Source organism: Streptomyces sp. NPDC058683, assembly GCF_042716195.1.
GTDB lineage: Bacteria > Actinomycetota > Actinomycetes > Streptomycetales > Streptomycetaceae > Streptomyces.
In genome coordinates, this window is sequence record NZ_JBHXSK010000047.1 from 23683 (window position 1) to 81353 (window position 57671).

Annotated in this window: 41 protein-coding genes and 1 pseudogene (1 of these 42 running past the window's edge); 14 read left to right on the forward strand and 28 right to left on the reverse strand. The window is 71.0% G+C overall.

All coding sequences use genetic code 11. The annotated features are described in order from the left end of the window. Positions 1 to 154: 154 nt before the first annotated feature. From ACFWXC_RS39460 to dxr, 6 genes are all read right to left on the reverse strand, one after another. Positions 155 to 1861, reverse strand: a complete 1707-nt coding sequence (locus tag ACFWXC_RS39460) for a proline--tRNA ligase (RefSeq protein ID WP_384486677.1) — start codon at positions 1859 to 1861, stop codon at positions 155 to 157. 80 nt (positions 1862 to 1941) lie between these two features. Further along, on the reverse strand, positions 1942 to 2472 hold the full coding sequence (locus ACFWXC_RS39465) for a GNAT family N-acetyltransferase (RefSeq protein WP_384486679.1): 531 nt from the start codon (positions 2470 to 2472) through the stop codon (positions 1942 to 1944). 58 nt (positions 2473 to 2530) lie between these two features. Continuing rightward, positions 2531 to 3379, reverse strand: coding sequence for a GNAT family N-acetyltransferase (locus tag ACFWXC_RS39470; RefSeq protein WP_384486681.1), 849 nt, complete (start codon positions 3377 to 3379; stop codon positions 2531 to 2533). Positions 3380 to 3712: 333 nt separating this feature from the next. Continuing rightward, on the reverse strand, positions 3713 to 4870 hold the full coding sequence (gene ispG, locus ACFWXC_RS39475) for a flavodoxin-dependent (E)-4-hydroxy-3-methylbut-2-enyl-diphosphate synthase (RefSeq protein ID WP_384486683.1): 1158 nt from the start codon (positions 4868 to 4870) through the stop codon (positions 3713 to 3715). A gap of 170 nt (positions 4871 to 5040) precedes the next feature. Next, the gene (locus ACFWXC_RS39480) at positions 5041 to 6333 is read right to left on the reverse strand and encodes a M50 family metallopeptidase (protein ID WP_384486787.1); all 1293 of its coding nucleotides are present in this window, start codon (positions 6331 to 6333) and stop codon (positions 5041 to 5043) included. Positions 6334 to 6341: 8 nt separating this feature from the next. Then, on the reverse strand, positions 6342 to 7613 hold the full coding sequence (gene dxr / locus ACFWXC_RS39485) for a 1-deoxy-D-xylulose-5-phosphate reductoisomerase (RefSeq protein ID WP_384486685.1): 1272 nt from the start codon (positions 7611 to 7613) through the stop codon (positions 6342 to 6344). Between the two features lie 188 nt (positions 7614 to 7801). On the opposite strand from dxr, the gene ACFWXC_RS39490 reads away from it, so the two are divergent. Beyond that, the gene (locus tag ACFWXC_RS39490; RefSeq protein WP_384486687.1) at positions 7802 to 8260 is read left to right on the forward strand and encodes a lamin tail domain-containing protein; all 459 of its coding nucleotides are present in this window, start codon (positions 7802 to 7804) and stop codon (positions 8258 to 8260) included. 4 nt (positions 8261 to 8264) lie between these two features. On the opposite strand, the gene ACFWXC_RS39495 is transcribed toward ACFWXC_RS39490, so the two are convergent. Together ACFWXC_RS39495 and ACFWXC_RS39500 are read right to left on the reverse strand one after the other, a co-directional pair. Then, complete coding sequence (locus ACFWXC_RS39495; protein ID WP_384486689.1) at positions 8265 to 10199, reverse strand: acyl-CoA dehydrogenase family protein; 1935 nt, start codon at positions 10197 to 10199, stop codon at positions 8265 to 8267. A gap of 213 nt (positions 10200 to 10412) precedes the next feature. Next, positions 10413 to 10565: a hypothetical protein gene (locus ACFWXC_RS39500; protein WP_384486691.1), complete on the reverse strand. Its 153-nt coding sequence runs from the start codon at positions 10563 to 10565 to the stop codon at positions 10413 to 10415. Between the two features lie 233 nt (positions 10566 to 10798). Here ACFWXC_RS39500 and ACFWXC_RS39505 point away from each other — a divergent pair, with 233 nt between their 5' ends. The 3 genes from ACFWXC_RS39505 to ACFWXC_RS39515 all read left to right on the forward strand — a co-directional run bounded on the left by ACFWXC_RS39505 (position 10799) and on the right by ACFWXC_RS39515 (position 15250). Further along, entirely contained in the window at positions 10799 to 11812 is a 1014-nt protein-coding gene (locus tag ACFWXC_RS39505; protein WP_384486693.1) for a LacI family DNA-binding transcriptional regulator, read from the forward strand. Positions 11813 to 11891: 79 nt separating this feature from the next. Next, complete coding sequence (locus tag ACFWXC_RS39510; protein ID WP_384486695.1) at positions 11892 to 13946, forward strand: TIM-barrel domain-containing protein; 2055 nt, start codon at positions 11892 to 11894, stop codon at positions 13944 to 13946. 116 nt (positions 13947 to 14062) lie between these two features. Next, positions 14063 to 15250, forward strand: coding sequence for a sulfotransferase family protein (locus tag ACFWXC_RS39515; RefSeq protein ID WP_384486697.1), 1188 nt, complete (start codon positions 14063 to 14065; stop codon positions 15248 to 15250). A 48-nt stretch (positions 15251 to 15298) separates the two neighbouring features. Here the strand turns inward: ACFWXC_RS39515 and ACFWXC_RS39520 are convergent, their stop codons facing one another. The 7 genes from ACFWXC_RS39520 to ACFWXC_RS39550 form a co-directional block, all read right to left on the reverse strand. Next, positions 15299 to 16012, reverse strand: a complete 714-nt coding sequence (locus ACFWXC_RS39520) for a hypothetical protein (protein WP_384486699.1) — start codon at positions 16010 to 16012, stop codon at positions 15299 to 15301. 36 nt (positions 16013 to 16048) lie between these two features. Beyond that, complete coding sequence (locus ACFWXC_RS39525) at positions 16049 to 18244, reverse strand: glycoside hydrolase N-terminal domain-containing protein (protein WP_384486701.1); 2196 nt, start codon at positions 18242 to 18244, stop codon at positions 16049 to 16051. Beyond that, positions 18241 to 20208 carry a beta-galactosidase gene (locus ACFWXC_RS39530; protein ID WP_384486703.1) on the reverse strand — a complete coding sequence of 656 codons (1968 nt, stop codon included), beginning with the start codon at positions 20206 to 20208 and terminating at the stop codon, positions 18241 to 18243. Before ACFWXC_RS39530 ends, ACFWXC_RS39525 begins: the two co-directional genes overlap by 4 nt. Next, entirely contained in the window at positions 20208 to 22394 is a 2187-nt protein-coding gene (locus ACFWXC_RS39535; protein WP_384486705.1) for a 1,4-beta-glucanase, read from the reverse strand. The genes ACFWXC_RS39530 and ACFWXC_RS39535 overlap by 1 nt, the downstream gene beginning before the upstream one ends. Positions 22395 to 22665: 271 nt before the next feature. Next, entirely contained in the window at positions 22666 to 23604 is a 939-nt protein-coding gene (locus tag ACFWXC_RS39540) for a carbohydrate ABC transporter permease (protein ID WP_384486707.1), read from the reverse strand. Further along, positions 23601 to 24638 (reverse strand): ABC transporter permease, encoded by a 1038-nt coding sequence (locus tag ACFWXC_RS39545; protein WP_384486709.1) that lies wholly within the window; start codon positions 24636 to 24638, stop codon positions 23601 to 23603. The genes ACFWXC_RS39540 and ACFWXC_RS39545 overlap by 4 nt, the downstream gene beginning before the upstream one ends. A gap of 27 nt (positions 24639 to 24665) precedes the next feature. Beyond that, complete coding sequence (locus tag ACFWXC_RS39550; protein ID WP_384486711.1) at positions 24666 to 26366, reverse strand: extracellular solute-binding protein; 1701 nt, start codon at positions 26364 to 26366, stop codon at positions 24666 to 24668. A 365-nt stretch (positions 26367 to 26731) separates the two neighbouring features. On the opposite strand from ACFWXC_RS39550, the gene ACFWXC_RS39555 reads away from it, so the two are divergent. Further along, entirely contained in the window at positions 26732 to 29572 is a 2841-nt protein-coding gene (locus tag ACFWXC_RS39555; RefSeq protein ID WP_384486713.1) for a glycoside hydrolase family 3 C-terminal domain-containing protein, read from the forward strand. Positions 29573 to 29784: 212 nt separating this feature from the next. On the opposite strand, the gene ACFWXC_RS39560 is transcribed toward ACFWXC_RS39555, so the two are convergent. The 3 genes from ACFWXC_RS39560 to ACFWXC_RS39570 all read right to left on the reverse strand — a co-directional run bounded on the left by ACFWXC_RS39560 (position 29785) and on the right by ACFWXC_RS39570 (position 35284). Then, positions 29785 to 31233, reverse strand: a complete 1449-nt coding sequence (locus tag ACFWXC_RS39560) for an aldehyde dehydrogenase family protein (protein ID WP_384486715.1) — start codon at positions 31231 to 31233, stop codon at positions 29785 to 29787. Positions 31234 to 31397: 164 nt separating this feature from the next. Then, a complete protein-coding gene (locus ACFWXC_RS39565) occupies positions 31398 to 32963 on the reverse strand; it encodes a PucR family transcriptional regulator (protein ID WP_384486717.1) in 1566 nt (521 codons plus the stop codon). A gap of 131 nt (positions 32964 to 33094) precedes the next feature. Further along, positions 33095 to 35284 (reverse strand): ATP-binding protein, encoded by a 2190-nt coding sequence (locus tag ACFWXC_RS39570; RefSeq protein WP_384486719.1) that lies wholly within the window; start codon positions 35282 to 35284, stop codon positions 33095 to 33097. Positions 35285 to 35594: 310 nt separating this feature from the next. On the opposite strand from ACFWXC_RS39570, the gene gabT reads away from it, so the two are divergent. Together gabT and ACFWXC_RS39580 are read left to right on the forward strand one after the other, a co-directional pair. Further along, complete coding sequence (gabT, locus tag ACFWXC_RS39575) at positions 35595 to 36929, forward strand: 4-aminobutyrate--2-oxoglutarate transaminase (protein ID WP_384486721.1); 1335 nt, start codon at positions 35595 to 35597, stop codon at positions 36927 to 36929. A gap of 192 nt (positions 36930 to 37121) precedes the next feature. After that, positions 37122 to 38009 (forward strand): phosphatase PAP2 family protein, encoded by an 888-nt coding sequence (locus ACFWXC_RS39580; RefSeq protein WP_384486723.1) that lies wholly within the window; start codon positions 37122 to 37124, stop codon positions 38007 to 38009. Here ACFWXC_RS39580 and ACFWXC_RS39585 read toward each other — a convergent pair. The 8 genes from ACFWXC_RS39585 to ACFWXC_RS39620 form a co-directional block, all read right to left on the reverse strand. Next, complete coding sequence (locus ACFWXC_RS39585) at positions 37948 to 39723, reverse strand: chitinase (RefSeq protein WP_384486789.1); 1776 nt, start codon at positions 39721 to 39723, stop codon at positions 37948 to 37950. The genes ACFWXC_RS39580 and ACFWXC_RS39585 overlap by 62 nt on opposite strands. 215 nt (positions 39724 to 39938) lie before the next feature. Next, positions 39939 to 40385: a hypothetical protein gene (locus ACFWXC_RS39590; protein WP_384486725.1), complete on the reverse strand. Its 447-nt coding sequence runs from the start codon at positions 40383 to 40385 to the stop codon at positions 39939 to 39941. A gap of 127 nt (positions 40386 to 40512) precedes the next feature. Continuing rightward, entirely contained in the window at positions 40513 to 41940 is a 1428-nt protein-coding gene (locus ACFWXC_RS39595) for an NAD(P)/FAD-dependent oxidoreductase (protein ID WP_384486727.1), read from the reverse strand. A gap of 26 nt (positions 41941 to 41966) precedes the next feature. After that, positions 41967 to 42767, reverse strand: a complete 801-nt coding sequence (locus tag ACFWXC_RS39600) for an ABC transporter permease (protein WP_384486729.1) — start codon at positions 42765 to 42767, stop codon at positions 41967 to 41969. Then, complete coding sequence (locus ACFWXC_RS39605; RefSeq protein ID WP_384486731.1) at positions 42768 to 43700, reverse strand: ABC transporter permease; 933 nt, start codon at positions 43698 to 43700, stop codon at positions 42768 to 42770. After that, positions 43700 to 44845 carry an ABC transporter ATP-binding protein gene (locus tag ACFWXC_RS39610; RefSeq protein ID WP_384486733.1) on the reverse strand — a complete coding sequence of 382 codons (1146 nt, stop codon included), beginning with the start codon at positions 44843 to 44845 and terminating at the stop codon, positions 43700 to 43702. The genes ACFWXC_RS39605 and ACFWXC_RS39610 overlap by 1 nt, the downstream gene beginning before the upstream one ends. Before the next feature lie 7 nt (positions 44846 to 44852). Then, positions 44853 to 46088: a PotD/PotF family extracellular solute-binding protein gene (locus ACFWXC_RS39615; RefSeq protein WP_384486735.1), complete on the reverse strand. Its 1236-nt coding sequence runs from the start codon at positions 46086 to 46088 to the stop codon at positions 44853 to 44855. A 52-nt stretch (positions 46089 to 46140) separates the two neighbouring features. Beyond that, positions 46141 to 47676, reverse strand: coding sequence for a gamma-aminobutyraldehyde dehydrogenase (locus tag ACFWXC_RS39620; RefSeq protein WP_384486737.1), 1536 nt, complete (start codon positions 47674 to 47676; stop codon positions 46141 to 46143). 209 nt (positions 47677 to 47885) lie between these two features. Between ACFWXC_RS39620 and ACFWXC_RS39625 the strand changes: the two genes are divergently transcribed. After that, positions 47886 to 48449, forward strand: coding sequence for an NADAR family protein (locus ACFWXC_RS39625; RefSeq protein WP_384486739.1), 564 nt, complete (start codon positions 47886 to 47888; stop codon positions 48447 to 48449). Positions 48450 to 48577: 128 nt separating this feature from the next. On the opposite strand, the gene ACFWXC_RS39630 is transcribed toward ACFWXC_RS39625, so the two are convergent. Then, positions 48578 to 49318, reverse strand: a complete 741-nt coding sequence (locus tag ACFWXC_RS39630) for a DUF4190 domain-containing protein (protein ID WP_384486741.1) — start codon at positions 49316 to 49318, stop codon at positions 48578 to 48580. Positions 49319 to 49380: 62 nt separating this feature from the next. On the opposite strand from ACFWXC_RS39630, the pseudogene ACFWXC_RS39635 reads away from it, so the two are divergent. Beyond that, positions 49381 to 50554 (forward strand): annotated as a pseudogene (locus tag ACFWXC_RS39635) (adenosine deaminase); the annotation flags it as partial. A gap of 33 nt (positions 50555 to 50587) precedes the next feature. Continuing rightward, positions 50588 to 51283 (forward strand): glycerophosphodiester phosphodiesterase, encoded by a 696-nt coding sequence (locus ACFWXC_RS39640; RefSeq protein ID WP_384486743.1) that lies wholly within the window; start codon positions 50588 to 50590, stop codon positions 51281 to 51283. Here ACFWXC_RS39640 and ACFWXC_RS39645 read toward each other — a convergent pair. Continuing rightward, complete coding sequence (locus ACFWXC_RS39645; RefSeq protein ID WP_384486745.1) at positions 51265 to 52944, reverse strand: RNA polymerase sigma factor; 1680 nt, start codon at positions 52942 to 52944, stop codon at positions 51265 to 51267. The genes ACFWXC_RS39640 and ACFWXC_RS39645 overlap by 19 nt on opposite strands. 273 nt (positions 52945 to 53217) lie before the next feature. Between ACFWXC_RS39645 and ACFWXC_RS39650 the strand changes: the two genes are divergently transcribed. The 4 genes from ACFWXC_RS39650 to ACFWXC_RS39665 form a co-directional block, all read left to right on the forward strand. Beyond that, positions 53218 to 54387: a serine hydrolase domain-containing protein gene (locus ACFWXC_RS39650; RefSeq protein ID WP_384486747.1), complete on the forward strand. Its 1170-nt coding sequence runs from the start codon at positions 53218 to 53220 to the stop codon at positions 54385 to 54387. 184 nt (positions 54388 to 54571) lie between these two features. After that, on the forward strand, positions 54572 to 55501 hold the full coding sequence (locus tag ACFWXC_RS39655; RefSeq protein ID WP_384486749.1) for an ABC transporter ATP-binding protein: 930 nt from the start codon (positions 54572 to 54574) through the stop codon (positions 55499 to 55501). Beyond that, positions 55501 to 56325 carry an ABC transporter permease gene (locus ACFWXC_RS39660; protein ID WP_384486751.1) on the forward strand — a complete coding sequence of 275 codons (825 nt, stop codon included), beginning with the start codon at positions 55501 to 55503 and terminating at the stop codon, positions 56323 to 56325. Before ACFWXC_RS39655 ends, ACFWXC_RS39660 begins: the two co-directional genes overlap by 1 nt. A 58-nt stretch (positions 56326 to 56383) precedes the next feature. Beyond that, positions 56384 to 57671, forward strand: partial view of a sensor histidine kinase gene (locus ACFWXC_RS39665; RefSeq protein ID WP_384486753.1) — the 5' portion only. It continues 47 nt past the right edge of the window; only the first 1288 of its 1335 coding nucleotides appear in the window; its start codon is at positions 56384 to 56386; its stop codon lies beyond the right edge, outside the window.

The following is a 57671-nucleotide window of genomic DNA, read 5'->3' on the forward strand; positions in this document are numbered from 1 at the left end:
CCTCCGTTACTCTCTGAAACACTTCCCGTTGGGGAACCGGCCTGTATTAAGCTTTTGATACCCCATTAGTGTTGTTAATAAAGGCCTGATATTAACCTGAGAACCAGGGGCGGCCGCGGGTGTTTCACCGGCGGCCGCTGCGAGGGGAGTTGGGTCAGTTCGCGCTCAGGCGGGCGATCGCCTCGTCCACCGTCAGCTCCTCGCGCTCGCCCGTCTTGCGGTCCTTGAGCTCCAGGACGCCCTCGCCGGAGCGGCGGCCCGCGACCAGGATCTGCGGCACGCCGATCAGCTCGGCGTCCGTGAACTTCACGCCCGGGGAGACCCCGGCCCGGTCGTCGACCAGGACGCGCAGCCCGGCCGCCCGCAGCTTCTCGGAGACGTCCAGGGCGAGTTCGATCTGCAGGGCCTTGCCGGCGGCGACGACGTGGACGTCGGCCGGGGCGACCTCACGGGACCAGACCAGGCCGTGCTCGTCGGCGGTCTGCTCGGCGAGGGCGGCGACGGCGCGGGAGACGCCGATGCCGTAGGAGCCCATGGTGACGCGGACCGGCTTGCCGTTCTGGCCGAGGACGTCCAGCTTGAGCGCGTCGGCGTACTTGCGGCCCAGCTGGAAGATGTGGCCGATCTCGATGGCGCGGTCCAGCTTGAGACCGGTGCCGCACTTCGGGCAGGGGTCGCCCTCCAGCACGACGACGACATCGACGTACTCGTCGACCTCGAAGTCACGGCCGGACACCACGTTCTTGGCGTGCGTGCCCGCCTTGTTGGCGCCGGTGATCCAGGAGGTGCCCGGGGACACCCGCGGGTCGGCGATGTACTTCACCTTCTCGCCCAGGCCCTGCGGGCCGACGTAGCCGCGGACCAGGTCGGGACGGCCGGCGAAGTCGGACTCGGTGACCAGCTCGACGGCGGCCGGGGCGAAGTGCTCCTCGACCTTGCCCATGTCGACCTCGCGGTCGCCCGGTACGCCGACGGCCACGATCTCGCCGTCGACCTTCACCAGGAGGTTCTTCAGGGTGGCGGAGGCCGGGACACCGAGGTGGGCGGCGAGGGTCTCGATGGTCGGGGTGTCCGGGGTCGGGATCTCTTCGAGAGCGGGCACGCCGGACGCGTCCACCGGCTTCAACTCGTAGGCGATCGCCTCGGTGTTGGCCGCGAAGTCGCAGTTCGGGCAGTCGGCGAAGGTGTCCTCGCCGGCCTCGGCCGGGGCCAGGAACTCCTCCGACTTCGAGCCGCCCATCGCGCCGGCGGTCGCGGCGACGATGCGGTAGTCGAGGCCGAGGCGCTCGAAGATCCGCTGGTAGGCCTGGCGGTGCAGGGCGTAGGAGTGGGCGAGGCCGTCGTCGTCCAGGTCGAAGGAGTAGGAGTCCTTCATCAGGAACTCGCGGCCGCGCAGGATGCCGGCCCGCGGACGGGCCTCGTCCCGGTACTTGTTCTGGATCTGGTAGAGGATGACCGGCAGGTCCTTGTAGGAGGACGCCTGGTCCTTCACCAGCAGGGTGAAGATCTCCTCGTGGGTCGGGCCGAGGAGGTAGTCGCCGCCCTTGCGGTCCTGGAGGCGGAACAGTTCGGCGCCGTACTCCTCCCAGCGGCCGGTCGCCTCGTACGGCTCCCGGGGCAGGAGGGCCGGGAGCAGCACCTCCTGGGCGCCGATCGCGTCCATCTCCTCGCGGACGACCCGCTCGATGTTGGACAGCACCTTCAGGCCGAGGGGCAGCCAGGACCAGATGCCGGCCGCCGTGCGGCGGACGTAGCCGGCGCGGACGAGGAGCTTGTGGCTGAGGACCTCGGCGTCCGCCGGGTCGTCACGCAGCGTCTTCGCCATCAACTGGGACATGCGTTGGACCGGTGCGTTCGCCATGGTTCTCGTACTCCTGCCGGGAAAGGTTGATGGCTAGGAGGTTAGCCGGGCCTGCTGTGCCGGTGGAAATCCGTTAACGGCTAACGGCGGAGCAGCGGCAGCGGAGCACCCATCACGGCGTACGGCTTGGGGGCGCTCGGGAAGTGGACCTGGCGGGCCAGGTCGGCATACCCGAGGGAGTGGTAGAGGCCGCGGGCCGGGCTGTCGGTGTCGATCGCGGAGAGGATCGAGCGGGACTCGGCGGCGCCGTCCGTGATCGTCGTGATCAGCCGGCGGCCGATGCCGCGGTTCTGGTGGCGGGGATGCACATGCAGCTCGGTGATCACGAAGGAGTCGTCGAGCCAGTCGGCGTGGCCCTGGGCGCGCAGATAGGGCTCGACGACGGTGGACCACCAGTGGGTGCGGCTGTTCGGCATGCCGTAGACGAAGCCGACGAGCAGGCCGTCGGCGGTCGCACCGAGGGCTCTGGCACCCGGGTACTGCATATGGCGGACGACGATCTGGCGGCGTACGGCTACCTCGTCGGGGCCCAGGCCGAAGGCGATCGCTTGGACTGCCAGGGCCTCGTCCACGTGGGAGGAGAGGTCCAGGGAGCCGATCACGAGGTCCATGTGGGGAGGGTACAGGGAGGTTCCGGTTGCTGCGCTGGCGCCTGTCGCCGGAGAACGGTCAGAACAGAACGCTCATGAACGCGCCGACTTCCTGGAAGCCCACCCGCAGATACGTCCTTCTCGCCGCCGTGTTGAAGTCGTTGACGTAGAGGCTGACCATCGGGGCCACGTCGGCCAGGGCGTAGCGCAGCACCGCCGCCATGCCGGGGGCCGCCAGGCCCATGCCCCGGTACTCGGGGGCCACCCACACGCCCTGGATCTGGCAGGCGTCCGGGGTCGCCGCGCCGATCTCCGCCTTGAAGACCACCCTGCCGCTGTCGTCGAGCCGGGCGAACGAGCGGCCGGAGCCGACGAGTTCGGCGACCCTCGCCTGGTAGAGGAGGCCGCCGTCACCGGCCAGCGGGGAGACGCCCACCTCCTCGGTGAACATCGCCACGCACGCCGGCATGATCGCCTCCATCTCGTCCTTGCGGATGCGGCGGACGTACGGATCCGGGGCGATGTCGGCGGGCATCCGGTCGGTGACCATCAGGGGCTGGTGGGCGCGAACGTCGCGGGCGGGGCCCCAGTGCGGCTCCAGGAGGCGCCACAGCTGGGCGGTGGCCTCGCTGGGGCCGACGATGGAGGAGCAGCGGCGGCCGGCCCGGCGGGCGCGGTCGGCGAACGCGCGGACCGCGCGCGGGGTGGCGCAGATCGGGACCAGGTTGGCGCCGGCGTAGCAGAGGGACGTGAGCATGCCGTCCTCGTACCAGCCCCACATCTCGCCGCCGAGACGCCAGGGGTCGAGGCCGGCCACCTGGACGCGTGAGGTCACGAAGGCGTTCGTGACCGGCTCGCGGTCGAGTACGGCGAGCGCGGCGTCCAGGTCACTCGGTTCGAGCACCCGAGAGGTGGTCTGCGTCAACACGTGCGGGGCCTCACACTGACGGGTTCTGCTGATCTCCGCACTGTACCTGCGGAAGCTTGGCCGTGCCGCCCCGTGTGCGGTGAAGCAGTCGCCGGCTGCGGCTCCGCCCCTGGGGACTGCCGCCCCGGCCCCTCCCCGACGCTCCAGCGTCTCGGAGCCCAGGGGCCGTGTGTGGCTGGTCGCGCTCACGCGGCGGTAGCCGCATGTCGATTGCAGCCCCGCACCCCTTTCGGAGCGGAGGACCCGGCGGGGTCGAAGGGGCGCGGCCCCTTCAGGATGGGACAGGTATGGGCGGCGGGGGCGGAGAACCCTCCCCGCCGGCCGAGGGCTTCCTCAGCCCGCCACCGAGATCGAAGGCTCGCCCGACGCCACGCCCTCCGCCTCCATCTGTTCGGCCAGCTTCATGGCCTCCTCGATGAGGGTCTCGACGATCTTGGACTCGGGGACGGTCTTGATGACCTCGCCCTTGACGAAGATCTGGCCCTTGCCGTTGCCGGAGGCGACGCCGAGGTCGGCCTCGCGGGCCTCGCCGGGGCCGTTCACGACGCAGCCCATGACGGCGACGCGCAGCGGGACCTCCATGCCCTCCAGGCCGGCCGTGACCTCCTCGGCCAGCTTGTAGACGTCGACCTGGGCGCGGCCGCAGGACGGGCAGGAGACGATCTCCAGGCCGCGCTGCTTGAGGTTGAGGGACTCCAAAATCTGGTTGCCGACCTTGACCTCCTCGACCGGAGGCGCGGAGAGCGAGACGCGGATCGTGTCGCCGATGCCCTGGGAGAGGAGGGCGCCGAAGGCGACGGCCGACTTGATCGTGCCCTGGAACGCCGGGCCGGCCTCGGTGACACCGAGGTGGAGGGGGTAGTCGCACTGGGCGGCGAGCTGGCGGTAGGCCTCGATCATCACGACCGGGTCGTTGTGCTTGACGGAGATCTTGATGTCCCGGAAGTCGTGCTCCTCGAAGAGGGACGCCTCCCACAGGGCCGACTCGACCAGGGCCTCGGGGGTCGCCTTGCCGTACTTCTGGAGCAGCCGGCGGTCCAGGGAGCCGGCGTTGACGCCGATGCGGATCGGGGTGCCGTGGTCCTTGGCGGCCGCCGCGATCTCCTTGACCTTGTCGTCGAACTGCTTGATGTTGCCGGGGTTGACCCGGACCGCGGCGCAGCCGGCCTCGATGGCCGCGAAGACGTACTTCGGCTGGAAGTGGATGTCCGCGATGACCGGGAGCTGGGACTTCTTCGCGATGGTGGCGAGGGCGTCGGCGTCGTCCTGGGTGGGGCAGGCCACCCGCACGATCTGGCAGCCGGAGGCGGTGAGCTCGGCGATCTGCTGGAGGGTGGCGCCGATGTCCGACGTACGGGTCGTGGTCATCGACTGGACCGAGACCGGGGCGTCTCCGCCGACCGCCACGGAGCCGACCTGGATCTGCCGGCTCTTCCGGCGCTCGGCGAGCTTGGTCGGAACGGACGGCATGCCGAGAGAAATCGCAGTCATCTGCTGTGCAACCCCAAGTCGTGGATCTAGGTCCAGGTCCCGTCGAAAGCGGGTTCCAGACTCCGAGATTACGGCACCGGGCCAGGCGCGAGCACATCCCCTACGGGTAAACCCACTCAATGGAAGCGGCCCGGAACACAGTGTTCCGGGCCGCTTCGAACGTCGTATGGCTACGAGATTTTCACGGGGTTAACCACATCGGCCACCAAGACGAGCAAGGTGAAGCAGATGAACACGCCGGCCACCACATAGGCCACCGGCATCAGCTTCGCCACGTCGAAGGGGCCGGGGTCCGGGCGGCGGAGCACCCTTGCCAGGTTGCGGCGGAGTGACTCCCACAGGGCGCCGGCGATGTGGCCGCCGTCCAGCGGGAGCAGCGGGAGCATGTTGAAGAGGAACAGGGAGAGGTTGAATCCGGCCACCAGCATCAGGGCCATGGCCAGCTGCTGGGTGGGCGGGATGTCGAGGGTGAAGATCTCGCCGCCGACCCGTGCCGCGCCGACCACGCCCATCGGGGAGTCCGGCTGGCGGGGGGCGCCGTCGAAGGCCGCGTCCCACAGCGCCGGGATCTTCCCGGGCAGGCCCGCGATGGAGTCGACGGCCTCGCCGAGGCGGTCGCCCATCCAGGTCACGGACTGGCCGAGGTCCTGGCGGACGATGCCGGTGGCGGCGCTGAAGCCGAGGAAGCCGGCGGTGACGTACTGGCCCTGGACGATCTGGCCGCTGGAGTCCTTCTTGGCGACCTGGTTGGTGGCGATCTTCGCGTGCAGGGTGACGTCCTGGCCCTTGCGGTCGACGACGATGGCGACGTCCTTGCCGGGGGTCGCGCGGATCAGGTCGGAGAGCTGGTTCCAGCTGGTGGTCCGCACCCCGTTGAAGGAGACGATCTTGTCGCCGGCCTTCAGGCCCGCGGCGGCGGCCGGGGAGGCGGCGTCGGTCTTCTTGCAGCTGTCGCGGTTCTGGCTCTGGGCGATCACGCACTGGGAGACCGAGCTGACGGTGGTGGTCTGCTGGGAGATGCCGAAGCCCATCAGGACCGTGAGGAACAGGGCCACCGCGAGGATCAGGTTCATGAAGGGGCCCGCGAACATCACGATCACGCGCTTCCAGGGGGCGCGCGTGTAGAAGAGGCGGGTCTCGTCGCCGGGCTGGAGCTCCTCGAAGGCGGCCGAGCGGGCGTCCTCGATCATGCTGCGCCAGGGGGAGGTCGAGCGTGCGGTGATCCGGCCGTCGGCGCCCGGCGGGAACATGCCGATCATCCGGATGTAGCCGCCGGCCGGGATGGCCTTGAAGCCGTACTCGGTCTCGCCCTTGTGCCGCGACCAGATGGTCGGGCCGAAGCCGACCATGTACTGCGGGACGCGGATGCCGAAGAGCTTGGCGGTGGACAGATGTCCCAGCTCGTGCCAGGCGATCGAGATCAGCAGGCCGATCACGAAGACGACTATGCCGAGGATCATCATCAGGGCTGTCATGCACGCGCCTCCGCGGTCGCCGTCTGTGCTGTCAGTTCCTGGGCCCGGGCCCGGGCCCAGGTCTCCGCTTCGAGTACGTCCGGCACGGTGAGCGAAGTTCCCGTACGAGGAGTTCCGTGTTCCTCGACGACCCGGGTGACGGTCTCCATGATCCCGTTGAAGGGCAGCAGACCGCTCCGGAACGCCTCGACGCATTCCTCGTTGGCCGCATTGAACACCGCCGGGGCGGTCCCCGCGAGCTCACCGACGTGCCGGGCGAGGTTCACGGAGGGGAAGGCCTCGTTGTCCAGTGGGAAGAACTCCCAGGTGGAGGCCTTGCTCCAGTCGAAGGCGGGGGCCGCGTCCGGGACCCGTTCGGGCCAGCCGAGACCGATGGCGATCGGCCCCCGCATGTCGGGGGGCGTCGCCTGCGCGATCGTGGATCCGTCCGTGAACTCGACCATCGAGTGGACATACGACTGCGGGTGCACGACCACCTCAATCCGATCGAAGGGAATGTCGTAGAGGAGGTGCGCCTCGATGACTTCCAGTCCCTTGTTGACCAGGGTGGCCGAGTTGATCGTGATGACCGGCCCCATCGCCCAGGTGGGGTGGGCGAGCGCTTCGTCGACGGTCACCCGGGCCAGGTCGGCCTTGGTGCGGCCCCGGAAGGGCCCCCCGGACGCCGTGACGACGAGCTTGCGGACGTCGGCCCGCGTCCCCGCCGCCAGTGCCTGGAAGAGCGCCGCGTGCTCGGAGTCGACCGGGATGATCTGGCCGGGCTTGGCCAGCGCCTTGACCAGCGGTCCCCCGACGATCAGCGACTCCTTGTTGGCGAGCGCGAGGGTGCGGCCCGCCTCCAGGGCGGCGAGGGTCGGCGCGAGGCCGATGGAGCCGGTGATGCCGTTGAGGACGGTGTGGCAGTCGGAGGCGGCGACGTGGGTGGCCGCGTCGGGTCCTGCGAGGATCTCGGGGAGCGGCTCGCCGGAGCCGTAGAGACCGGTCAGGGCCTCGCGCAGCGCCGGTACGGCGTCCTCGCGGGCGACCGCGACGGTCCGTACCCGCAGCCCGTGCGCCTGCTCGGCGAGGAGGGCGATCCGGCCGCCGTTGGCGGACAGGGCGGTGACCCGGAAGCGGTCGGGGTTGCGCAGGACGAGGTCGATGGCCTGGGTGCCGATGGATCCGGTGGAGCCGAGGATCACCACGTCCTTGGGGCCGTCGCCCGCGAGCGGGTCGTACACGAGGTGCGGGTCGGCGAGGGGGGCCGGACTGGCAGGACTGTCGGTCATCCCCCCATTGTTGCCGCAACCGGCGGCCCGGAGGACAGCGCGTCCCTCACGCGGGTGCCTTATCAGTTCTTGGCGCCGTATGAAGCGTCATTCCCCTTGTGAGGTTCACGTGAAGATCATGTGATAACACTTCTGTCGGGTCGGCGACGGGCCGACCCGACCGGAAGACATCCTGGGGGGATCTCTCCATGCGTACTGTGCGCATACGTGCTGCCCTGCCCGCGCTCGCGGGCGCCGCGCTGCTCACCGGCACCCTGCTCAGCACCCCGGCGCAGGCCGCCGGCGGCGTGACCATCTACCGTGTGTGGTTCGACAGCCCGGGCAGCGACAACCGCTCCAACACGAGCCTCAACGCCGAGTGGGTGCAGATCAAGAACACCGGCGGCTCGGCCGTCTCCATCAAGGGCTGGGTCCTGAAGGACGCCTCGAACCACCGCTACGTCTTCAAGAACATCAAGATCGGCGCCCACAAGACGATGAAGGTGCACACCGGCCGGGGGACGGACACCGCGTCGGACAAGTTCCAGAACCGCCGCGCCTATGTGTGGAACAACACCAGCGACACGGCGACGCTGACCAAGGCGACCGGCACCAAGGTCGACTCCTGCTCCTGGACGACGCGGGACCCGAGCGACAAGTACTGCTGAATCGCTACTTCAGCGGGCGGCGGACGTTCTCACGCTGCGACGGTCCGGGGGTCGCGTCGGCGATCCACGGGCCCTCGCCCGACGGGTCGACGATCCCCCGCTCCAGCCATTCGTAGGAGCCGCCGAGCACACCCTTGACGACCTTGCGGTCCAGGTCGTCGGTGTTCGACCACAGGCGGGTGAACAGCTCGTCGACGCGGACCCGGGCCTGCCGGCAGAACGCGTCGGCGAGCTGGTAGGCCTCGCGGCCGTGGTCGCCCTGGCGGCGCAGCAGTTCGGCGCGCACACAGGCCGCGCTCATCGCGAACAGCTCCGCGCCGATGTCCACGATCCGGCCCAGGAAGCCCTGCTTGGTCTCCATCCGGCCCTGCCAGCGGGACATGGCGTAGAAGGTGGACCGGGCGAGCTTGCGGGCGTGCCGCTCGACGTAGCGCAGATGCGGGGAGAGGTCCACGCCGTGCTTGAAGTCGGCGTAGGACGTCGGGAGTTGCCCCGGACCCGCGACCAGCTTCGGCAGCCACTTGGCGTAGAAGACGCCCGCATTGGCGCCCGCCCTCGCCTTGTCCTGGAGGGACTTGTCGGGGTCGATGAGGTCGCCCGCGACCGAGAGGTGGGCGTCCACGGCCTCGCGCGCGATCAGCAGGTGCATGATCTCCGTGGAGCCCTCGAAGATGCGGTTGATCCGCAGGTCCCGCAGGAGCTGCTCGGCGGGGACGGCGCGTTCCCCGCGCGCCGCGAGGGACTCCGCCGTCTCGAAGCCGCGGCCGCCGCGGATCTGGACCAGCTCGTCCGCCATCAGGCAGCCCATCTCGGAGCCGTAGAGCTTGGCGAGGGCGGCCTCGATGCGGATGTCGTTGCGGTTCTCGTCGGCCATCTGGGAGGACAGGTCGACGACCGCCTCCAGGGCGAAGGTGGTCGCCGCGATGAAGCTGATCTTGGAGCCGACCGCCTCGTGCAGCGCGACCGGCTTGCCCCACTGCTCCCGGACGGCCGACCACTCGCGGGCGATCTTCAGGCACCACTTGCCGGCGCCGACGCACATCGCGGGGAGGGAGAGCCGGCCGGTGTTGAGGGTGGTGAGGGCGATCTTGAGGCCCGCGCCCTCGGGGCCGATGCGGTTGGCGGCCGGGACCCGGACCTGGTGGAAGCGGGTCACGCCGTTCTCGAGGCCGCGCAGGCCCATGAAGGCGTTGCGGTTCTCGACCGTGATGCCCGCGGAGTCCGCCTCGACGACGAAGGCGGTGATACCGCCCTTGCCGTCCTCGGACTTGGGGACGCGGGCCATGACCACGAGGAGGTCGGCGACCACGCCGTTGGTGGTCCACAGCTTCACCCCGTCGAGGACGTAGTCGTCCCCGTCCCGTACGGCGGTGGTGGCCAGACGGGCCGGGTCCGAGCCGACGTCCGGTTCGGTGAGCAGGAACGCGGAGATGTCGGTGCGGGCGCAGCGGGGCAGGAAGGCGTCCTTCTGCTCCTGGGTGCCGAAGATCTTCAGCGGCTGCGGGACGCCGATCGACTGGTGGGCGGAGAGCAGCGCGCCGACCGCCGGGTTCGCGGAACCGGCCAGGGCGAGGGCTTTGTTGTAGTAGACCTGGGTGAGTCCGAGGCCGCCGTACTTGGTGTCGATCTTCATGCCGAGGGCGCCGATCTCCTTGAGGCCGGAGACGACCTCGTCGGGGATGCGTGCCTCGCGCTCGATGCGGGCCGAGTCGATCTTCGTCTCGCAGAACTCGGACAGCCGGGCGAGGAACTCCTCGCCGCGGCGCACGTCCTCGTCCGCGGGGAGCGGATGCGGGTGGATGAGGTCGAGCCGGAAGCGCCCGAGGAACAGTTCCTTGGCGAAGCTGGGCTTGCGCCAGTCCTGTTCCCGGGCGGCCTCCGCCACCTGACGGGCTTCCCGCTCGGTGACGGTGGGTTTCTTGGTGGTGGGGGCGGACATTGGGGCTCACCTCGCCGCAAAAGGGAGTGTTGTGGACCGTTCGGTACCGACCAGTGCTACTGGATCGTTGGTACCCGAAACGGGCCGCCCCCACCAGTCCTCGCGGTCCGATCGGGTCACCCGGGCCGGCCGTCCCCCGAGGGGGTCTCAGCCGATGTCGACGGAGTACGCCGTGGTGTCCAGACGGCCCGAGCCCTTGAAGACCTCGCTGCCCTACTTGCCGAGCGTGACGGTGTCGAAGGCGGTGCACTTCCTGCTCGACTCGCCGGCCTGCGCCACGGTGACACCCGCGGCGGCCGCAAGCGCGACCGAGGCGGCCGGCAGCGACTTCGCCGTAGTGGACAGGCGCGGTCTGCGGTGTTGCATCGAGGGGTCCTTCCGGGGGACGGTTCGGGGTACGACCCGTCTGACGGCCGTACGACCTCTCTGTGGCCGCCGCCCCTCCGAAAGGTTGCCGAGGGCGTGTCGTCAATTAGCTGTCGAAGCGCTTCGACAGCCTATGGACACCCACCCCCACTGAAGCTACTGTCGAACCACCCTCACCCACCCTTGTCAGCAACGCGCACTGTCGAAGCGCTTCACAAAACTTGGAGAGCTGGATGGTCACCCTCGCCGAGGTCGCCCAGCACGCCGGAGTCTCGGCGAGCACGGTGAGCTATGTCCTCAGCGGCAAGCGGTCCATCTCCACCACCACCCGGCAGCGGGTCGAGCAGAGCATCCGGGAGCTGGGCTACCACCCGAACGCCGGCGCCCGTGCCCTGGCCAGCAGCCGCTCGAACATCATCGCGCTGATGATCCCGCTGCGTACGGACATGTACGTGCCGGTGATGATGGAGATCGCGATCGCCGTGGCCACCACGGCCCGCACGCACGGCTACGACGTCCTGCTGCTCACCGGCGAGGAGGGGCCGGACGCGGTGCGCCGGGTCACCGGCAGCGGGCTGGCGGACGCGATGATCCTGATGGACGTGGAGCTGGAGGACGAACGGCTGCCGCTGCTCCGGGGGACCGACCAGCCCTCCGTGCTCATCGGTCTGCCCGCCTCCACCACCGGGCTGACCTGCGTCGATCTCGACTTCGGGGCGACCGGCGCGCTGTGCGTGGAGCACCTCGCGAAGCTCGGCCACCACGACATCGCTGTCATCGGCGAGGCGCCGGCGGTCTACGAGCGGCACACCGGCTTCGCCGAACGCACCCTCGACGGACTGCGGTCCCGGGCCCGGGAGCTGGGGCTTCGGGTGCTGCACCGGCCGTGCGAGGGCGGGTACGACGCGATGACCGTCACCCTCGCCCGGATCTTCGACGAACGCCCGGGCACCACGGGCTTCGTCGTCCAGAACGAGTCCGCGGTCGAGCCGCTGCTCGCGCTGCTGCGCCAGCAGGGCCGGGCCGTGCCCGAGGACGTGTCCGTGGTCGCGATCTGCCCGGACCAGGTCGCCGTCCAGGCCTCGGTGCGGCTGACGTCGGTCGCCATCCCCGCCCAGGAGATGGGCCGGTACGCCGTGGAGCACCTGGTCGCCAAGCTGGACGGCCGGGGCGGTGACGACGTCGTGCTGATCGCGCCCGAGTTGACGGTGCGGGCGAGCACGGGCCCGGCGCCGGCCGGGTCCTGACCCACCCCGCTCTTCCGCACTGCCCCGCACCGCCCTGCCGGGGCACCCCCATGTCTGCACTCATTCAGGAGCACGCCTCGTGAATCAGCCTGCCGAAATCCAGTCCGCCGTGGCACCGCCCAAGGTGAGCCTCGCGCAGTCCTCCCCCACCGTCGGCACGTTCCGTGAGCGGGACGGTGCCCTGGAGTGGAGCGGACGTCAGGAGACGCTGCGGATCGAGCCGTGGGGGCCGGACGCGGTCCGGGTGCGTGCCCGGCTCGGCGGGCCGGTCCTCGACGGCCTGCCGGGCGCCCTGCTCGACGAGCCGCCGGCCACCGGATCGACGGTAAAGATCGCCGACGGTGAAGGACGGCTGACGGTCGGCGGCCTGACCGTCGAGGTGTCCGCCGAGGGCCTGGTCCGGTTCCTGCGCACCGACGACCTCTCGGAGATCCTGGCCGAGGAGCGCGCCCACTTCTGGTGGCCCGGCTCGCGCCTCTACACCGCCGTCGGCAACGGCCACCACCGGCTGGAGCAGCGGTTCGCCGCCTACGAGGGCGAGCGGCTGTACGGCCTGGGCCAGCACCAGCACGGCCGCCTCGACCAGAAGGGCCTGGTCCTCGACCTGGTCCAGCGCAACGCCGAGGTCACGGTCCCGGTCCTGGTCTCCAGCCGCGGATACACCCTCCTGTGGAACAACCCCGCGATCGGCCGCGTCGAACTGGCCGGCAACGGCACCCGCTGGGTGGCCGACTCGGCCCGCCAGCTCGACTACTGGATCACCGCCGGCGATCCGGCCGACGGTCAGCGCAACTACAGCGCGGTGACCGGCCGTTCGCCGATGCTGCCGGAGTGGGCGGCGGGCTTTTGGCAGTGCAAGCTGCGCTACCGCACCCAGGACGAACTCCTCGCCGTGGCCCGGGAGTACAAGCGGCGCTCGCTGCCCCTCTCGGCGATCGTCTGCGACTTCTTCCACTGGACCCATCTCGGCGACTGGAAGTTCGACCCGAAGGAATGGCCCGACCCGGCCGCGATGGTCCGGGAACTGGCCGAGCTGGGCGTCAAGCTGGTGGTGAGCGTGTGGCCGTCGGTGTCCCCGCTGTCCGAGAACCACCCGGTGATGGAGCAGCACGGCTACTTCATCGGCACCCAGTACGGCCCGATGGCGCACGCCGACTGGCCGGACAAGGAGGTGGCGTCGACCGTCCAGGTCGCCTTCTACGACGCCACCAACCCCGAGGCCCGCGCCTTCGTGTGGTCGCGGGTGAAGGAGAACTACCTCGATCCGTACGGCATCACGGCGTTCTGGCTGGACGCCTGCGAACCCGAGCTGAAGCCCGGCTTCCAGGAGAACCTGCGCTACTGGACGGGCCCGGGCCTGGAGGTCGGCAACAGCTACCCCGCCGAGAACTCCCGCACCTTCCACGAGGGCCTGCGGGCAGAGGGCGAGGAGGTCCTCACCCTCAACCGTTCGGCGTGGGCCGGCAGCCAGCGCTACGGCGCCGCGCTGTGGTCCGGAGACATCGGCACCGACTTCGCGACCCTGCGCCGGCAGATCGCGGCCGGCCTCAACACGGCGCTGTCCGGTATCCCCTGGTGGAACACGGACATCGGCGGCTTCCACGGCGGCGACCCGGACGACCCGGCCTACCGCGAGGTGCTGGTCCGCTGGTTCCAGTTCGGCGCGCTGTCCCCGCTGATGCGCCTGCACGGCTTCCGCGACCCGGGCATGGAGCTGGGCCCCGACATGACCGGCGGTCCCAACGAGGTGTGGTCCTACGGCGCGGAGGCCGGCGCGATCCTGGAGAAGTACCTGCGGCTGCGCGAGCGCCTGCGGCCGTATGTCCTCCAGGTCATGCGGGAGGCCCACGAGGAGGGTCTGCCGGTGATGCGGCCGCTGTTCCTGGAGTTCCCGCAGGACCAGGCTGCCTGGACGGTCGACGACACGTATCTGTTCGGCCGGGACCTCCTGGTGGCGCCGGTGCTGACGGCGGGCGCCACGGCCCGGACGGCGTATCTGCCGGCGGGCGCCTGGTGGACGGACGCGTGGACCGGTGAGTCGTACGAGGGCGGTACGGCGGTGACGGTGGACGCGCCGCTGGACCGTATCCCGCTGTTCCTGCGGGACGGGGCGGAACTGCCGGTCGCGGAGTAGCACCGGCAGACTGCGGTTACCGGCCGGTTAATGTCTCAACTCAGCGGTGTGGTGGGGCAGTTGGAGGGGGTAGTAGGTATCCCCTCTCCCTGTCCCCCACGAAGGGTCCCGTTGCCGTGTCCTTAGGACCGCTCCCCCTCGCGCTCGCCAATCTGCTGCTCAGACCCTCCTACCGCGCCCGCCGGACACCGGACCGGGCCTTCGAGCGGCTGCTCGACGCGGCCGGCCCGGCGGCGGGCGACGAGCCGTTCGCCGACGACTTCCGTCACCTGCTGCGATGTTGGTCCGGCGCCGAGCGCCTCACCCCCGTCGGCTGGCTGTCGGCGCGCGCCCACATCGGCCGCCACCTCGCCAACCGGGCCCGGGTCCGCCGGCTGCTCGCCGAGCACCCCGGGATCGAGCGGGAGCCGGTCGACCGGCCGGTGTTCGTGGTGGGCCTGCCCCGCACCGCCACCACGCTCACCCACAGCGTGCTGTCCCTCTCCGCCGACCACCGCTGCCCGCTGCTCTGGGAGTTGCTCACCCCCGGCCTCGACATCGACCCCGCGGAACGGGAGAAGGCCATCACGACCGCCCGCCACCTGGTCGGCGGGATCAACCTCTTCGCCCCGGGCTTCCGCCACATCCACAACCTGCGTCCGGAGGGGCCGGAGGAGTGCACCTTCGCACTGCCGCACACCGTGATGCCGCTGTCCCAGGCCGTGATCCCGGAGTACCTGCCCTGGCACGAGAGCCATGACTTCGGGCCCGACTACCGGTACCTCAAGCAGATCTACCAGGTGCTCCAGTACGGCCGCCCGCGCCGCCGCTGGGTGCTGAAGTCCCCGCTGCACCTGGAGAACCTGGACGCGCTGCGCGCGGTCTTCCCGGACGCCACGATCGTGTGGACGCACCGCGATCCGGCCACCGCCGTGGCCTCGTTCTGCAGCCTGGTCGAGCACGGTATGGCGGTCAACACCCGCCCGATCGACCTGAGTTGGATCGGCGCCACCTGGCTGGAGCTGCTCAGCCGCTCGGCCGCCCGTGGCCTGGCCGCCCGTGCGCGCATCCCTCGCGAGGCACTGGTGGACGTGCCGTACACCTGGCTGGGCGCCGACCCGGCCGCGGGCGCCCCGAAGCTCTACGCGGCCGTCGGCGCCCGCTGGACCGAGGCCGACGCGGCCCGCCTCCCCGCGGTCGCCGCCCGCCCCAGGGGCACCCGCGTGCACAGCTACGACCTGGCCCGCTACGGCCTCGGCCGCGCGGACGTCGACAGTGCCTTCGCCGACTACAACGCGCTGCGCGCGGAGGTCGACCGGGCGTGACCGCGCGGGAGCCGGCCCCGCGACGCGCGCGGGGCCGGCCCGTCCGGCTCAGCTGCTGCTGACGGTGAGGCTGTTGGTGGTGAAGTTCAGCCCACCGGACGAACTGGTGATCTCGTAGCCGAACTGCACGTCACCGATGGTCACGTTGCCGAACCAGCCCTTGGTGTCCTTGATCCACTTCAGGATCGGCAGGATGTCGATCGTGCCGGAGGTGGAGTTGGAGCTCCGGATGAACGAATAGACGTTGTTCGCGCCGTTGTTGCCCTTGTAGACGGTCCAGGTGTTGCTGCCCAGGGTGAGCGAGCCCTGCGAGGTGCCGAGCGGGCCGACTGCGCCGGTCTTGTTGACCCAGAGCATGATCTCGTTGGCGTATCCGGTGTCCCAGATGTCGTAGGACGTGTTGTACGCGCCGGACGAGGGGACGGTCACGTTGTAGCTGCTGGTCAGCGAGGTGAGCGAGGTGATCGTCTTGTTGATCACCTTCTTGGAGTTGGGGTACGACTTGATGCCGCCGGTGTTGGGGTGGTTGGCGGTGACGCCCCAGTTGGTGCCGGAGTTGGCCCAGATGCACTGGGTGCCGGCGCCGGAGCCCCAGATGTTGTTGTAGAGGGTGTAGCCGTTCAGCGTGGTGTTGCCCCACTGGTCGCAGGAGCTCCAGACGGCGGCCGAGGCCGGCGCCGAGGCTAGGCCGACGGTGGCGCCGAGGGCGAGCGCGGGGGCGATCAGGGCCGTGGCGGCCCTGCGATACGTGCGTGATGCCATGGTGTCCCTTCCATGGGTGGGGGGAGGTGCGGGTGGCTACCACGTCCCCAGGGTGAGGACGTGGTCTTCTCCGGCGACGAGGTCGAGCGGCTGGGTGCCGGAGGAAGTCCACAGGCCGATACGGAGCGTCCGGTGCGGCTTCAGGACGGCTCGCGCACCGCCGGGGGTCCAGGAGAGGTCGAGTTCGGCTCCGAACCGGGTGCGGATTCCGGTCAGCCGGCCCCGGCCGAGGGCGGCCGGGGGTGCGGGGAGCAGGACCAGCCGGTCCGGGGTCGACTGGACGAGGGCCTCGATCAGTACGGCGGGCAGGGTGTGCGCGGCATCGGCGTTGTAGACGTCGCGGTTCGGGTAGTGGGCGCTCATCAGGGAGGCGTGGAAGAAGTCGCCGTCCAGGACCTGGCCGAGGGCGGCGGCGACCCGTTCGCCGTCCCGCAGCCGGGCGGCGACCAGCGCGTGGTGGAGGTGTCCGTGCGCCGAGTCGTTCTCGGCTCCGCGCAGTTCGAGCGCACGACGGGCGGCGGCGGCCAGCTCCGGGGTGTCGTAGGGCGTGATCTCGTCGAGCGGCCAGACGCCGTAGAGGTGGCTGAGGTGGCGGTGGTCGTAGGTGTCCTGGAGGCCGGGCCAGGCCCATTCGGCGAGGGCGCCGTCGGCGTTGATCCGGTGCGGGAGCAGCCGGTCCGCGAGGGCGCGCCAGCGGTCGGCGGCCGGGCCCGGGTGGTAGTCGGCGGCCGTGCGCAGGGCGTGCCGGGCGGCCGAGAGGTCCATCGCCGCGTCGACCGCACCCCAGCTGCCGTTGGCCGGCCGGTTCTCGGGTGAGTAGGACGGCACGATCACCAGGCGGCCGTCGGCGTCGGTCCGGGTGAGGAAGTCCTCGTAGAACGTGGCGACCTGGGCGAGCAGTGCGGCCGTACGCGGATCGCGCGCGCCGCGGATCTCGTCGTGGTCGACGAGCGGCTTGAGCAGCCAGTCGGCGCCTGCCGTCCACAGGTGCAGCGGGTACTCACGGCTGAAGTGGTACGAGAGCCCGGACTCGCCGTCGGTGTGCGCGGGGGCGACCATGCCCCGGGCGCCGAAGACCGTACGGGCGTTCTCCTGCCAGTCGCCCTGCTGACGCTGGATCAGAGAAGCCAGGGCGTCGGTGACTTCGGGGAGTGCGGCGGCGGGCGCGGAGGCCGTCTGGAGGTTGAGGTTGGCGTCGTTCGTGAAGGCGCCGGACCAGGCGGTGTTCCACTCGCCGGTCCACAGTCCGGTCAGGCGGGGCGGGTTGAGGCCGGAGGAGGAGAGCAGGTGGTAGCGGCCGGCGGCGAAGAGCCGCTCCAGGAGGGCGGTGCCGCGGGTGCGCTTCAGCAACTCGGAGCCAGGCAGGCCGCGTTCGGCGGGATCGGCGGCCAGGTCGAGGGTGACGCGGGTGTAGGCGGTGCGGTGGAGGTCGAGGTGCCGGGCGAGCAGGGCGTCGTACGACAGCCCGTCGTCGAGCAGCGTGCGCAGCTCGCGCGCCTCGGCGGTCACGTCGAGTTCGCCGGTGTGGCGGCGGACCCGGGTGAGGAGGAGGACGGAGTCGGCGCCGGTGACGCGGACGCCGGGCGGGACGAGTTCGGTACTGCCGCCGGTGACGGCGACCAGGGTGACACCGGTGTAGGCGCGGTCGCTGTCGGGGTAGCGGGCGCGGAGGCTGAGCAGGGCGCCCTCGGGGGTGCGGAGAGCGCCGTGTCCGATGCCCAGGCCGGGCGGGGCGCCCGGGAGCCGGTGGTCGAGGGCGATGTCGAGGTGGCCGGTGCCGACCTGCTGCACGATCACGTCGTCGGCGCGGGAGACGAAGAGGCGGCTGGTCCGGTCGGCGGTGGTGGCGACGACCTCGCCGGTGCTGAAGTCGACGGTCCGGCGATAGCCGTCCGTCCGGCCCTCCGGCCTGCGCAGCCGTATCCGGAAGGCCGGATGGAAGGGCTGGACCCACTGCAGAGCGCGGCCGTCGGTGAAGCTCTCGGCGGCCTGGAGGTCGCCCGCGAGCAACCGGTCCTGCACGGTGGCGAGTTCGGCGGCCAGGCGGGGCGGACGGGCGTGTTCGCCGCCGTTCGGGCGGACGAGGGTGTGCTGGGTGACGATGACATGGTCGTCGTTCGGATCACCGAACACCAGGGCGCCGTGGTGGCCGTTGCCGCTCAGGAAGGCGTCCTCCCAGCGGGCGGCCGGGGCGGGCTCCCAGGTTCCGTGCACGGGTCCGGTGGTGGTCATGGCTTGAGCACCGCCACTCCGTAGCGGTCGAGGGTGACCGCGCCGGTGACGGCCGAACCGGTCAGCACGTCCCGGTGCGGCCCCGGGACCTGCACCTTCACGGCCTCGCGCCCGTGGTTGAACAGGAACAGCAGCTCACCCCTGCGCACCGCCTCGACCCCCGTCGGCAGCCCGTCGAGCACCGGACGGACTCCCGCCCCCGCGGCGATCCCGCCGAGCAGCTCCCGCAGCGCCTCCGGTTCGGGGAGCGTGGAGAGGTACCAGGCGCGCCCGTTGCGCAGCACCGCGGGCAGCCCGTCGAGTTCCCCGCCCCGGTACGGCACGGTCTCGGAGACCCCGGGAGCGGCCTCGATCTCCTCCGACCACAGGGTCCCCCGGAAGCCCTCGCACCCGACGCTCTCCCCCGCGTCCAGCGGCCACCACTCGTGCAGGGTGCGGATGCCGAACAGGTCGCGCAGCCGGGCGTCCATGCCGCCGGGGCGGATCCGGTCGTCCTCGTCGGCGACGCCGGTCAGGAAGCCGCTGACCAGGGTGCCACCGCCCTGGACGTAGCCGAGGAGGTTGCGGACGGCGGTGTCGGTGAGGAGGTACAGCTGGGGCACGACCACCACCTTGTACGCGGACAGGTCGTGTTCGGGGTGGGCGAAGTCGGTGGTGAGGTTCGCCTCCCAGAGGGCGCGGTGCCAGGCGTGCAGCACGTCGGGGAGGTCCACCTCGGTGGAGAGCCGGCCTTCGTGGGCGCCGGCCCACCAGGAGTGCCAGTCGTGGAGGACGGCGATGTCCGAGGTGATCTGACTTCCGATCACTTCATCGCCGATCGCGGCGAGTTCGGCGCCGAGGCGCTTGACCTCCTGGTACGTACGGCCCTCCGCCCCCGCATGGCTCACCATCGCGGAGTGGAACTTCTCCGCGCCCTGCCGGGACTGCCGCCACTGGAAGTAGCAGACGGCGTCCGCGCCCCGGGCGACGGCCTGAAGGGACCACTGACGGTTGAGGCCACGGGGTTTGGGGTGGTTCACCCCGCGCCAGTTGACCGGCCCGGCGGCCTGCTCCATCAGCATCCAGGAACCGCGCGCCTGGGAGCGGGTGAGGTCGTGGACGAGCGCGCCGTGCTGCGCTCCCAGCGGATCGCGCGGGTCGGGATAGAGGTCGACGGAGACGACGTCCTCCTCCGCCGCCCACCGCCAGGCGTCCTGGCCGATCCACAGCGGCATGAAGTTGGTGGTCACCGGGATGTGCGGGGTGTGCCGGGCGACGATGTCGCGTTCGGCCGCGTAGCACTCCAGGAGCATGTCGGAGGTGAACCGGCGGAAGTCCAGCACCTGGGTGGGGTTCTTCATGTAGTGGGCGTGGCGCGGCGGCAGGATGCCGTCCCAGGTGTCGTATCCCTGGCTCCAGAAGGCGGTGCCCCAGGCGGAGTTGAGGGCGTCGAGGGTGCCGTAGCGCTCGCGCAGCCAGCGGCGGAAGGCGGCGGCCGCCTCGTCGCCGTAGTCGAAGGTGCAGTACTCGTTGTTGATGTGCCACAGGGTGAGGGCCGGGTGGCCGCCGTAGCGGGCGGCGAGGTCCTCGGTGATGGCGGCGGCGTAGCGGCGGTAGGTGGCGCTGGAGTGCGAGAAGTGCTGGCGGCCGCCCCACCACTCGGTGCGGCCGTCCGCGTCCCGGGGCAGGGTGTCCGGGTGCAGCCGGCCCAGCCACGGCGGCGGCGCGGAGGTCGGGGTGGCGAGGACGACCCCGATGCCGTTGCCGTGCATCAGGTCCATGAGCCGGTCCAGCCAGCCGAAGTCGCGCTCCCCCGGCTGGGGTTCGAGCTTCGCCCAGGAGAAGACGCCCGCGGTCACGGAGTTGACGCCGGCGGCCTTCATCAGCCGGACGTCCTCGTGCCAGGTCTCCTCGGGCCACTGCTCGGGGTTGTAGTCGCCGCCGAAGAGGATGCGGCCGCGGGTGGCGTCGGCGAGGTTCGGCATCAGACGGGTTCCCCGTACTGGATGCCGCGCCCGTTGGTGGCGAGGTAGACCCGGCCGTACACGCGCGGGTCGCCGGTGATCGCCTGCCCGGTCCAGCCCCACTGGTGCCGGTCGTCGTTGATGCGGGTCCAGGTCCCGGCCTCGTCGTCGGAGCGGTGGACGGCGGTGACGGTCTCCGTGGAGCCGACGAGGTAGACCGCCGGGTAGCCGGCGCCGTCGGCGGCCTTGCCGAAGCCGAGAGTGTAGGCGGCCCAGCAGCTGGCCACCTTGGTGAAGCTCACACCCCCGTCGATGGACCGGTACAACCCGTTCCACTTCACGCTAAGCCACAGGTCACCTGATCTGCCGGGGGCCGCGACCAGCTGGAACTGGCTGTCCCCGGCGGGCAGTCCGGTGGCACGCGCCGTGAACGTCCGGCCACTGTCAGTGCTGGCTTGTAGCGTTCCTGTGTCGGTGTCGTATGCGTAGAAGAGCGTCGGGTCGGCCGGGTCGGCGACCGGCGTGGCGCCCTTCGGGAAGGAGGGGATCTCGGTCCAGGTGGCGCCGTTGTCGTCCGACCGGTGGGCGGGGTACTTCGTCCCGTCCCAGTGCACGAAGGACCACAGCAGCACGCCGCCGTCGGCGTTGGCGGCGATCGGCCCCGGTGCGTCGTGGGCGAGGGAGGGCTGGGCGGCGAAGGGCGCCCAGGTCCGGCCCCCGTCGTTCGAGAAGGCACCGTTGCCGTGGTCGCCCCAGCCGGTACGGACCACGTACGCCGGCCTGCCCGCGGCCTGCGCGAGTCCCGTCGCCGACCCGAACACGGGGTTCGTGGCCATACCGCGGGACGGAGACGCGGTGAGCCGCTCGTGGTACAGGACGCCGATGTCCCCCGAGCCGCTCAGCAGGTGCGCCTCCCCGACCGGGGGCGACACCAGCTGCAGTACGGACGTCTCCTCCAGACCGCGGATCCGCGGGGACCAGTGGACGAGGTCGCGGGTGCCGTAGAGGGTGGCGCCGGTGCCGTAGACGACGTGCTTCGAGTCGTGCGGGTCGACGGCCACGGCCTGGATCCACCACCCGAACTTGGGCTGATCGCCGCCCCACTTCAGGAAGGGAGTCTCCGACACGTCGAAGACAGCGGCGTCCTTCAGGGACGTCCAGGTACGGCCGCCGTCGGTGGTCCGGTAGAGGGTGTCCACGGCCGTCCACCGGTTGTTCGTCGAGACGACGACGGTGCCGGGCCGGCGGGCGTCGACGGCGACCCCGCCGTAGCCGAAGGTGTCGCCGCCGCCGGGGCGGACGGGGGTGACCTCGGTCCAGCGGCCGGTGACGGTCGAGAGCTTGTGCACGCTGCCGTCGGCCTGGCCGTTGGGACCGGGAGCGTCGGCGTAGGTCACGTACAGCTCGCGCGCGTGCCGGTCGTGGGCGGCGCGGACCGGGATCCTGGCGGAGGTGCCGGCGGGTTGGCCGGGGACGGCTTCCCAGGTGGTCCCGTCGGTGGTGCGGTACAGGTTGACGGCGGTGGCGCTGCCGTCGGCGTCGCCCCAGCCGGCGTAGACGGCGCGGCCGACGGCGACGAGGAGGGTGACGCCCTGGCCGGAGGCGGCGGGGGTGGGCGGGAAGCCGGTGACGGCCGCCCACGTGGCGCCGCGGTCGGTCGACCTGAGCAGTCCGTCGTGCCTCGTCCCCAGCCAGAGGGTGTCGCTGTCACGCGGGTCGACGAGAAGGCGCTCGCCCATGCCCCGGCCGTCCTCGTTGGCGCCGAGCTTGACGGTGAGGTCGGTACGGGTCCAGGTGGTGCCGCGGTCGTCGGAGCGGAGGACCGCGCCGTTGCCGGCCCAGGACTGGGCGTAGGTGCCGAGGGCGAGGTAGAGCCGGTCCGGGTGGGCGGGGTCCACGGCGAGGGCCTCGACACCGAGGAGGTTCCAGTCGTCCCAGCCGAGGTGATCGGTGAGGGGGGTCCAGCGGGCGGTGCGGGTGTCCCAGCGGTAGGCGCCGCCGATGTCGGTACGGGCGTAGGCGAGGCCGGGGGTGGTGGGGTGGAAGAGGACACCGGTGACGAAACCGGTGCCGCCGATCACCGCGTTGCGCCAGCGGTACGCCTGCGGGCGGGGCTCGGCCGCGAGGGCGTCGGGGATCGGGAGCGCGGTGAGAGCAGTTGCAGCGGCGGTGCCGGCGAGGACGGTTCTGCGGCTCAGGGTGGGCATGGGGAACCTCGTGGTGGCGTGGGTTGGATTGGTGGGCTGGAGCCGGGGGGGACGCTTACCGGCGCTGGCAGGGTGCCGCCCGCGCCCACCCGTGCCGCCCAGCGGCACGACTGCCCGCAGGCTGGGTGAGCTCAAAAGGCGCCGACCGCGGTGGCGCCCCGTCAGGGGCGCGGGGCTGTATCGATGTGCGGCTCCGCCGCGTGGGCGCGATCGGCCACGAACCACCCGCAGCCGCCGACGCTCCCCCGCCACCCCCGTCAGAAGGCGTCGGCTACCCCTTCACCGCCCCCGTCAGCATCCCCTTCTTGAAGTGCTTCTGGACGAACGGCGATAGCACCGCCACGGGCAGCAGCGCCATCACCATCACCGCCATCTGCACCGCGAGCCCCGACAGCTGCCCCGTCTTGATCGCCTGTCCCAGCCCCACCGGGGCTTCCTGCTTCTGCACCAGCTGGATCATGACGTTCTGCAGCGGCATCTTGTCCTGGTTGTTGAGATACAGGGACGCGTTGAACCACGCGCTCCAGTACCCGACCGCGTAGAAGAGGGTGATCACGGCGAGCACCGCACGCGACAGCGGCATGACGATCTGCCACAGGATCCGGAAGTCGCCGGCGCCGTCGATGTGCGCGCTGTCGATCAGCTCCTGCGAGATGCCCATGAAGAACCCGCGCAGGACGAGGATGTTGAAGACGCTCACCGCGCTCGGCAGGATCAGGGCGAGATAGCTGTCGGTCAGGCCCAGGGACTGGACCAGGAGGTACGTCGGGATCAGGCCCGCGCTGAAGAACATGGTCGCCAGCAGCAGCATCAGGAACCAGCGGTGGCCGAGCGAGCCGATGCGTGAGAGGCCGTACGCGCACAGCACCGACACGGCCATCGAGAACAGCGTGCCGACGACGGTGATCAGGATGCTGATGACCGTGGCCCGGGTGACCTGGCCGCCGCTCAGCAGCTCTTTGTACGCGATGAAGGTGATGCCCTTGGGCACCATCACCAGCCCGCCGGCCTCGTCGATCGTCTTCCGTGAGGAGAGGCTGGTCACGACGATGATCCAGAGGGGGAAGAGGATGGCCAGGCAGGCGAGGGCGAGCACGAGACCCTTGCCGGCCAGGCCAGCCCTGCCGGGCTCCTCCTCCCATGCCGGACGGGGTGGGGCGGCCCATCGGGAAGGTTCCCGTACGGGAGGCTTGTCGATGACGGCGGTCACTTCTTGTACACCCCCTGCTCGCCCATGAGATGGGCCACTTTGTTCGCGGCGAGGACCAGGCCGAGGCTGACCACGCCCTTGATCAGACCGGCGGCGGCCGCGTAGCCGAAGTCCTGGTTGCGGACGCCGTTCCACCAGACGAAGGTGTCGAGGACTTCGGCGGCTCCCGGGCCGACCGCGTCGCGTTGGAGCAGGATCTGTTCGAAGCCGACGGTCAGCGCGTCGCCCACGCGCAGCACCAGCAGCAGGGCGATCACCGGCCGCAGGGCGGGCAGCGTGACATGCCAGATGCGGCGCCAGCGGCCGGCCCCGTCCATCGCCGCCGCCTCGTAGAGGTCCGGGCTCACGGAAGCCAGCGCGGCCAGGAAGACGATGATCCCCCAGCCCGCGTCCTTCCAGACGCCCTCCGCCGTGACCAGGAACTTGAAGGTCGACGGGTCGGTCATGATGTCGAGGCCGTCGTAGCCGTGCTGCCTCAGCAGCTGCGACAGCAGACCCGCGCCACCGAAGATCTGCTGGAAGACGGAGATGACCAGCACCCAGGAGAAGAAGTGCGGGAGGTACAGGACCGCCTGGGAGATCGCCCGTATCCGGGGCCGGACCACGCTGTTGATGAGCAGCGCGAGTGCGATCGGGATCGGGAAGAACAGCACGAGTTGCAGGAAGAACAGCACCAGTGTGTTCTTCACCGCGTCCCAGAACGCCGAGTCGGCGAAGATCCGCTGGAAGTTCTCGAAGCCCACCCAGGGGCTGTGCAGCATGGAGACGATGCCGTTGTCGCTGACGTACGGGTCGTAGTCCTGGAAGGCGACGATGTTGCCGAGGATCGGCAGGTAGTTGAAGACCAGGATCAGCAGGACCGCCGGCAGCGTCATCAGGATCAGCGCGCGGTCGCGTCTGAATCTGAGGCGCAGGCTCAGCTTCCCGGTCCCCTTCTTGCCGCGGGTGCCGGTGGCGCCGCCGGACGCCACCGGAGTCCGCCCCGCGCTGTCGTCTGCCTCGGCCCTGCTGCGAGGCACCGTGCTGTGGGACACGGCCGTTCTCCTTGCCTCGGTGCCGGGTCAGCTCGCCGACGAGCCGTTGTCGTCGAGCAGCTTCTTGTACCAGTCGCGCAGCTGGTCGCCGCCCTTGCTCTTCCAGTCGGAGACGGCCTGCTGCATGTCGCTGATCTTCTTGCGGCCGCGGGTGATGTCGTCCTCCAACGTCTCGAAGTCGTTCATGAGGTTGGTGTAGCGGGACGGCTCGGTGATCATCTGGCCGAAGAAGCTGGACTTCCTGGTGAAGGAGCCCATCCGCTGCTGCCACTCGACCTGCGCCTTGGCGACGTCGGGGAAGTCGGGGTGGGCGATGGTGGCGGCGGGGCTCGCGACCATGACGTAGGCGTTGAGGACCTCGTTGTTGCCCTGGGTGGTCTTGGTGGGCACGCCGTCCTTGACGGTGTAGTGGGTGCCCTCGACGCCGTAGTTGGTGGCCATGTACTCCTTGGTGCCGTACGGCGCGGCGGTGACGTTGGCGACGGCCAGCACGTCGTGGATGACGGACTCCGAGGCCTTCTTGTTGACGAAGGCGAAGATGCCGGCCGGCTGTTCGGCCCAGACCTGCGGGTCGCCGCCGTCGTGGGCGTAGACGTCCATGCCCCAGATCTTGTAGTCCGGGTTCTGGGTGGCCTGTTCGGCGGTGCGGCTCCACCACTGGCTGATGTCCTGGGCGTAGATCAGGAACTCGCCGGCCGCGAACTTGGGGCCCGGGTCGGGGGCGTTCTTGCCCAGCTTGGCGTCGGGGTGCACGACCCCGGCGGCGAAGAGCTTGCGGGTCCACTCCAGGGCTTCGAGGTACTCGTCGGTCTCGATGCGGTTGATCAGCTTGCCGTCGACGAGGTTCCAGCCGAGCGGCTTCTCGCTGCCGGACAGGACGCCGAACATCTGCCAGGCGGTCCACTTCATGTCCATGCAGGCCCAGCGCTTGGCCTTGGCGTCGGTGATCTCCTTCGCCAGGGAGAGGAACTCGTCCGCGGAGCGCGGGACCTCGTAGCCCTCCTTGTCGAAGACGTCCTTGCGGTAGAGGGGCACGATGTTGGTCACGTACGAGGACGGCATCGGCAGTCCGCGCAGCTTGCCGCCGAAGATGCAGCGCCGCCAGGCGTCGGTCGGGATGGCGGCGAGGTTCGGGTAGTCCTTGACCTTGTCGCCCGACAGATACGGGCCCAGGTCGGCGAACTTGCTGATGATGGCGGTGGGTATCTTGCCGCCCATGTTCCAGTTCGGGACGACCACGACGTCCGGTACGTCGCTGGAGGCGAGCACCGCGCCGAGCTTCTGGTCGTAGGTGTTGCCGTCCTGGTTCTGCCACTCGACGTCGACGCCGATCAGGGCGTTCATCGCCTGGTAGTAGGCGTTGTCCTGCTTGGGCGGGGAGCCCCAGAACGGCGACATGACGGTGACCTTGCCGCCCTTGCCGAGCTTCTTCGGGACCGAGGTCTTCAGGGTCGCCAGGTCGAGTTTGCTGGTGAAGCCGATCGCCGAGCCGTTCTTCGCCGGGATGTCCGGGGCCACCACGTTGTTGGCGACGTAGGACGGCAGCAGCTTCTTGGTGTCCTTGCCCGAGGAGGAGCCCCCGCCCGAACCGCTGTCCGACGCCCCGCAGGCGGCGAGCAACGGCGTGCCCCCCGCCACCGCTGCGGCGGCGACCGCCGTGGAGGCGAGGAAGCTTCTCCGGCTCGGACCGGAAGGACCAGAGGAGGGGGAAGCGGCGTTCGGCGTCATTGCGTCAACCCTTCATGGCGCACCAGGACACCCGGCGGTGGCCGTCGGCTGCGGTGTCTCGAGTGGAACTGGCTGAGCTGAAGCGGTCCCCCGACCACGGTCGACCGCTGTCATGTGTCCCTGGGGGCGGACCCGTGAGTCGGCTGGTCGGCTAGTCGAAGCGCTTCGATGTTGCTGCGAGGTTAAGTGAACACCCGGGGGTGCACAAGGGTCGCTCCCAAGATTCCTCCGAGGTGACAGGGATGACCTCTCCGTATGCGCCGCTTGAAATTTCGGTGAGCGTCTCTTGACACCCGACGGTGCGTCGAATGAGCATCGAAGCGCTTCGAAAGCTCCTCGTCGCTCCATCGCAAGGGGAACCGCACGTGACCGATCGAACGCCGCCTACGCCGCCTTTCCGCGATCCGCACCTGCCGTTCGCGAAGCGCATCGACGACCTGCTGGCGCGGCTCACCCTGGACGAGAAGGTCTCCTTCCTGCACCAGTTCGCACCCGCCGTGGCGCGCCTGGGCATCGCCGCCTTCCGCACCGGCCAGGAGGCCCTGCACGGGGTCGCCTGGATGGGCCCGGCCACGGTGTTCCCCCAGGCGGTCGGCCTCGGTGCGACCTGGAACACCGATCTCGTACGCCGGGTCGGCGAGGCCGTGTCCCGGGAGGTCCGGGCGATGCGCGCCCGCGACGACCGCGTGGGCCTCAACGTCTGGGCGCCGACGGTGAATCTGCTGCGCCACCCGCTCTGGGGCCGCAACGAGGAGGGCTACTCCGAGGACCCGAAGCTCACCTCCGCCATCGCCACCGCCTACACCCGCGGCCTGCGCGGCGACCACCCGGTGTACTGGCGCACCGCGCCCGTCCTCAAGCACTGGCTCGCCCACAACAACGAGACGGACCGCGCCACTTCCTCCTCCTCGGTCCGCCCGCGGGTGCTGCACGAGTACGACCTGCGCGCCTTCGAGGAGACCGTGCGGGCGGGCGCGGTGGCCGGGGTGATGCCGGCGTACAACCTGGTCAACGGCCGCCCCAACCACGTCTCCCCCTACCTGCGCGAGCAGTTGCGCGGCTGGACGGCGGAGGATCTGCTGGTCTGCTCGGACGCCGGCGCGCCCAGCAACCTGGTCGATCACGAGCACTACTTCGACACGCATGAGGAGGCCACCGCGGCCGCCCTGCTCGCTGGTGTCGACAGCTTCACCGACCACGGCACGGACGGTTCGCAGATCGTCGCGCGGTTCAACGGGGCTTTGGCGCAGGGCCTGGTGACGGAGGCCGACATCGACACGGCGGTGCGCCGCCAGCTCTCGGTCCGCTTCCGCCTCGGCGAGTTCGACCCGCACGACGACCCGTATGCGCACACGTCCGACTTCGACACCCCCGCGCACCGCGCCCTCGCCCAGGAGGCGGCGGAACAGGCCGTCGTCCTCCTCAAGAACGACGGCGACCTGCTGCCGCTCGCGCCCGACACCCGGATCGCGGTGGTCGGTCTGCTCGCCGACGAGTGCAAGCTCGACTGGTACAGCGGGACGCTGCTGCACCGCTCCACCCCGCTGGAGGGCCTGTACGAACGGTTCGGCGCGGAGCGTGTGGAGTTCGCGGAGGGCGTGGACCGGGTCCGGCTCAGGCTCGCGGACGGCACCTTCCTGCACGTACCGCCCGCTCCCGAGGCCGCCGAGGAGACGCGCGGCGCGACGGGCGCCCTGGACCCGGCGCTGCTGGCGGGCCGCACCGACCTGCCCCCGCTGGCCACCGACGCGACGGGCACCGAACTCGCCCTCGTCGACTGGGGCGAAGGCGTGCTGACGCTCCGCGCCCCCGACGGCCGCTACCTCTCGGTCGCCGACGACGGGCGCCTCCGCGCCTCCGCGGACCAGCCCGGCGGCTGGGTCGTCCAGGAGACATTCCGCCTGGAACCCCATGAGAACGGTCACCTCCTCCGGCATCTCGGCACGGGTCGCCATGTCTCTGTCGCCGCCGACGGCGTGCAGGTTGCCGCCGAGAACGCGTCGATCTTCGAGTTGATCATCGTCGAGCGGGGTACGGAGGCCGTCGCCAGGGTGGCCGCCGCGGCCGACGCGGTCCTGGTCGTCGCGGGCAACGACCCGCACATCAACGGCCGTGAGACCGAGGACCGTACGACCCTGGCCCTGCCCCCGCACCAGGAGCGCCTGCTGCGTGCGGCCCGGTCCGTGAACCCGCGGACGGTCCTGGCCCTGACGTCGGCCTACCCCTACGCGGTGGACGTGGCCCGCCTCCCGGCGGTCCTGTGGACGGCGCACGGCGGCCAGGCGGCCGGCACCGCGCTCGCCCGGGTGCTGGCCGGTGACGTCTCCCCCGCGGGCCGCCTCCCGCAGACCTGGTACGCCTCCGACGCCGACCTTCCCGACCTGCTCGACTACGACGTGCTGGGCGCCCGCCAGACGTACCTCTACTTCGAGGGCGCCCCGCTCTTCCCGTTCGGCCACGGCCTGTCGTACGCGTCCTTCTCCTATGCCGACCTGGTCACCGAGGTGGCGGACGGGACACTCAGCGCGTCGTTCACGGTCACCAACACCGGTGACGTGACGGCGGACGAGGTGGCCCAGCTCTACTCCCGGGCGGTCGAGCCCTCGTCGGTGCGCCCGCGCCGCGAACTCCTGGCCCACCGCAGGATCACCCTCGCCCCCGGCGCACGGACCGGGCTGACCTTCGAAGTCCCGCTCTCCGCCTTCGCGTTCTGGGACGTGGCGCGCGGCGGACGGCGCATGGAGCCCGGTCCGTACGACCTGCTGGTCGGCGCGTCCAGCGAGGACATCCGGCTGCGGACGACGCTGGTCCTGGAGGGCGAAGCGGCCGCGCCGCGGCCGGTCGCCGCACGCGGTCTGCCGGCTGCCGACTTCGACGAGCAGTCGGGCATCGCGATCGTCGACCGGACCAGGTCGGAGGGTGACGCGGTCACGCCGAAGGGCGACGGCCTCGGTGAACTCGTCTACCGGGACTGCGACTTCGGCCGGGGGGTGACCGAGGTGACCGCGCGGGTGTCGGGCGCCGGCTCGCTGGAACTGTCCCTGGACGGCGGCCCGCCGCTGGCGGTGCTGACGCTCGCCGAGCCGACACCGGGCCCGTACGCGTACACCTCGCTCACCGCCGGCATCGTCGCCGAGGGCGTGCACGACGTCCGCATCGGACTGCGCGGCCCGCTGCGGCTCGCGCACGTCGGCTTCTCCGGTTGAGGGTCCGGAGCGGCCGGCACCGAGAAGGGGCCCGGCACCGGAAGGCATCGGTGCCGGGCCCCTTCGAGGGGACGACGACGAGCGTCACGGAAACCGTATCTGAAAATGGTTCCCATTGACAAGAAGACGGTCCCGGCGACCGGGTCCCAGCACACCGACGGCCGGAGCCCCCGCACAGCGGGCTCCGGCCGTGGTGTCGTGTCCGGGGCAGGTCAGAGGGCGAGGCCGGTGAGGACCAGGACCCGCTCGTAGGTGTAGTCGTCCATCGCGAACTTGACGCCCTCGCGGCCGACGCCGGACTGCTTGGCGCCCCCGTACGGCATCTGGTCGGCGCGGTAGGACGGGACGTCGCCGACGACGACACCGCCGACCTCGAGCGCGCGGTGGGCGCGGAAGGCGGTCTGGAGGTCGTGGGTGAAGACGCCCGCCTGGAGGCCGTACTTGGAGTCGTTGGCGGCGGCGAAGGCCTCGGCCTCGCCGTACACCTTCTGCACGGTGAGGACGGGTCCGAAGACCTCCTCGCAGGAGATGGTGGTGTCCGCCGGGACCTCGGTGAGGACGGTCGGCGCGAAGCTGGCGCCGTCGCGGTCGCCGCCGGTGACCAGCGTGGCGCCGGCCTCCACGGCCTCCTTCACCCACGCCTCGACGCGCTCCGCGGCGGCCTCGCTGACCAGCGGGCCGACGTCGGTCCTGGCGTCGGCGGGGTCACCGGTGACCTGGGCCTCGACGGCGGCGACGATGCGCGGGAGCAGCCGGTCGTAGACGGACGCGTCGGCGATGACCCGCTGCACGGAGATGCAGGACTGGCCGCCCTGGTAGTTGGAGAAGGTGGCGATGCGGGTGGCGGCCCAGTCGAGGTCGGCGTCGCTCGCGTAGTCGCCGAGGACGACGGCCGCGCCGTTGCCGCCCAGCTCCAGGGTGCAGTGCTTGCGCGGGACCGAGTCCATGATCGAGTAGCCGACCTTCTCGGAACCGGTGAACGAGATGACCGGGAGGCGCTCGTCCTGGACGAGGGCCGCCATCTTGTCGTTGGCGACCGTGAGGATCGACCAGGAGCCGGCCGGGAGGCCCTCGGTCTCGGCGAGCAGGTCGCCGATGATCAGGCCGGACAGGGGGGTGGCGGGCGCCGGCTTGAGGATGATCGGCACGCCGGCGGCGATGGCCGGGGCGATCTTGTGGGCGCAGAGGTTGAGCGGGAAGTTGAAGGGCGCGATGCCGAGGACGACGCCCTTCGGGAAACGGCGGGTCAGCGCGAGCCGGCCCTGGCCGCCGAGGTCGGTGTCGAGCCGCTGGGCCTCACCGCCGTTGAAGCGCCGGGCCTCCTCGGCGGCGAACCGGAACACGGAGACGGCACGGCCGACCTCGCCGCGCGCCCACTTGATGGGCTTGCCGTTCTCGGCGGAGATCAGCTGGGCTATCTCCTCGGTGCGCTCGACGAGGCGCCGGCTGACGTGGTCGAGGGCGGCGGCGCGTATGTGGGCCGGGGTGGCGGCGAACTCGTCCCGTACGGCGTACGCGGCGGCGACGGCTTCCTCGACCTGCGCGTCGGTCGGCACGCCGACCTTGCCGACGAGGCGCCCGTCCCAGGGGCTGGTGACGTCGAAGGTGTCCTCGCCGGTGACCTGACGGCCGGCGAGCCAGAAGGCGTGGGTGGCGGTCATGAGAGTCCCGGCCCTTCCGCGTGTGGGGATTTCTTGGCTTCCAAGGTCCACCGTAGGCGCGGGAGGGAGAAGCGGCGCTTGTCCGGGGTGTAGTGGTGGCGAGCGGGGGTGCGCCTCTTTGGCAGAGGCATACAGGCCGTGTTCTCCGGGCTCTCCGGCGGCGGTCAGTCCGCCGAGGTCGCCTTCAGCGCCAGCCACAGCTCCATCCGGGCGTCCGGGTCGTCCAGGGAACGGCCCAGGATCTCCTCGACCCTGCGCATCCGGTACCTCAGCGTATGCCGGTGCACGCCCAGGTCGGCAGCCGCCGCGTCCCACTGGCCGTGCCGGGACAGCCAGGCCCGCAGGGAGGCCACCAGGTCACCGCGGCCCGTCGCGTCATGCTCGTACAGCGCCCGCAGCAGACCGTCCGCGAACGCCTTCACCGCGTCGTCGGCCAGCAGGGGCAGGACCGAACCGGCGGCCAGCTGCTCGTGCTCGACCAGCACCCGGCCCCGCCGCCGGGCCACCGACAGGGCCTGCTCGGCCTGTTTGTAGGCGGCCGCCGCACCGATCGGGCCGGACGGGGCCGACATGCCCACGACCAGGTCGTCCTCGCCGGTGCCGTCCTTCTCCGGTGCGGCCCGGGCGGCCTCGCGCGCCGCCGCGTGGTCGGCGCACGCGCCCACCGCCGCACCTCCGTCGGCGGCCAGCACCACCAGCCGCTCCCCCTCCGGCACCACCAGCACCGCCTCCCCGGCACGCGCCGCGGCCGACTCGACCGCCTCCGTGAGACCGGCGAGCAGCTCGGCGCCCGCATCGGCGACGATCATCCGGAAGGGGGCGTCGAGAAGCCCGCCGTACAGATCCCCGGCGACCCCCCGGGCGTGGTCCGGCTGCCCGGCGAGCAGCATGCGCAGTACCGCCGCGCCCACCCGCTGCTCGGCCGCGTGCAGCGAACGGGAGCGTTCCGTCGTGAGCGTGAGCAGGGCGATGGCCGAGTGGACGGCGTACCGCTCGGCGGTGCCGAGGGCCGCCGCGGTGCCGACCGCGAGGGCCGCCCGGGACCTGCGGCCGGTGCCGAGGGAGTGCAGCTCCACCCGGTCCTCGTTGTCCGGGCCGCCCACCACCGACGAGGCCGGCGCCGGGCGCTCCCGCAGCCGTTCCACCTCGGCCGTCAGCCGGGCCGCCCGGCGGCCCGCCCACTCCGGTGCCGTGGCGACGACCGCGCCCGAGGCGTCGTACAGCGCCGCCCAGCCGTTGACCTGCGCGGCGAGTGCGGCCAGCAGGCCCTCGGGCCCGGCGTTCAGGGCCTGCCTGGTCAGTTCGCGCTGGGCGGCGAAGCCCGCCGTGACCGCCCGATACTGGTCGGCCGCGATCGCCGCCGACACGGCCTTGCTGATGGCGAGGAACGGGGTGCGGCGCGGCACCTCCAGCAGGGGCAGGTCCTCCTGCTCGGCCGCGTCGACCAGGGCCTTGGGGATCTCCTCGTAGTTGACCCCGACGGCGAAGCCGAGACCCACCACACCCGCTCCCACCAGGCGTTTCACATACCGTCGCATCGCCTGAGGATCGTCGGCGTCCAGCTTCAGCGCGGTGATCAGGAGGAGCTCCCCGCCCTCCATGTACGGCACGGGGTCGGCGAGTTCGCTGACATGGGCCCAGCGCACGGGCACGTCGAGGCGGTCCTCGCCCGCGCGCACCGTCAGTTTGAGCGCGGAATGGTGGACGAGCGAGGCGAGCGTCGGTGGCATCGGGCCGTCAGATCTTCTCTTCGGTCGGGAACACGTGAAGACGTGCACAGAGGGCAGTGGGCCTTTGGCCGTCTCGTATGAACGGCCACTGTCGATTCTGCCTCACTGTACGGTCGCGCGTGACTCCCTGTTCAAACCCGGCCGGCACCGCCCCTGAGGTCCACCAGCAGGGGCGGCGCGTGCTCGCCCTTGACGGTCGTCAGGGAGAGGACGGCATGGCCCGCCGGCACGCCGTGGGCGAGCTCGGAGGCCGACCAGCGCTCGCGCTCCACCTGCCGGACGGTGACCGCGCGGGCCGTGGGCGCCTTGCCGGTGATGACCCGCCGTACGACGTGCAGCGCCTTGCCCGCCGGGGTCTCCGCGATGATCTGGCGGTCGGTGACGTCCCGGGCCTCGGTCCACTCCTTGCCCCAGACCTCGGCGAAGTCCTGACCGTCCCAGGGGGTGAGTCCGGCGAAGGCCATACGGCAGCCGGTGGCCCCCAGCAGCGGCCCACGCAGGGGGCGGGGTACGTCGTCCAGGGTGCGCAGGGTCAGCGCGACGCCGGCGTTGGCCGACCGCAGGCGCTGGACGGCGCGTACCGCCTCCGGCGTCACCACACCCGTGGCGTCGTCCAGGAGCAGGCAGGCGAAGAGCGAACGGTCGTCCCGTACCGTCACGCTCGCCGTGAACTGGGCGAGCACCAGCCGGGCCAGGATGCGGGAGGCGTCCGCGTGGCCGCGCTCGGGCAGGTCGATACGGACCCGGACCGGGTGGTCGAGGGCCTTGAGGGAGAAGGGGCGGGACTGGCCGGAGGTGTCGAAGAACCCGGCGAAGGCCGGACGGTCCAGGAGAGCGATGCGGTCGGCGAGCACCGCGCCCACGTCTCCCGGTTGCCCCATCTGCCGTTCCCGGGCGTCGAGTTCGCGCAGCAGCGACTCGTGTCCCGTGGCCGTCAGCGCCTTGCGGAGCGCGGCCACCGGGCCGGGGGCGCCGTCCAGGAGCTGGCGGAGTTCGGGTACGGAGGGGAAGCGGCCGTGGACCGCCTTGAACGGGCCGAGCAGTTGGGCGAGGACGGTGGTGGAGCGGCGGCTGTCGCTGCCGGGGTGCGGGTCGGCGAGGTCGCCGACGAGGGCCTCGGCGATTATGGCGGCGGCTTCGTCGGGGTCGGTGGTGCCGCCGTACAGGTCGAGGTCGTAGACGGACTCGGGGTGGGCGATGCGGACGACGACGTCGTAGGAGTCGGCGGGTCCGAGTCCGGCGCCGGCAGCGCCGACGACGACCACGGAGGCGCGGCCGGCGAGCGCGTGCAGGCAGAGCGACTCGGCGAGCGGGCGTACCAGCGCGCCGGTCTTGCCGGAGCCGGCCGGGCCGACGGCGAGCAGGGAGGTGCCGAGCAGCTCGGGGCCGACGGCGAGGCCGGTGCCGCGGTAGAGGTAGGGGTTGCGGGGGTCGTCGGCCGTCGTGCCGAGCCGCACCTGGCCGGTGACCAGGTCGTGCCGGGCGTGCCGGGCGGGCAGGTCGCGTTCCCCGGAGGGGTGCAGGCAGGCGGCGGCGCCGTCCTTGACCACGGCGGCGGAGAACGACGCCATGCTGTGCCGGCCGCTGCGCACGCCCTGCCAGGCCCGGGCGATCCGGGCCTGGTCCACGTCCCCCATCAGCCCGGCCCGCGCCTCGGCAGCGAGCCGGTCAGCGGCGTCATGCGCCCCGGCGTCGCGGAGGTGGGGCCACTGGGCGGGGTCTTCCTCCGCGGTGCGGGGCTCCTGCCGGGACACCGGAGCCTTGAACCGAGGAGCGACAAACCGCCGCCACACCTCTCCCCATCGGCCCAGCCTGCCCACCACGATCAGGATGGTGAGGCCTACGAGGTAGGTGTATCCCCGATAGATGAACTGCGCCGTGGTCTTCCCGATCGTGCCGTTCTCGCCCTGCCAAGAGTCAGGGAGGAACAGTCGGAGCGGCAGGCCCCACCACGCACCCAGGTAGCCGTGCGTCAGCAGGGACCAGACCAGCCACCCCACCAGGAAGGCGATCAGCGCCCCGCTCAGCAGTTGCCTTGCCGGGACCTGGTCGGGCTCTTCCGCGGGCCGGGACCGGTATCCGAACCGCCATACCCCCGGCGGCGCCTCCGGCCTGGACGCCCGCAGCCAGCTCAGAAAGGCCGAGCCGTCGGGCATCGGAGGCGCCCCGGGCGGCAGGTTCGGCGCCCCGGGCGGCAGGTTCGGCCGCGGCGGCACGGCGGCGGCCTCGGCCGGCGTCCTGCCCGCGTCCTGCGGCCCCGCCGGACGCGGTACAGGATTCGTGTGGGTGTCCTGTGTGTCCCGCGTCCTGTCGCTGTCCATCGCCCTTTCCCCCTGACCAGCCGTTCCGTCCACCGTCAGCGAGTCAATCTAACGCCCTCCCCAGGGGAGTTCACCGCTTACGCGGCCGAGGAACCGTCAGCCGGGTCCCGCCGCCGCCCGGCACAGTATGTCCACCACGGACAACGCCACCCCCGGACAACACCCACATGGAGCATGCCCACCTCCCACAGCCGGACCTAGCCTGCGAAGAAAGAAGGAGAGCGTCCGGATACGCACCGCCGGAGCCGCCCCGGGGCCGCCGGACACGCACAGCGCCCCGGAACGCACGATTGATCATCAGGGAGCCCCCATGACCGCACTTCCGCAGGAGCGCCGCGTCGTCACCGCCATCCCCGGCCCCAAGTCGCAGGAGCTGCAGGCCCGCCGCATGGCCGCGGTCGCGCAGGGCGTCGGTTCCGTGCTGCCGGTGTTCACCGCCCGCGCGGGCGGCGGCATCATCGAGGACGTCGACGGCAACCGTCTGATCGACTTCGGTTCCGGTATCGCGGTGACCAGCGTGGGCGCCTCCGCCGAGGCCGTCGTACGCCGGGCCGCCGCCCAGCTGGCCGACTTCACCCACACCTGTTTCATGGTCACCCCGTACGAGGGCTATGTGGCCGTCGCGGAGGCGCTGGCCGAGCTGACGCCCGGCGACCACGCCAAGAAGTCCGCGCTGTTCAACTCCGGCGCCGAGGCCGTCGAGAACGCCGTGAAGATCGCCCGCGCCTACACCAAGCGGCAGGCCGTCGTCGTGTTCGACCACGGCTACCACGGCCGGACCAACCTCACCATGGCGCTGACCGCGAAGAACATGCCGTACAAGCACGGCTTCGGGCCGTTCGCGCCCGAGGTCTACCGGGTGCCGGTGGCGTACGGCTACCGCTGGCTCACCGGCCCCCAGAACGCCGGTGCCGAGGCCTCCGCCCAGGCCATCGACATGATCAACAAGCAGATCGGCGCGGACAACGTGGCCGCGATCATCATCGAGCCGGTGCTCGGCGAGGGCGGCTTCATCGAGCCCGCCAAGGGCTTCCTGCCGGCGATCAGCCAGTTCGCCAAGGACAACGGGATCGTCTTCGTCGCCGACGAGATCCAGTCCGGGTTCTGCCGTACGGGTCAGTGGTTCGCCTGCGAGGACGAGGGGATCGTCCCGGACCTGATCACCACCGCCAAGGGCATCGCCGGCGGTCTGCCGCTGGCCGCTGTCACGGGCCGCGCCGAGATCATGGACGCCGCGCACTCCGGCGGCCTCGGCGGCACCTACGGCGGCAACCCGGTCGCCTGCGCCGGTGCGCTCGGTGCCATCGAGACCATGAAGGAGCTGGACCTCAACGCCAAGGCGAAGGCGATCGAGGCGATCATGAAGCCGCGGCTGTCCGCGATGGCCGAGAAGTTCGACGTCATCGGCGACGTGCGGGGCCGCGGCGCGATGATCGCCATCGAGCTGGTCAAGGACCGTACGACCAAGGAGCCGAACCCGGAGGCGACCGCCGCCCTCGCCAAGGCCTGCCACCAGGAGGGCCTGCTGGTCCTGACCTGTGGCACCTACGGCAACGTGCTGCGCTTCCTGCCGCCGCTGGTCATCGGCGAGGACCTGCTGAACGAGGGCCTCGACATCATCGAGCAGGCCTTCGCTCGGATCTGAGCCACAGCCTTCTCATAGCCCGCCCACAGGGTCTCGAACCCGTGTGCCACCGCCGCCCCTCCCCTCCCACCTGGCGTGATGCGGGGGGCCGGGGCGGCCCCCGTCAGGCCGTGTGAAGAAGGTGTGCGAGGTGCATGACGGGACGCGATTCCGCCTGTCGCCACGCCTGCCCCTGCCGTAAGTTCTAAGCAGATGAGAGATACACCCCGCCCACAGGGGACTGTGGGCGACTTCAGGCCGGGGCCTCCCCAGCTTCGACCTGGTCGTGCCCTCGCGCACACAACCGGGGCCTCCGGCTCCGGATCTCCTCACCGATCGGACGGTCGCTCGCCCCAAACCCCCCGGGGCGCGCGGCGTTCCGATCCGGACGGCCGCCTCGGAACCACCCCCCCTGTTCCGGGGCGGCCGACCTCCTTCTTTCACTTTCCCCTCGCGGGACTCCTGGGGCTTGTGAGCCTTCCGGCCCTTCTCTTCGCGCTGATCACCTGGCAGGTCGTGGCCCACGGCCCCCTGCTCCGCCTGGACAGCCGCCTGAGCAGCGCACTCGTCCACCCGGACCGGTTCTCCGAACTCCTCTCCGACCTCGGGAACGTGCAGGTCGCGGTTCCGGTCCTGGTGATCGTCATCGGATACGTCGTCCGGCGCGGCCGTTCCACTGGTACAGACCGCTGGTGGCTGCCGCCCGCCGCTGCCGCCCTCCTGATGGCCCTGGTCCCGGCGATCATCGTGCCGGTCAAGGAGTGGACCGCCCGTCCGGGGACCCCGGTGGTGCCCCCGGCGGTCGGCTACTTCCCCTCCGGCCATACGGCGACGGCGGCGATCGCGTACGGCTCCGCGACCCTGCTCCTCCTCCCCTGGCTCCGCTCCCGGGCCGCCCGCCGCACCGTCGTCACCGTCTGCGCGGCCCTGGTCCTCGCCGTCTCCTACGGCCTGGTCCGGCGCGGCTACCACTGGCCGCTGGACGTGGCGGCCAGCTGGTGCCTGTGCACGGTCCTGCTGACCGCACTGCGGCTGCTGCTCAGCCGAAGTACGCGTCGAAGTTCTTCTGGAACTCCCAGTTCGAGAACCGGTCCCAGTTGACCGACCAGGTCATCAGGCCGCGCAGCGCGGGCCAGGTGCCGTGGGTCGCGTACGAGCCGCAGTTCGTCTTCTTCGTCAGGCAGTCCAGGGTCTTGGTGACCTCGGCCGGGGCGACATAGCCGTTGCCCGCGTTGGTCGAGGCCGGCATGCCGATCGCGATCTGGTCCGGGCGCAGCGGCGGGAAGAGGTTGCCCGCGTCACCCGCGACCGGGAAGCCGGTGAGCAGCATGTCGGTCATGGCGATGTGGAAGTCGGCGCCGCCCATGGAGTGGTACTGGTTGTCGAGGCCCATGATCGGGCCCGAGTTGTAGTCCTGGACGTGCAGCAGGGTCAGGTCGTCGCGCAGGGCGTAGATGACCGGGAGATAGGCCCCGCAGCGCGGATCCTGGCCGCCGAACTTGCCCGTGCCGTAGAACTGGTAGCCCATCTGCACGAAGAAGGTCTCGGGCGCCATGGACAGCACGAACTTCGCCCCGTACTTGGCCTTCAGCGTCTTCAGCGCGGAGATGAGATTGACGACCACCGGGGTCGTCGGGTTCTTGAAGTCCGTGTCGCTCGCGTTCAGCGACAGCGAGTGGCCCTCGAAGTCGATGTCGAGGCCGTCCAGGCCGTAGGTGTCGATGATGTTCGAGACGGAGGAGACGAAGGCGTCCCGGGCGGCGGTCGTGGTCAGCTGGACCTGGCCGTTGGCGCCGCCGATCGATATCAGCACCTTCTTGCCGGCCGCCTGCTTGGCCTTGACCGCCGCCTTGAAGTCGGCGTCGCTCTCGACGTTCGGGCACTCCGTCACGGGGCAGCGGTTGAAGCGGATGTCCCCGGAGGTCGCCGAGGTCGGCTCGCCGAAGGCCAGGTCGATGACGTCCCAGCTGTCGGGGACGTCGGCGAGCCGGGTGTAGCCGGAGCCGTTGGCGAAGGAGGCGTGGAGGTAGCCGACCAGGGCGTGGGTGGGCAGGTCGGTGGAGCCTCCGGAGGAGCCGGCAGTGGTGGTGGCGGTCACCGCAGCCGACTTCGCGGACTCGCCGGCGTCGTTCACCGCGGTGACCTGGAAGCTGTATGCCGTCGACGGGGACAGGCCGGCCACGGTGGCCGACGTCCCGGTCGCCGTCTGGACCTTCGCCCCGTCCCGGTAGACCGCGTAGCTCGTGGCGCCGGTGGCCGCCGTCCAGGACAGACCCACGCTGGAGGAGGTGACCGTGCCGGTCCTCAGTCCGGTCGGTGCGGCGGGCGGCTGGCCCGTGGTGCCGCCGGGGCCGACCAGGGAGATGTCGTCGGCGTAGTAGGCGCCGGTGCCGTACCAGCCGTGGGTGTAGATCGTGACCTTGGTCGTCGAGGCGCCGGTGGTGAAGGTGGTCGTGAGTTTCTGCCAGTCGGGGGCGGACTGGGTCCAGGTGGAGACGTCGGTGCTGCCGGTGCCGCTCGCGCCGAGGTAGACGTAGGAACCGCGGACGTAACCGGACAGGGTGTACTGCGAACTCGGCTTGACGGTCACGGTCTGCACGCACTGAGCGTTGTCACTGCCGGCGGGGGTCGCCTGCAGTGCGGAACTTCCGCTGTGCACGGGCGAGTTGACCGTCGTGCCGCTGCCCGCCGTGCAGGTCCAGCCGGAGAGGCCCGATTCGAACCCGCCGTTGACGGCGAGGTCCGCGTCGGCCGCACGGGCGGCCGACGAGAGCGCGGTGACACCGGACACGGCCAGCAGCCCGGCCGTGAGCATGGTGAGGACAGGTCTCACGCGAACCACAAGTGCCTCCGGGGATGGGGGAATTGGAGGTGGGGTGCGCGCTCAATTTGGTCCAGACCAATTCAGTTGTCAAGAGCTACGGCCCCTTGTGACCGCCCTCAGCACAGCGCCCCGCCAGGGGCGCGGGGAACTGCGCGACCAGCCACGACGCAGCCGCGGCCGACCGACAACCGACACGCGAACGGCGCCTAGTCACCGTCAGCCAGGCCGGCGGCAGCCTCGTGCATCGCCAGCTCCAGCAGCGCCGGATCCGTCAGCGTCCCCGACCCGTCCGGCACCACCAGCCACCGCACCCCCTGGGTCGACCGGCCGGGATACGGCACGACGATCCAGGTGCCGGCGCCCGCCGTGCGGATCCCGGTGCCGAGCCACCGCGCGGCCGTCCCGGGCGGCACGAAGAAGCCCACCCGGCTGTCCCCGAAGTCGACCAGGACGGGCCCTGGTTGGTCGAGGACGCGGGTGAGCACGTCGAGCGTGGGGTAGCCGAGCTCGCCCGGCAGGATCAGTACGTCCCAGGCCCTGCCGGCGGGCAGCAGCGCGACCCCGAGGGGGTTGCGCTCCCATTCCCAGCGGCATGCCTCGGGATCAGGTGCGACGGATGCCAGCCATTCGACCGCCGTCTTCGCCCCAGTCATCAGAAGACCTCCCAGTCCCACTCGTCGACGCGGGCGTCGCGTCACGGGGAGAGAGGGAGGTCTTCCAGGGGCATTACGCGGGTTTCGCCACCCCGTTGGAGTGAGCTGGATCACATGCCCGAACGGGTCAGCTGTCGAAGCCCAGTCCCATCCGGTCCATCGCCCTGAGCCACAGGTTGCGGCGGCCTCCGTGGGCGTCGGCGCGGGCGAGCGACCACTTGGTGAGGGCGATGCCCGTCCAGGCGAACGGCTCGGGCGGGAACGGCAGCGGCTTCTTGCGGACCATCTCCAGGCGGGTGCGCTCGGTCTCCTCGCCGGCCAGCAGGTCCAGCATCACGTCGGCGCCGAACCGGGTCGCACCGACGCCGAGGCCGGTGTACCCGGCCGCGTACGCCACCCGCCCCTGGTGGGCGGTGCCGAAGAACGCCGAGAAGCGGGAGCAGGTGTCGATCGCGCCGCCCCACGCGTGGGTGAAGCGGACGCCCTCCAGCTGCGGGAAGCAGGTGAAGAAGTGCCCGGCGAGCTTGGCGTAGGTCTCCGGGCGGTCGTCGTACTCGGCGCGGACCCGGCCGCCGTAGTGGTGGATGGCGTCGTAGCCGCCCCAGAGGATCCGGTTGTCGGCCGACAGGCGGAAGTAGTGGAACTGGTTGGCCGAGTCGCCGAGGCCCTGCCGGTTCTTCCAGCCGATCGCGCCGAGCTGCTCGGCGGTGAGCGGCTCGGTCATCAGGGCGTAGTCGTAGACCGGGACGGTGTAGGCGCGGACCCGCTTGAGCAGGTTCGGGAAGATGTTGGTGCCGAGCGCGACCCGCCGGGCCCGGACCGAGCCGTACGGGGTGCGTACGGCCATGCCGGCGCCGTGCGGCTTCAGTTCGAGGGCGGGTGTGTGCTCGTACACCCGGACGCCGAGGGCGAGGCAGGCCTGCTTGAGGCCCCAGGCGAGCTTGGCCGGGTTGACCATGGCCACGCCCCGGCGGTCCCACAGGCCGGCCTCGAAGGTGGGCGAGTTCACCTGCGCGCGCAGCGCGTCGGCGTCGAGGAACGCGATGCCGTCCGCGAGGCCCTTCCGCTCCAGTTCCTGGTGCCAGTCGCGCAGTTCCCGGGCCTGGTAGGGCTCGGTGGCCACGTCGATCTCGCCGGTGCGCTCGAAGTCGCAGTCCATGCCGTGCCTGGCGACGGCGGCCTCGATGTCGTCGAGGTTGCGCCGGCCCAGCTCCTCCAGGCGGTGGATCTCACCGGGCCAGCGGGCGAGCCCGTTGGGCAGCCCGTGGGTGAGAGAGGCGGCGCAGAACCCGCCGTTGCGGCCGGAGGCGGCCCAGCCCACCTCACGGCCTTCCAGCAGAACCACCTCGCGACCGGGGTCGCGCTCCTTGGCGTTGAGCGCGGTCCACAGTCCGCTGTATCCGCCGCCGACGACCAGCAGGTCGCAGGTGTCGGCGCCGGTGAGCGCGGGCTCGGGGTGGGGCTTGCCGGGGTCTTCGAGCCAGTACGGAACCGGCTGTGCTTCGGAGAGAGACCTGGTCCAATCTGCCTGACGGCTCATGGCGCTTGGGGCCATGATTTTCAACTCCCTACAGAGTTTCTTTATGCCTTTTGCCTGGTGCGGCGGTTGGTGATGAGCATCGATACCAGCACGAGCAGTACCGCGACCAGGAACATGGCCGTACCGATGACATTGATCTGGACGGGCGTGCCGCGCTGTGCCGAACCCCAGACGAACATGGGGAAGGTGACGGTGGAGCCCGCGTTGAAATTGGTGATGATGAAATCGTCGAAGGAGAGCGCGAAGGACAGCAGCGCGCCCGCCGCGATTCCGGGGGCCGCGATGGGGAGGGTGACCCTGACGAACGTCTGCACCGGTCCGGCGTAGAGGTCCCGGGCCGCCTCCTCCAGGCGCGGGTCCATCGACATCACGCGCGCCTTGACCGCGGTGACGACGAAGCTGAGGCAGAACATGATGTGGGCGATCAGGATCGTGTAGAAGCCGAGCTGGGCGCCCATGTTCAGGAAGAGGGTGAGCAGCGAGGCCGCCATGACGACCTCGGGCATCGCCATCGGCAGGAAGATCAGCGAGTTCACGGCGCCGCGGGCGCGGAACCGGTAGCGGACCAGGGCGAAGGCGATCATCGTGCCGAGGACCGTGGCGCCGATCGTCGCCAGGGCGGCGATCTGGAGGCTGATGGAGAGCGAGCCGCACATGTCGGCGACCCCGCACGGCTGCTTCCAGGCGTCGAGCGAGAACTGCTGCCACTCGTAGTTGAAGCGCCCCTTCGGTTTGTTGAAGGAGAACACCGTGACGATGACGTTCGGAAGCAGCAGATATCCGAGGGTGAGCAGTCCCGCGATGACGACGAGACGCTTCTTGAACCAGTTGACGAAGGGCATTTAGACCAGGTCCTCCGTCCCGGACCGGCGAATGTAGATCGTGACCATGAAAAGGATCGCGGCCATGAGGATGAAGGAGAGCGCGGCCGCCGTCGGATAGTCGAGAATCCGCAGGAACTGCGTCTGGATCACGTTTCCGATCATGCGGGTGTCGGTCGAGCCGAGGAGTTCGGCGTTGACGTAGTCACCGGCCGCCGGGATGAAGGTCAGCAGCGTGCCGGAGACCACGCCCGGCATCGACAGCGGGAAGGTGACCTTCCGGAAGGTCGTCCACGGCTTGGCGTACAGATCGCCCGCCGCCTCGTGCAGCCGTCCGTCGATGCGCTCCAGCGAGGTGTAGAGCGGCAGGATCATGAACGGCAGGAAGTTGTACGTCAGTCCGCACACCACCGCGAGCGGCGTGGCCAGCACCCGGTCGCCGGCCGTCCAGCCGAGGAAGTCGGTGAGGTCCAGGATGTGCAGCGAGTTCAGTACGTGCACGACCGGGCCGTTGTCGGCGAGGATCGTCTTCCAGGCCAGGGTGCGGATCAGGAAGCTGGTGAAGAACGGCGCGATCACCAGGATCATGATGAGGTTCCGCCAGCGGCCCGCACGGAAGGCGATCAGGTACGCCAGCGGGTAGCCGAGCAGCAGGCAGAGCACGGTCGCCCCGGCCGCGTAGAAGACGGACCGCAGGAACTGCGGCCAGTACTCGCTCAGCGCGTCCCAGTAGGTCGCGAAGTGCCAGGTGACCTTGTAGCCCTCTTCCAGGGAACCCGTCTGGATCGACGTGGACGCCTGGTAGATCATCGGCAGCGCGAAGAAGATCACCAGCCAGAGCAGGCCGGGCAGCAGCAGCCAGTACGGCGTGAAGCGGCCGCGTCTGCGCGGGGGCTTCGTCGCCTCGGGTTCGGCGGGCGCCAGCGGCGGCGGCGCCTCGGAGAGCGTGGCCATCAGGCGGCTTCCTCCTCGGTGCCGGCGTCGATGTCCATTGCGGCGTCGAGACCGAAGGTGTGGGCCGGGCTCCAGTGCAGGACGACGTCGGCGCCCGGGACGAGCCGGCCGTCGCGGTCGACGTTCTGCACGTACACCTCGAACTCGGGGCAGACCGCGCTGTCGATGACGTACTGCGTGGAGACGCCGATGAAACTGGCGTCGGCGATCTTGCCGGTGATCCGGTTGCGCCCCTCGGGGATCGAGCCGGCGTCGTCGGCGTGCGTGAGGGAGATCTTCTCGGGCCGGATCCCGACGAGCACCTTGCCGCCCGTCCGGGTCGGCGCCGAACATCGCGCCTCGGGCAGCACCAGCTTGCCGCCGCCGGCCTTGAGGATGATGTCGTCCCCGCTCTTCGTGTCGACCTCGGCCTCGATCAGGTTCGAGGTGCCGAGGAAGTTGGCGACGAAGGTGGTGTTGGGGTTCTCGTACAGGTCGGTGGGCGAGCCGAGCTGCTCCACCCGTCCCGCGTTCATCACCGCGACCGTGTCGGCCATGGTCATGGCCTCCTCCTGGTCGTGCGTGACGTGGACGAAGGTGATGCCGACCTCGGTCTGGATCCGCTTGAGCTCCAGCTGCATCTGGCGGCGCAGCTTGAGGTCGAGGGCGCCGAGCGGCTCGTCGAGGAGGAGCACCTTGGGGTGGTTGATGAGGGCGCGGGCCACCGCGACCCGCTGCTGCTGGCCGCCGGAGAGCTGGTGCGGTTTCTTGCGCGCCTGCTCCCCCAGCTGGACCAGCTCCAGCATGTCCTCGACCTGCTTCTTCACGCTCTTGATGCCGCGCCGGCGCAGGCCGAAGGCGACGTTCTCGAAGATGTCGAGGTGCGGGAAGAGCGCGTAGGACTGGAAGACCGTGTTCACCGGCCGCTTGTACGGCGGCAGGTGGGTCACGTCCTGGTCGCCGAGGTGCACGGTGCCGCTGGTCGGCTCCTCGAGCCCCGCGATCATGCGCAAGGTGGTCGTCTTGCCGCAGCCGGAGGCGCCGAGCAGGGCGAAGAAGGAACCCTGGGGCACGGTCAGGTCCATCGGTTTCACGGCGGTGAAGCCGTTGTCGTAGGTCTTGCCGATGCCGGTGAGGCGGACGTCGCCGCTGCTGTCTGTCGTCATGGTGTCGTCACGCCCCTGTGAGCTTCGCGAACTTCTGCTGGTATGCCGTCTCTTCCTTCGAGCTCAGCGAGCGGAAGGCATGGGACCTGGCCTGCATGGCCTTGTCGGGAACGATCAGCGGGTTGTCCGCCGCCGACTTGTCGATCTTGGCGAGGTAGGGCTTCACGTCCGCGACCGGGCTGACGTAGTTGATGTAGGCGGCGAGTGCGGCGGCCGGGCCGGGCTCGTAGTAGTAGTCGATGAGCCGCTCGGCGTTCGTCTTGTGGCGCGCCTTGTTGGGGATCAGCATGTTGTCGGTCGACGTCATGTAGCCGCTGTCCGGGATGACATAGGAGACGTCCGGGTTGTCGGACTGGAGCTGCACGATGTCACCGGCCCAGGCCACACAGGCCGCCAGGTCGCCCTTGCTGAGGTCCGAGGTGTAGTCGTTGCCGGTGAAACGGCGGATCTGGCCGTTGTCGACGGCCTTCTGCAGCCGGGCGATCACCGCGTCGAAGTCGTCGTCGGTGAACTTCGCCGGGTCCTTGCCCATGTCGAGCATGGTCATGCCGACGGTGTCACGCATCTCGGTCAGCAGGCCGACCCGGCCCTTGAGCGCGGGGTTGTCGAGCAGGTCGGAGACCGACTTCACCTCGACGCCGTCCAGGGCCTTCTTGTTGAAGGCGACGACGGTCGAGATGCCCTGCCAGGGGTACGAGTAGGCCCGGCCCGGGTCCCAGTCGGGGCTGCGGAACTGGTCCGACAGGTTGGCGAAGGCATGCGGCAGGTTGGACGCGTCCAGTTTCTGGACGTAGCCGAGCCGGATCATGCGGGCGGCCAGCCAGTCGGTGAGGACGATCAGGTCCCGGTCGGTGTCCTGGCCCGCGGCGAGCTGCGGCTGGATCTTGCCGAAGAACTCGTCGTTGTCGTTGATGTCCTCGGTGTACTTCACCGTGATGCCGGTCCGCTTGCGGAACGCGTCCAGCGTCGGACGGTTCTTCCCGCTGTCGTCCACGTCGATGTACTCGGGCCAGTTGGAGAAGTTGACGACCTTCTCCGTCGCCGAGTGGTCGTCGGCGGAGACGCCGCCCTGGGACTTGCCGGCCGCGGGGATACCGCAGGCGCTCAGCGCCCCGACGCCGCCCACCGCGAGCGCACCGCCCAGGAACGACCGGCGGGCCAGGGCGGCCCGGCCGGTGCGGAGGCTGCGCCGCATGGCGGCCACTTCGACCGGCGTCGGACGGTCGGGCTCGTACTGCCTCATGCGCTTGATGCCCTTTCGGGAAGAGGGCCGTGATGAGCGGCCTCAGGAGTGACTATCGGTCCCCGAAGATCGTGCGGTGCCAGTCCTTCCGAGCAACCGCCGTGTTGTCGAACATTACGTGCTTGACCTGGGTGTACTCCTCGAACGAGTACGCCGACATGTCCTTGCCGAAGCCGGACGCCTTGTAGCCGCCGTGCGGCATCTCGCTGATGATCGGAATGTGGTCGTTGACCCACACACACCCCGCCTTGATCTCGCGGGTGGCGCGATTCGCCCGGTAGACGCTGCTGCTCCACGCGGAGGCGGCCAGGCCGTACGGGGTGTCGTTGGCCAGCCGGATGCCCTCATCATCACTGTCGAACGGCAGAACGACCAGCACCGGCCCGAAGATCTCGGACTGGACGATCTCGCTGTCCTGCGGGGCGTCGGCGATCAGCGTGGGCCGGTAGTACGCACCGCTCTTCAGCTCGTCCAGCGGCGGCTCGCCGCCGGTCACCACGCGTGCGTAGCCGCGCGCCCGCTCGACGAAGCCGGCGACCCGGTCCCGCTGGGCGTGCGAGATCAGCGGCCCGAGGTCGGTGCCGGGGGCGAACGGGTCGCCCAGCCGCACGGTCTCCATCAGGGCGGCCGTCTGCTCGACGAAGGCCTCGTAGAGCGGCCGCTGCACGTAGGCGCGGGTGGCGGCGGTGCAGTCCTGCCCGGTGTTGATGAGCGCCCCGGCGACGGCCCCGTTGACGGCCGCCTCCAGATCGGCGTCGTCGAACACGACGAACGGCGCCTTGCCGCCCAGCTCCAGGTGGAGCCGCTTCACGGTCGCCGTCGCGACCTCCGCCACCCGCTTTCCGACACCGGTGGAGCCGGTGAAGGAGGTCATGGCGACGTCGGGGTGCCCGACGAGATGTTCACCGGCCACCTTCCCGGTCCCGGTGACGATGTTGATGACACCGTCGGGGATACCGGCGTAGGTGGCCGCCTCGGCGAAGAGCAGCGAGGTCAGCGGGGTCAGCTCGGCCGGCTTGAGCACGATGGTGTTGCCGGCCGCGATCGCCGGGAGGATCTTCCAGGCGGCCATCTGGAGCGGATAGTTCCAGGGCGCGATCGACCCGACGACGCCGATGGGTTCACGGCGGATGTACGACGTGTGGTCGCCGGAGTACTCACCGGCCGCCTGCCCCTGCAGATGCCGGGCGGCCCCCGCGAAGAACGCGGTGTTGTCGATGGTCCCCGGCACGTCGAACTCACGCGTCAGCTTGAGCGGCTTGCCGCACTGGAGGGACTCGGCGCGGGCGAATTCCTCCGCGCGGTCGGCGAGCACGGCGGCGAACCGGTGCAGTGCGTCCGAGCGCTCGCCGGGGGTCGCCCCGGCCCACCCGTCGAAGGCGTCCCGCGCGGCGGCCACGGCCCGGTCGACGTCCTCCGTGCCGGCCAGCTCGTACGTGTACACGTCCGCGCCGGTGGCCGGGTCGACGACGGCGTGCGTACGGCCTGACGTGCCCTTGCTGAAACGTCCCGCGATGTACTGCGCGCCGCCCGCGAGCCGCTCCTGCGCGGGGAAGGTCTCCGGGGTGGCGGTGCCCGGGTTGTCCATGTCGCTTCTCCTCCGCCGTCGTCCCGTCCCGAGGGGTGGGTGGCGTAGCTCCAGCTGGATTTGACTGCCGATCCTGACAGAGCAAGGGGAGTCCAACAAGTGATTCCGTTGTTGCCTTTTGGTTACGCGACGGAATCTGTCGACCAGGTGTCGAGTCGGGGCGGAAAAGGCGGGACGGAGTGTCAGTGGTGCCTGCCAGACTGGCGTGCATGGCGAAGATCGATTCCGCGGAAGCCCTGATCAGGGCGGTCCGGGCGGGGGCCGGGATCAAGTACCTGCACTTCTGGGGACACCGGCCGAGGCCGGACGGACAGCTCTCGGCGAGCTGCCTGAGCCAGTGGTGGCCGTCACGCTTCGTGGTCGACGGTGTGTCGTACGCGACCGCCGAGCACTGGATGATGGCAGGAAAGGCCCGGCTGTTCGGGGACGCGGAGGCGGAGCGCCGGGTCGTGGCGGCCGGACATCCCGCCGAGGCGAAGAAGGCGGGCCGACTGGTCCGGAACTTCGACGAGGCGACTTGGGAGCGGGAGCGCTTCGAGATAGTGGCGCGCGGCAGCGTGCACAAGTTCGGGGCTGACCCGGCCCTGCGCGAGTACCTGCTCGGCACCGGCGACCGGGTACTGGTGGAGGCGAGCCCGGTGGACCGGATATGGGGAATCGGCTTGGCGGCGACGGACCAGGCGGCGACGAACCCAACACAGTGGAAGGGACTGAACCTACTGGGGTTCGCCCTGATGGAGGCACGGGAGAGGCTGCGGACGGCGGGGGTGTAGATCTACAGGTGGGGGCCCTTCCGGCCGACGGGAACTGGTCCCACTGAAGGGGCGCGGGGAACTGCGCGACCAGCCCCCACCCACCCGCACCCGACCACGCGCCGCCCCCACACACGCGCCGCCCCCACCTACCGCGTGCTTGCCACCACGATCACCACGATGAACCCCACGGCGAGAAGAAGCCCCACCGACCCGCAGATGATCCCCGCCAGCGCCTGCCCCCCGTTCGTGGCCTCCCCCCGCCCGACCCGGGCCCGCCCGATCGAACCGAAGACGATGGCCAGCACCCCCATCACCAGCGCGATCGGCCACGCACAGAACCCGACCACACTGATGATCCCGGTGACGAGACTCGCCGTGCCCAGCCCGTTGTTGGGCATCGGCTGCATACCGGGCCAGCCGCCGTATCCCCCGGGCCCGCCGGGGTAGGGCGGAAACGCCTGCCCGGGGTAGCCGTACCCCGGACCGGGAGCCGGTGCGCCCGGGTAGCCGTAGGGAACCTGACCGGGCCCCTCCGGGGCCATCGGCGGCGGTGGCACGGCCGCACTCTGCGGATACGGCGGCGCAGGCGGGGCGTAGGGACTCGGCGGCGGATACGCACCCTGCGCACCCTGCGCACCCTGCGCACCCGGTGCCGCGAAGGGGTTCACCGGCGGAGCAGGAGCCGGAGCCGGAGCCGCGTCCGACGGCGCCGCGAAGGGGTTCGCCCAGCCCTGGGCCGGCACCCCGTCCTCCGCCCCCGGCATCGCCGCGACCGTCCGCTGGTCATGGATCGAGGGCGGTACCGACGGCTCCGCCCCGGCCCCCTCCCTCTCCTCGGCCGTCTTGTCCAGCCGTATCTTCGGAGCCTCAGGCGCCTCGTCAGCCATCTCGCGATGTCCCCTCTCCCGCACGCGTGCCGCCGTCATGCTAAGGCCCTTCCACCTCGAACGCCGGTCCGGCCTACGATGGCCCCGAATCACCGATCAGCCGATCACCGCGCAAGGGGCCAGCTCAGGGCCGTACCACCGCCGAAGGCGGCCCCGCGCCGTTCCGGGGAGGAACCCTTGACCGACCGCCACACCGAACCCGCCCTCCGCGACGTGCACGCCTTCATCGCCGGGCTGCCCAAGGCCGAACTGCATGTCCACCACGTCGGCTCCGCCTCCCCCCGGATCGTGTCGGAACTGGCCGCCCGGCACCCCGACTCCAGGGTTCCCACCGACCCCGAAGCCCTGGCCGACTACTTCACGTTCACGGACTTCGCCCACTTCATCGAGGTCTATCTCTCGGTCGTCGACCTGATCCGCACGCCCGAGGACGTCCGGCTGCTCACCTACGAGGTGGCCCGCGAGCTGGCCCGCCAGCAGGTGCGCTACGCCGAGCTGACCATCACCCCCTTCTCCTCCACCCGCCGCGGGATCGACGCACGGGCCTTCATGGACGCGATCGAGGACGCGAGGAAGGCGGCGGAGGCCGAGTTCGGGACGCTGCTGCGCTGGTGCTTCGACATTCCCGGCGAGGCGGGCCTGGAGGCCGCCGAGGAGACGGTGCGGCTCGCGACCGACGACCGGCTCCGCCCGGAGGGCCTGGTCTCCTTCGGTCTCGGCGGCCCCGAGATCGGCGTGCCCCGGCCGCAGTTCAAGCCGTACTTCGACCGGGCCGTGGCGGCCGGCCTGCACTCCGTCCCGCACGCCGGGGAGACCACGGGACCCGGCACGGTCTGGGACGCCCTCGTCGAACTGCACGCCGAGCGCATCGGCCACGGCACCAGCGCCGCGCAGGACCCGAAGCTCCTCGCCCACCTCGCCGAGCGGCGCATCGCCCTGGAGGTGTGCCCGACCTCCAACATCGCCACGCGCGCGGTCCGCACCCTCGAAGAGCACCCGATCAAGGACTTCGTGGACGCGGGCGTGCTGGTCACGGTCAACTCCGACGACCCGCCGATGTTCGGCACCGACCTGAACAACGAGTACGCGGTCGCCGCCCGCCTCCTCGGCCTCGACGAGCGCGGCGTCGCCGACCTCGCCAAGAACGCGGTGGAGGCCTCCTTCCTGGACCAGGCGGGCAAGGCGCGGATCTCGGCCGAGATCGACGCGTACACGAAGGCATGGCTCGCCCCCTGAAAATCCCCTGCGGGGCCCTGAGAACATGGGCTCATGCAGACCGTGACCGCCGTGGCCCACCGCGGCGACCCCTACCGCTTCCGCGAGAACACGCCGGACTCCCTGCGTTCCGCGCTCCAACAGGGCGCGGACGCGGTGGAGATCGACGTACGGCTGACGCGTGACGGCGTCCCCGTCCTCCTGCACGACGAGACCCTGAACCGGCTCTGGGACGTCGACCGCCCGCTGAGCGCGCTGTCGGCGGACGAGGTGCGCGGCCTCACGGCGGGCGGCGTGCCGACGCTCGCCGAGGCGCTGGCGGCGGCGGAGGGCAGCCGGGTGATGATCGACCTGCCCGGCGACCCCAGCGAGCGGGCGGTGGCCCGGATCGTGGCCGTGGCCCGGGAGTGCGGTGCGACGGAGCGCGTCTACTACACGGGAGACGCGGCGGCGATGCTGGCGGTACGGGCGGCGGACGCGGCGGCGGAGATCGCCCTGACCCGCAAGACCCTGGCACCCGCGCGCCCGGCGCTCCTGGACGTGATCCGCCCCCGCTACCTCAACTACCGCTTCACCCTGCTCGACCACGCCCTGACCGAGCACGTCCACCGCAGCGGCTGCCTGGTCTCGTGCTGGACCCCGGACACCCGCCGCTCGATGCGCCGCCTGCTGGACATGGGCGTCGACTCGATCACCACGAACCGGGTGGACGTGCTCGACTCGCTCCGGCGCTACACGACCGACCGCTGAGCGACCGTCGCCGGATCGCTCGGCGTCCCCCGTGTCGCGTACTGCGGCACCGGCGCCGAGTCCTTCCCGTCGTCCCGGACCAGCCCGTACCGGACGGCCCCGTCCGGCGGCCCGTACAGCACGTCCTTCTCCACCGCGTCCCAGGTCGACGGGAAGACGCTCGCCCCGTAGTCCGCCCCCCGCTCGTTGACCGTGAACGTCACGCTCCCGTCGACGTAGAAGTACTCGTTCTGCCACATCTGCTGGGTGCCGGCCGGCAGGACGGCGTAGCCGGTGGCCGAGCTGCCCATGCCGGTGGAGGAGGCGTCGGTGCTGCTGATGCGGTCGTCCATCCGGCGGCCGCCGCCCGACGCCACATGGAAGAGCCGGCCCTTCAGGCCGGTCCAGCTGGGCATGACGAGACTCCCGGCCCGGGACAGCGGGGCGATCTGCCAGCGGACGAGGACATAGCCCCGGCCGGTGAGCGTCACGTTGTCCCCGCGGTGGTTCAGGACGGCGTGCGCCCCGCCCGTGCTGGTGATCCCCGTCTCCGGCCGGTGCGGCAGCGTGCCGGGGCGGGTGTCCGGGTCCGGCGCCTTGTCGACCGCGTCGACGACCGAGCCGTACCGAGCGGTGCTCGCCGACGGGGACGGTGACGGCGAGGCGGAGGGCGACGCCGACGAGGCAGTGGCCGACGGGCTCGGTGCCGGCTCCGGCGCGCCGGTGACCGCCGCCGTGGGCGCGGTGGCCGTGTGCGGTGCCGGACGGTCCGGGGTCTGTACGACGACGTACGCACCGCCCGCCACGATGGTCGCCCCCGCCGTGACCGCCACCGCGGGCTTGGTCAGCGCGCCCAGCACCTTCGCCGACCAGCCGACGGAGGTCGCCGCGACCGCGGTCTTGCCGCCCAGCGCCAGCGACAGCGTGAACCCCACCGGCACCGGTACCAGCGCGATCCCGACCAGCAGCCGTTCCGCCGGTACGACGGAGTCGCGGGGGTCGCCGCAGTAGCCGCAGCCCCGGATGTGCCGGGCCAGCCGCTTGCGCCAGACGGAGTCGGGGTGCCCGTCCCAGCGGGCGGTCAGCTCGCGCAGCTCGGGACAGGCGCCGTCCAGCGCGCGCACGATGCCCCGCGAGATCTCCAGCCGTTCCTTCATCCGCTGCACGCGGACGGCGGCGTGCTGGCGGCTGATGCCGACGGCCGCCGCCAGCCCGCGCCGGGTGAGTTCGCCGGAGACCTCCAGCCACCACAGGGACACCAGCTGCCGGTCCTCGGCGTCCAGCCAGCGCACCGCCTCCGCGACCTCCCGCCGCTGGCCCTCCAACTGGAGGCGCAGCACGGTGAGTTCGGCGAAGTCGGCGGTGCCGTCCGGGACGCCCTCGTCCAGCTTCCGCTCCTGTCTGCGGCGCGCCCGGTCGCGTATCTGCCGCATGGCGATCGCCACCAGCCAGGACCGGAAGCTGTCCGGGTCGCGGAGGCTGCCGAGGTGGCCGACGGCGCGCAGCATGGTCTCCTGGACGACGTCGTCGACGTCGGCGTGGCCGTTGAGGGCGCGGCCGACCACGTTGTAGACCAAGGGCAGCCAGCCCTCGACCAGTTCGTCCAGCGCCCGCCGGTCGCCGGCCTGCGCGGCCGCGATGGTGGCGCGCCACTGCCGCGACACGTGCACGTCCGTCCTCATGACCGCACCTTCTCAGCCGGGGCGGTGAGCTTGGCAATGTCGGGGATCACAGTGTGGAGACGGAGTACGGATTCCGGGATAACACTTTTTCCACCCCGCCCTCCCCACCGCCCGCACCCCTACGGGTCATCCCCCGTAACTCTCTTATCTTGAAGGGCAGTTGATGAGGGGCGACTCAGGGGCGTACACCCTCCTCGGCGACGATCCGGCGACGGCCGTGCCCCCGCAGGATGATCAGGTCCCTTCACCCATCCCCTCCCCTGGAGCTCACGCATGCGTGTCCGCACCCGGAGCACCGCCCTCGCCGCCTCCCTCGTCCTCGCCCTCGCGGCCGGACCGCTGGTGGCACCCGCCCTCGCCGCACCCGCAGCCGCACCCGCCGTCACCGCGCCCGCCACCGCCGCCCCGGACGCCGAGGCCCTGCGCGCCGCGATCGCCGGGCTGCCCGACGCGGACGCCACCGCCGCGCTCGTCCGGGTGGGCGGCACCGACGGCGCCTGGCGCGGCAGCGCGGGCGTGCACGACCTGACGAGCGGCGGCGCGGCGGACCCGGACGGCCGCTTCCGGGCCGGTTCGACGACGAAGGTGGTGACGGCGGCGGCCGTACTGGAACTGGCCGCACAAGGCAGGATCGACCTCGACCGCCCCGTCCAGCGCTACCTCCCCGGCCTCTTCACCCGCGCCTTCCGGCCCATCACCGTCCGGCAGTTGCTGAACCACACCAGCGGTATCCAGGCGGGCGACGGCTGGGGCGACTCCTTCGAGGCGCAGTACGCGCACCGCTTCGACACCCTCACCCCGGAGCAGGTGGTCCGGTCGGCGGTGGCGAAGGGGCCGGAGTTCTGCCCGGGCAGGAAGCAGGACTACCTCAACATCAACTACACCGTGCTCGGGCTGCTGATCGAGAAGGTGACCGGACAGTCGTACGCCTCCGAGGCCACCCGGCTCGTGCTCCGTCCCGCCGGGATGCGGGACACCTACTTCCCCGGCACCGACCCGCGCATCCTCGGCCCGCACAACCACGGCTACCAGAAGGTGACGGAGGCCGACGGGACGACGTCGTTCGTGGACGTCACCGACTGGAACCAGGCGGACCGGTTCGCGGCCGGCGACATGATCTCCACGACCGCCGACCTGGAACGGCTGCTGACCTCCCTCTTCCGCGGTCGGATCGTGCCCCCGGGACCGTATCTGGAGGAGATGTTCACGGTCCCGGCGCACATCGAAGGGGCCACCTACAGCGCCGGGTTGCAGCGCTTCGCGTACGACGGCCGGGTGTACTGGCTCAAGTCGGGCTCCCGGTACGGCTACAGCGCGGTGCTCGCCGGGACCCGGGACCTGAGCCGGACCCTCGTCTACTCGGTCGGCTCGACCGACGCCAAGGGCGAGGAGATGAACCCGGTGGCGCAGCGGATCGCGATGGCCGCGCTCAAGCAGGGCTGACGGCACGGGCACTGGTCCGGACGCAGTACGGCCGGGCCGTCGGGAGTGGTACCCCGGTACCACTCCCCCGCCGAAGATTCCCCCGGGGTCCCAGGGCCCGGGGGACGCCCGCACCTAGCGTCGATGACGACAGCCGCGAACAAGACCGACCGCGGCCGAGTGCGAGGCAGGAAGGCCCAGCTTCATGATCGAGGCGCGCGAACTGACAAAGCGCTATGGCGACAAGACCGTCGTCGACCACCTGAGCTTCACCGTCAAGCCGGGCGAGGTGACCGGCTTCCTCGGTCCCAACGGCGCCGGCAAGTCCACGACCATGCGGATGATCGTCGGCCTGGACGCCCCCACCCACGGCTCGGTCACCGTCAACGGCCGTTCCTATGCCCGGCACTCCGCGCCCCTGCAGGAGATCGGCACCCTCCTCGAGGCCAAGTCCGTCCACCCGGGACGGACCGCCGTCAACCATCTGATGGCGCTGGCGTACACGCACGGCATTCCGCGCAGCCGCGTCGACGAGGTGATCGAGCTGGCCGGGCTGACCAGTGTGGCCGGCAAGCGTGTCGGCGCCTTCTCGCTCGGCATGGGCCAGCGGCTCGGCATCGCCTCCGCGCTGCTCGGCGACCCGGCGATCGTGATGCTCGACGAACCGGTCAACGGCCTCGACCCGGAGGGCGTGCTCTGGGTGCGCAACCTGCTGCGCCGGCTCGCCGACGAGGGCCGGGCCGTGATGCTCTCCTCGCACCTGATGAGCGAGACCGCGCTGATCGCCGACCATCTGGTGATCATCGGGCGGGGCCGGCTGCTCGCGGACACCACGGTCGACGACTTCACCAGGGAGGCGGGCGGCGGCGGTGTGAAGGTCGTCACCGGTGAGCCCGCGAAGCTGCGCTCGCTGCTGGCAGGACCCGACGTCACGATCAGTTCCTCGTCCGCCGAGGAGCTGATGGTCGCGGGCCGGGACGCCCGGGAGATCGGGACGATCGCCGCCCTGCACGGCGTACCGCTGTACGAACTCACCCCGCGGGCCGTCTCCCTGGAGACGGCGTTCATGGACCTCACCCGGGACGCGGTCGAGTACCAGAGCGCTCCGGCCGACACCGCGCGAAAGGCCGCCTGATGACCGTCACCAGCATCGCTCCCGCCCGTCCGACGACGTACAAGGTGACCGGCGTCCGGGTGCTGCGCTCGGAGTGGGCCAAGTTCTGGTCGCTGCGCTCCAGTTGGATCACCCTCGCGGTCGCCGTGTTCCTGCTGGTCCTCTTCGGGACCATCGCCAGCTACACCTACAGCGCCGGCGCCACCCCGGGCGGCCCGCCCGGCCGGAGCGGCGGTGACAGCGACGCGGTCAGCCTGGCCCTGACCGGCGTCACCTTCGCCTCGCTGGCCATGGGTGTGCTCGGGGTGCTGCTGTCGGCGGGCGAGTACAGCACCGGCATGATCCGCTCCACGCTCGCCGCCGTCCCGCGCCGGCTGCCGGTGCTGTGGGCGAAGGCCGCCGTGATCGGCCCGATCGCCCTGGTCCTCAGCACGCTCGGCGCGCTGGCCGCGTTCGGACTCGGCTCGCCGGGCCTGGACGGCGAGCGCATCTCCCTGTCCCTGGGCGACGACGGTGTGCTGCGCAGCCTGGCCGGGGCCGGCCTCTACCTCGGTCTGGTCGCCGTCTTCGGGGTGGCGCTGGGCGTGCTGCTGCGCAACTCCGCCGGGGCCATCGCCTCCCTGGTCGGCATCCTGCTGATCCTGCCCGGACTGGCCTCGCTGCTGCCCGACTCCTGGTACGACACCCTCAGCCCCTACTTCCCGAGCACCGCGGGCCAGGCGGTGTACGCCCTGCACCAGTCCTCCGACACCCTGTCGCCCGGCGCGGGCCTGGCCGTCTTCGCCGGCTGGGTGGCGCTGACCCTGGCCGGGGCGGCGTACCGACTGGTCAGGACCGACGTCTGAGCCGGGCCCGACCCGGCTCTGATCGGGGCTTGAACCGGACTCGCGCACAATGGTCGGCATGATTCCGCCGCACCCCGCGGCAACCGCCGGGGACACCGCCCGGGGGACGGCGAGCGCGCCGTCCCCCGGGTTCGACGCGGCCTGGGCGCATCCGCTGCTGGGCCGGATGCTGCGCGACCGCAGCCGCCGGCAGCGTCTGGACCAGCGGCATCCCTGGCTGCTCGACAGCGCCGTCGTGCTGCTCGTCCTGCTGATCGGCCTGCCCGATCTGCTGATGGTCGGCCACGACTCCCCCTTCGGGGACTCGGCCGCCCGGGACGCGCTGCCGACCGGCATGCTGTACGCCTTCGTCGCCGCGCTGGTCGTTCCGCTGTGGTGGCGGCGCCGGGCCCCGGCCGCCGCCTACTTCACGATCCTCGTGGTGAACCTGGCCGAGTGGTCGACGGGGGTCTGGCTGCGGGCCGGTATCGGCACCCTCATCGCCCTGTACACCCTGGCCCGCAACGGCTCCCTGCGGGTGCTGGGCTGGGCGGCCGGGCTGACCGTCGGCACGCTGGCCCTGGCCGTCTTCGTCCTGGCGCCGGTCGAGCAGCCGGTGCTGGGCGGCTTCTTCATGCTCGGCACCCTGACGGCGGCGGTCGCCGTCGGCCTGACCTTCCGCATCCGCGGGCTGTATCTGGCGGCCCTGGAGGACCGGGCCCGGCGGCTGGAGATCGAGCAGGAGCAGCAGGTACGGCTCACCGCGGCCGCCGAGCGTTCGCGGGTCGCCCGGGAGATGCACGACATCGTCGGCCACAACCTCTCCGTCATGGTCAGCGTCGCCGACGGCGCGGCGGTCCTGGCCGGCAACCGCGGCGAGCGGTCCGCCGAGGCGCTGCGCATCCTCGGCGACACCGGCCGCCAGGCGATGAGCGAGCTGCGCCGGGTCCTCGGCGTGCTGCGCGAGGGCGCCGACGACGAACTGCCGCTCGCCCCGCAGCCCGGCATCCGGGACCTGGACCCGCTGCTGGCCCGGGTCCGGGCGGCGGGGCTGCGGGTGACGTACCGGACGGTGGGCGATCCGGACGCGCTGGGCGACGGCGTCCAGCTCACCGTCTACCGGATCGTCCAGGAGTCGCTGACCAACACCCTCAAGCATGCGGGACCGGACGCGTCCGCCGAGGTGACGGTCACGGTCGCGCCGGGCGAGGTGCGGATCCGGGTCGCGGACACCGGCCTGCCGCCGCGGTCACCCGACGACACCACCGGCCACGGCCTGGTCGGCATCCGGCAGCGGGCCGCGATGTACGGCGGCACGGCCGTCGCGGGGCCGCGGGACGCCGGTCACGGCTGGCTGGTCGACGTCG

Coding starts and splice junctions, on each gene's coding strand:
- ACFWXC_RS39460 (WP_384486677.1), bottom strand. CDS start 1,861: ATGGCGAACGCACCGGTCCAACGCATGTCCCAGTTGATGGCGAAGACG.
- ACFWXC_RS39465 (WP_384486679.1), bottom strand. CDS start 2,472: ATGGACCTCGTGATCGGCTCCCTGGACCTCTCCTCCCACGTGGACGAG.
- ispG (WP_384486683.1), bottom strand. CDS start 4,870: ATGACTGCGATTTCTCTCGGCATGCCGTCCGTTCCGACCAAGCTCGCC.
- ACFWXC_RS39480 (WP_384486787.1), bottom strand. CDS start 6,333: ATGATGATCCTCGGCATAGTCGTCTTCGTGATCGGCCTGCTGATCTCG.
- dxr (WP_384486685.1), bottom strand. CDS start 7,613: ATGACCGACAGTCCTGCCAGTCCGGCCCCCCTCGCCGACCCGCACCTC.
- ACFWXC_RS39490 (WP_384486687.1), top strand. CDS start 7,802: ATGCGTACTGTGCGCATACGTGCTGCCCTGCCCGCGCTCGCGGGCGCC.
- ACFWXC_RS39495 (WP_384486689.1), bottom strand. CDS start 10,199: ATGTCCGCCCCCACCACCAAGAAACCCACCGTCACCGAGCGGGAAGCC.
- ACFWXC_RS39500 (WP_384486691.1), bottom strand. CDS start 10,565: ATGCAACACCGCAGACCGCGCCTGTCCACTACGGCGAAGTCGCTGCCG.
- ACFWXC_RS39505 (WP_384486693.1), top strand. CDS start 10,799: ATGGTCACCCTCGCCGAGGTCGCCCAGCACGCCGGAGTCTCGGCGAGC.
- ACFWXC_RS39520 (WP_384486699.1), bottom strand. CDS start 16,012: ATGGCATCACGCACGTATCGCAGGGCCGCCACGGCCCTGATCGCCCCC.
- ACFWXC_RS39525 (WP_384486701.1), bottom strand. CDS start 18,244: ATGACCACCACCGGACCCGTGCACGGAACCTGGGAGCCCGCCCCGGCC.
- ACFWXC_RS39530 (WP_384486703.1), bottom strand. CDS start 20,208: ATGCCGAACCTCGCCGACGCCACCCGCGGCCGCATCCTCTTCGGCGGC.
- ACFWXC_RS39535 (WP_384486705.1), bottom strand. CDS start 22,394: ATGCCCACCCTGAGCCGCAGAACCGTCCTCGCCGGCACCGCCGCTGCA.
- ACFWXC_RS39550 (WP_384486711.1), bottom strand. CDS start 26,366: ATGACGCCGAACGCCGCTTCCCCCTCCTCTGGTCCTTCCGGTCCGAGC.
- ACFWXC_RS39560 (WP_384486715.1), bottom strand. CDS start 31,233: ATGACCGCCACCCACGCCTTCTGGCTCGCCGGCCGTCAGGTCACCGGC.
- ACFWXC_RS39565 (WP_384486717.1), bottom strand. CDS start 32,963: ATGCCACCGACGCTCGCCTCGCTCGTCCACCATTCCGCGCTCAAACTG.
- ACFWXC_RS39570 (WP_384486719.1), bottom strand. CDS start 35,284: ATGGACAGCGACAGGACGCGGGACACACAGGACACCCACACGAATCCT.
- gabT (WP_384486721.1), top strand. CDS start 35,595: ATGACCGCACTTCCGCAGGAGCGCCGCGTCGTCACCGCCATCCCCGGC.
- ACFWXC_RS39580 (WP_384486723.1), top strand. CDS start 37,122: ATGAGAGATACACCCCGCCCACAGGGGACTGTGGGCGACTTCAGGCCG.
- ACFWXC_RS39585 (WP_384486789.1), bottom strand. CDS start 39,723: ATGCTCACGGCCGGGCTGCTGGCCGTGTCCGGTGTCACCGCGCTCTCG.
- ACFWXC_RS39590 (WP_384486725.1), bottom strand. CDS start 40,385: ATGACTGGGGCGAAGACGGCGGTCGAATGGCTGGCATCCGTCGCACCT.
- ACFWXC_RS39595 (WP_384486727.1), bottom strand. CDS start 41,940: ATGGCCCCAAGCGCCATGAGCCGTCAGGCAGATTGGACCAGGTCTCTC.
- ACFWXC_RS39600 (WP_384486729.1), bottom strand. CDS start 42,767: ATGCCCTTCGTCAACTGGTTCAAGAAGCGTCTCGTCGTCATCGCGGGA.
- ACFWXC_RS39605 (WP_384486731.1), bottom strand. CDS start 43,700: ATGGCCACGCTCTCCGAGGCGCCGCCGCCGCTGGCGCCCGCCGAACCC.
- ACFWXC_RS39610 (WP_384486733.1), bottom strand. CDS start 44,845: ATGACGACAGACAGCAGCGGCGACGTCCGCCTCACCGGCATCGGCAAG.
- ACFWXC_RS39615 (WP_384486735.1), bottom strand. CDS start 46,088: ATGAGGCAGTACGAGCCCGACCGTCCGACGCCGGTCGAAGTGGCCGCC.
- ACFWXC_RS39620 (WP_384486737.1), bottom strand. CDS start 47,676: ATGGACAACCCGGGCACCGCCACCCCGGAGACCTTCCCCGCGCAGGAG.
- ACFWXC_RS39625 (WP_384486739.1), top strand. CDS start 47,886: ATGGCGAAGATCGATTCCGCGGAAGCCCTGATCAGGGCGGTCCGGGCG.
- ACFWXC_RS39630 (WP_384486741.1), bottom strand. CDS start 49,318: ATGGCTGACGAGGCGCCTGAGGCTCCGAAGATACGGCTGGACAAGACG.
- ACFWXC_RS39640 (WP_384486743.1), top strand. CDS start 50,588: ATGCAGACCGTGACCGCCGTGGCCCACCGCGGCGACCCCTACCGCTTC.
- ACFWXC_RS39645 (WP_384486745.1), bottom strand. CDS start 52,944: ATGAGGACGGACGTGCACGTGTCGCGGCAGTGGCGCGCCACCATCGCG.
- ACFWXC_RS39650 (WP_384486747.1), top strand. CDS start 53,218: ATGCGTGTCCGCACCCGGAGCACCGCCCTCGCCGCCTCCCTCGTCCTC.
- ACFWXC_RS39655 (WP_384486749.1), top strand. CDS start 54,572: ATGATCGAGGCGCGCGAACTGACAAAGCGCTATGGCGACAAGACCGTC.
- ACFWXC_RS39660 (WP_384486751.1), top strand. CDS start 55,501: ATGACCGTCACCAGCATCGCTCCCGCCCGTCCGACGACGTACAAGGTG.